39 protein-coding genes, 1 riboswitch and 2 other annotated features are annotated in these 48,247 nt (G+C 33.4%); of the genes, 14 read left to right on the forward strand and 25 right to left on the reverse strand.

The annotated features are described in order from the left end of the window. Positions 1-19: 19 nt before the first annotated feature. The 3 genes from P8V03_RS05275 to P8V03_RS05285 form a co-directional block, all read right to left on the reverse strand. Positions 20-709, reverse strand: coding sequence for a DUF3786 domain-containing protein (locus P8V03_RS05275; protein ID WP_318797053.1), 690 nt, complete (start codon positions 707-709; stop codon positions 20-22). Between the two features lie 438 nt (positions 710-1,147). Next, positions 1,148-1,957, reverse strand: coding sequence for a DUF166 domain-containing protein (locus P8V03_RS05280; RefSeq protein WP_318797055.1), 810 nt, complete (start codon positions 1,955-1,957; stop codon positions 1,148-1,150). A gap of 320 nt (positions 1,958-2,277) precedes the next feature. Continuing rightward, positions 2,278-3,612 carry an MATE family efflux transporter gene (locus tag P8V03_RS05285; protein WP_318797057.1) on the reverse strand — a complete coding sequence of 445 codons (1,335 nt, stop codon included), beginning with the start codon at positions 3,610-3,612 and terminating at the stop codon, positions 2,278-2,280. Between the two features lie 224 nt (positions 3,613-3,836). On the opposite strand from P8V03_RS05285, the gene P8V03_RS05290 reads away from it, so the two are divergent. Beyond that, positions 3,837-5,933: a methyl-accepting chemotaxis protein gene (locus P8V03_RS05290; RefSeq protein ID WP_318797059.1), complete on the forward strand. Its 2,097-nt coding sequence runs from the start codon at positions 3,837-3,839 to the stop codon at positions 5,931-5,933. Positions 5,934-6,035: 102 nt separating this feature from the next. Here the strand turns inward: P8V03_RS05290 and recQ are convergent, their stop codons facing one another. Beyond that, positions 6,036-8,204 (reverse strand): DNA helicase RecQ, encoded by a 2,169-nt coding sequence (recQ, locus tag P8V03_RS05295; protein WP_318797061.1) that lies wholly within the window; start codon positions 8,202-8,204, stop codon positions 6,036-6,038. A 608-nt stretch (positions 8,205-8,812) separates the two neighbouring features. After that, positions 8,813-8,872, forward strand: a riboswitch (Fluoride riboswitch). 61 nt (positions 8,873-8,933) lie between these two features. Between recQ and crcB (P8V03_RS05300) the strand changes: the two genes are divergently transcribed. Together crcB (P8V03_RS05300) and crcB (P8V03_RS05305) are read left to right on the forward strand one after the other, a co-directional pair. Next, on the forward strand, positions 8,934-9,356 hold the full coding sequence (gene crcB, locus P8V03_RS05300; protein WP_318797063.1) for a fluoride efflux transporter CrcB: 423 nt from the start codon (positions 8,934-8,936) through the stop codon (positions 9,354-9,356). A 60-nt stretch (positions 9,357-9,416) separates the two neighbouring features. Then, positions 9,417-9,794, forward strand: coding sequence for a fluoride efflux transporter CrcB (gene crcB / locus P8V03_RS05305; RefSeq protein WP_261672094.1), 378 nt, complete (start codon positions 9,417-9,419; stop codon positions 9,792-9,794). Positions 9,795-9,942: 148 nt separating this feature from the next. Here the strand turns inward: crcB (P8V03_RS05305) and P8V03_RS05310 are convergent, their stop codons facing one another. Beyond that, positions 9,943-10,800 (reverse strand): YitT family protein, encoded by an 858-nt coding sequence (locus P8V03_RS05310; protein WP_261672093.1) that lies wholly within the window; start codon positions 10,798-10,800, stop codon positions 9,943-9,945. Positions 10,801-11,045: 245 nt separating this feature from the next. On the opposite strand from P8V03_RS05310, the gene P8V03_RS05315 reads away from it, so the two are divergent. Next, positions 11,046-11,936 carry a cation diffusion facilitator family transporter gene (locus P8V03_RS05315; RefSeq protein ID WP_261672092.1) on the forward strand — a complete coding sequence of 297 codons (891 nt, stop codon included), beginning with the start codon at positions 11,046-11,048 and terminating at the stop codon, positions 11,934-11,936. 160 nt (positions 11,937-12,096) lie between these two features. Here P8V03_RS05315 and P8V03_RS05320 read toward each other — a convergent pair whose 3' ends face one another. From P8V03_RS05320 to P8V03_RS05330, 3 genes are all read right to left on the reverse strand, one after another. Next, entirely contained in the window at positions 12,097-13,173 is a 1,077-nt protein-coding gene (locus tag P8V03_RS05320; RefSeq protein WP_318797067.1) for a uroporphyrinogen decarboxylase family protein, read from the reverse strand. A gap of 4 nt (positions 13,174-13,177) precedes the next feature. Continuing rightward, on the reverse strand, positions 13,178-13,870 hold the full coding sequence (locus P8V03_RS05325) for a corrinoid protein (RefSeq protein ID WP_261672090.1): 693 nt from the start codon (positions 13,868-13,870) through the stop codon (positions 13,178-13,180). A 118-nt stretch (positions 13,871-13,988) separates the two neighbouring features. Beyond that, a complete protein-coding gene (locus tag P8V03_RS05330) occupies positions 13,989-15,137 on the reverse strand; it encodes a double-cubane-cluster-containing anaerobic reductase (protein WP_261672089.1) in 1,149 nt (382 codons plus the stop codon). Between the two features lie 540 nt (positions 15,138-15,677). On the opposite strand from P8V03_RS05330, the gene P8V03_RS05335 reads away from it, so the two are divergent. Then, positions 15,678-16,889: an MFS transporter gene (locus P8V03_RS05335; RefSeq protein ID WP_318797070.1), complete on the forward strand. Its 1,212-nt coding sequence runs from the start codon at positions 15,678-15,680 to the stop codon at positions 16,887-16,889. A gap of 116 nt (positions 16,890-17,005) precedes the next feature. On the opposite strand, the gene mnmA is transcribed toward P8V03_RS05335, so the two are convergent. From mnmA to P8V03_RS05375, 8 genes are all read right to left on the reverse strand, one after another. After that, entirely contained in the window at positions 17,006-18,082 is a 1,077-nt protein-coding gene (gene mnmA / locus P8V03_RS05340; RefSeq protein ID WP_318797072.1) for a tRNA 2-thiouridine(34) synthase MnmA, read from the reverse strand. A 38-nt stretch (positions 18,083-18,120) separates the two neighbouring features. Next, positions 18,121-19,251 (reverse strand): cysteine desulfurase NifS, encoded by a 1,131-nt coding sequence (gene nifS, locus P8V03_RS05345; protein WP_318797074.1) that lies wholly within the window; start codon positions 19,249-19,251, stop codon positions 18,121-18,123. Positions 19,252-19,351: 100 nt separating this feature from the next. Further along, a complete protein-coding gene (locus P8V03_RS05350; protein WP_318797075.1) occupies positions 19,352-20,563 on the reverse strand; it encodes an MDR family MFS transporter in 1,212 nt (403 codons plus the stop codon). Positions 20,564-20,770: 207 nt separating this feature from the next. Further along, the gene (locus tag P8V03_RS05355) at positions 20,771-21,880 is read right to left on the reverse strand and encodes an ABC transporter permease subunit (protein WP_261672084.1); all 1,110 of its coding nucleotides are present in this window, start codon (positions 21,878-21,880) and stop codon (positions 20,771-20,773) included. 4 nt (positions 21,881-21,884) lie between these two features. Continuing rightward, a complete protein-coding gene (locus tag P8V03_RS05360) occupies positions 21,885-22,919 on the reverse strand; it encodes an ABC transporter permease subunit (protein WP_261672083.1) in 1,035 nt (344 codons plus the stop codon). Beyond that, positions 22,916-24,538 (reverse strand): sugar ABC transporter ATP-binding protein, encoded by a 1,623-nt coding sequence (locus P8V03_RS05365; protein ID WP_318797078.1) that lies wholly within the window; start codon positions 24,536-24,538, stop codon positions 22,916-22,918. The genes P8V03_RS05360 and P8V03_RS05365 overlap by 4 nt, the downstream gene beginning before the upstream one ends. A gap of 81 nt (positions 24,539-24,619) precedes the next feature. Beyond that, complete coding sequence (locus P8V03_RS05370; protein ID WP_346432501.1) at positions 24,620-25,843, reverse strand: DUF3798 domain-containing protein; 1,224 nt, start codon at positions 25,841-25,843, stop codon at positions 24,620-24,622. Between the two features lie 329 nt (positions 25,844-26,172). Continuing rightward, positions 26,173-26,796 carry an MtnX-like HAD-IB family phosphatase gene (locus P8V03_RS05375; protein WP_318797080.1) on the reverse strand — a complete coding sequence of 208 codons (624 nt, stop codon included), beginning with the start codon at positions 26,794-26,796 and terminating at the stop codon, positions 26,173-26,175. A gap of 195 nt (positions 26,797-26,991) precedes the next feature. On the opposite strand from P8V03_RS05375, the gene P8V03_RS05380 reads away from it, so the two are divergent. The 4 genes from P8V03_RS05380 to P8V03_RS05395 all read left to right on the forward strand — a co-directional run bounded on the left by P8V03_RS05380 (position 26,992) and on the right by P8V03_RS05395 (position 30,404). Next, positions 26,992-27,411: a HutP family protein gene (locus P8V03_RS05380; RefSeq protein WP_261672080.1), complete on the forward strand. Its 420-nt coding sequence runs from the start codon at positions 26,992-26,994 to the stop codon at positions 27,409-27,411. Between the two features lie 311 nt (positions 27,412-27,722). After that, entirely contained in the window at positions 27,723-28,733 is a 1,011-nt protein-coding gene (locus P8V03_RS05385) for an ABC transporter substrate-binding protein (protein ID WP_318797083.1), read from the forward strand. Further along, positions 28,733-29,647 carry an ABC transporter permease gene (locus P8V03_RS05390; protein WP_318797084.1) on the forward strand — a complete coding sequence of 305 codons (915 nt, stop codon included), beginning with the start codon at positions 28,733-28,735 and terminating at the stop codon, positions 29,645-29,647. The genes P8V03_RS05385 and P8V03_RS05390 overlap by 1 nt, the downstream gene beginning before the upstream one ends. After that, a complete protein-coding gene (locus P8V03_RS05395) occupies positions 29,610-30,404 on the forward strand; it encodes an ABC transporter ATP-binding protein (protein WP_318797086.1) in 795 nt (264 codons plus the stop codon). The genes P8V03_RS05390 and P8V03_RS05395 overlap by 38 nt, the downstream gene beginning before the upstream one ends. Positions 30,405-30,560: 156 nt before the next feature. Here the strand turns inward: P8V03_RS05395 and P8V03_RS05400 are convergent, their stop codons facing one another. Beyond that, entirely contained in the window at positions 30,561-30,983 is a 423-nt protein-coding gene (locus P8V03_RS05400; protein WP_261672076.1) for a hypothetical protein, read from the reverse strand. Positions 30,984-30,999: 16 nt separating this feature from the next. After that, complete coding sequence (dapB, locus tag P8V03_RS05405; RefSeq protein ID WP_261672075.1) at positions 31,000-31,797, reverse strand: 4-hydroxy-tetrahydrodipicolinate reductase; 798 nt, start codon at positions 31,795-31,797, stop codon at positions 31,000-31,002. Positions 31,798-32,110: 313 nt separating this feature from the next. Here dapB and P8V03_RS05410 point away from each other — a divergent pair, with 313 nt between their 5' ends. Together P8V03_RS05410 and P8V03_RS05415 are read left to right on the forward strand one after the other, a co-directional pair. Then, positions 32,111-32,974, forward strand: a complete 864-nt coding sequence (locus P8V03_RS05410) for a CsxC family protein (protein ID WP_261672074.1) — start codon at positions 32,111-32,113, stop codon at positions 32,972-32,974. Positions 32,975-33,175: 201 nt separating this feature from the next. Further along, positions 33,176-34,705: a CsxC family protein gene (locus tag P8V03_RS05415; RefSeq protein WP_318797089.1), complete on the forward strand. Its 1,530-nt coding sequence runs from the start codon at positions 33,176-33,178 to the stop codon at positions 34,703-34,705. Positions 34,706-34,806: 101 nt separating this feature from the next. Here P8V03_RS05415 and ilvB read toward each other — a convergent pair whose 3' ends face one another. The 4 genes from ilvB to P8V03_RS05435 all read right to left on the reverse strand — a co-directional run bounded on the left by ilvB (position 34,807) and on the right by P8V03_RS05435 (position 39,284). Further along, on the reverse strand, positions 34,807-36,477 hold the full coding sequence (gene ilvB / locus P8V03_RS05420) for a biosynthetic-type acetolactate synthase large subunit (RefSeq protein WP_318797091.1): 1,671 nt from the start codon (positions 36,475-36,477) through the stop codon (positions 34,807-34,809). A gap of 71 nt (positions 36,478-36,548) precedes the next feature. After that, positions 36,549-37,550, reverse strand: coding sequence for a ketol-acid reductoisomerase (ilvC, locus tag P8V03_RS05425; protein WP_318797093.1), 1,002 nt, complete (start codon positions 37,548-37,550; stop codon positions 36,549-36,551). 259 nt (positions 37,551-37,809) lie between these two features. Beyond that, positions 37,810-38,028 (reverse strand): hypothetical protein, encoded by a 219-nt coding sequence (locus tag P8V03_RS05430; protein WP_261672070.1) that lies wholly within the window; start codon positions 38,026-38,028, stop codon positions 37,810-37,812. Positions 38,029-38,114: 86 nt separating this feature from the next. Next, on the reverse strand, positions 38,115-39,284 hold the full coding sequence (locus P8V03_RS05435) for an aminotransferase-like domain-containing protein (protein ID WP_261672184.1): 1,170 nt from the start codon (positions 39,282-39,284) through the stop codon (positions 38,115-38,117). Between the two features lie 121 nt (positions 39,285-39,405). After that, positions 39,406-39,601, reverse strand: a binding site (T-box leader). Positions 39,602-40,099: 498 nt separating this feature from the next. Then, positions 40,100-40,349: a binding site (T-box leader), on the forward strand. A 61-nt stretch (positions 40,350-40,410) separates the two neighbouring features. On the opposite strand from P8V03_RS05435, the gene ilvD reads away from it, so the two are divergent. Next, on the forward strand, positions 40,411-42,093 hold the full coding sequence (gene ilvD, locus P8V03_RS05440; RefSeq protein ID WP_318797096.1) for a dihydroxy-acid dehydratase: 1,683 nt from the start codon (positions 40,411-40,413) through the stop codon (positions 42,091-42,093). An 80-nt stretch (positions 42,094-42,173) separates the two neighbouring features. Here the strand turns inward: ilvD and cooS are convergent, their stop codons facing one another. Then, a complete protein-coding gene (cooS, locus tag P8V03_RS05445) occupies positions 42,174-44,090 on the reverse strand; it encodes an anaerobic carbon-monoxide dehydrogenase catalytic subunit (RefSeq protein ID WP_318797098.1) in 1,917 nt (638 codons plus the stop codon). A 344-nt stretch (positions 44,091-44,434) separates the two neighbouring features. Here cooS and spoVB point away from each other — a divergent pair, with 344 nt between their 5' ends. Then, entirely contained in the window at positions 44,435-45,940 is a 1,506-nt protein-coding gene (gene spoVB / locus P8V03_RS05450) for a stage V sporulation protein B (RefSeq protein WP_261672067.1), read from the forward strand. Positions 45,941-46,018: 78 nt separating this feature from the next. Here the strand turns inward: spoVB and P8V03_RS05455 are convergent, their stop codons facing one another. Both P8V03_RS05455 and P8V03_RS05460 read right to left on the reverse strand, forming a co-directional pair. Then, entirely contained in the window at positions 46,019-46,636 is a 618-nt protein-coding gene (locus P8V03_RS05455; RefSeq protein ID WP_261672066.1) for a YczE/YyaS/YitT family protein, read from the reverse strand. Positions 46,637-46,646: 10 nt separating this feature from the next. Beyond that, the gene (locus P8V03_RS05460; protein ID WP_318797101.1) at positions 46,647-47,054 is read right to left on the reverse strand and encodes a MarR family winged helix-turn-helix transcriptional regulator; all 408 of its coding nucleotides are present in this window, start codon (positions 47,052-47,054) and stop codon (positions 46,647-46,649) included. Positions 47,055-47,319: 265 nt separating this feature from the next. Here P8V03_RS05460 and P8V03_RS05465 point away from each other — a divergent pair, with 265 nt between their 5' ends. After that, entirely contained in the window at positions 47,320-48,210 is an 891-nt protein-coding gene (locus P8V03_RS05465) for a sulfite exporter TauE/SafE family protein (protein WP_261672064.1), read from the forward strand. The last annotated feature ends 37 nt before the right edge of the window (positions 48,211-48,247 follow it).

Below are 48,247 nucleotides of genomic sequence, written 5' to 3' on the forward strand. Positions count from 1 at the left end.
TTACTGTCCCTTTGCTACCCTAATTTATTTCATAGCCATCTTCTGTTTTTTTCTGATACAGCCCTATCCAATCCGGTATGTTTCCTTTGCTTTTTAATATTTCAATTGCCACATCTCCAACCACTGCAAGGTCTTCAGCATTAAAATAGTATTCTATATTTCTATCAAAAAGTATGTTAGCTGCAGCCTCCATCTCATCATCGCCTTGCCAAACTACAAAGGTAATGTAGACGTTGTCAATAAATTCAAACTTACAGGCTCCGTCTCCCATCTTAAGTAACTGTCCACCTACTGCTTTCGCCCCTTCTTCCATTCTTTTTATATCATTTCCAAATCTGCGAGCAAGCTTTAAAATAGTTCTGTTATAAAAGTTTTTATAATAAACTAATCCTCCTGGGATTTCCTTATAAGTAATATCCTTATTAAAAGGCGGCACTGCCTTAGAGTTTACGAGATACCTTAAAACTAAGGTTCTTATAGTATATGCTTTTATTTCTTCTGATGTTTCTAAATCATATAGTTGTCCTGATGGATGCTTAACACTATATTCTCTTCCCATCATTTTAATTGTAAAAGAGCCTTTTTCTTTATCATAAGGTATAGTAGATTGATTAGATATGTCTATTGGATCAGTTTCTGCGAATATGTTCTGAATGTACTCGAAAGGAACTCTCCCCTGTCTATCATCCTTTATTCCCTCATTACTCATATAACTTCCCCCTTAGATTACATTTTCCCTGTAATACTATTTTATTACAAATTTATGAAACATAAAAGTAAATTTATGCGACACAAAGAGGGGCTTAGAAATTAGACTTGGCAGTCTGTGTATACGGGCAGTTATGCTGTCGCATAGATTTTATGTGTGATGACGGGTATAATAAAACTTTTGGCTGCACTAAAAACAGGTGCGTAGGTAGAGATATACTGCGTAGAAAGCTTCGAATAAGGGTTAGAAGGTCTTATGCTGGCGATTTCGAAAATATTAACTTAAACTCAGCTTTCTCAGAAAGCATTGAGTTTGAGTTCATTTTCGAAGTTGAGGGAGCATTAGACCTTCTTCCCAAAGTGAGGGCTTTCAAGTAGTATACCTCTACTTAACACACCGGTGTTCAGTGCTTCAAGTTTTTGTGCTGCATCATAATCTTTATTCCACTCTGATAATCTCCGCATTCTCTAAAGCACTGTAATGTGTGTACCCACCTATATGCAGAGGAGTATCTCCAAGCTCAGGGTCTACCTTCATACCTCCAAGGCAGGGATAACTGTGCCAGAACTTAGCTACAGATTTCTTTGCTTCTTCCCCCAGTCTAGTTCCTATAAGGTGTTTTGCTATATTATAACCATTACCACAGGGTGCAGAAATTATAACCTTTGCATCAACAATTATGTCTTCTTTATCTACCAAAAGTTTAAATTTGGGTTTACCTAGTTTAAACTCATCAATAAATTCATTAATTATAGGGAATTTACCATAATTCAAAGTACAGAAGGGTTTTGGAAAAGCATATTCTAGTCCATATTTATTACATTCTTCTATAACTAACTCTCTAGTCCATTTTGACACCCAATCTCCACTTTCAGAAGGAGCCATTATAGCTTTTCCACCGCTCTCTTTTACAAGTCTGGGAATTTCTACTAATATATCTTGATGAACTCCAATAATTACTGCTAAATCATGCTCCTCAAATTTTTCAGGTAGGTATTTTAAAGGATCATCTTCAAAAAGTTGATAAAAATCCGGAAGATACACCACTTGAGAAATGCTGTCCTTAAAATTCAAATTATACTTTCCTCTGCACCAAACACATTCCTTACCACATAAAGTACAGACTTCTTTAACATTTTTTAAATGTGGTACAAATTTTGTATTTGCAAATCTAGTATCAGTCTTCATATAAAACTCATTTTCTGGTAACCTATCACTTTTTTCAGAACAAATTATCAATAGTTTCATTTTTTCGCCCCCATAAATTAATATAATTCCTATTTATCATCTAGTTATTTATTAGTCAATTGTCATACAAACAAGAAGTAAGTATATATACTTATTTCACTTTAATCCTATAAAACTATTATACTAAAACTATTTCAAAAACTCTGTAACACTTGTTACCATTCATTACTATAATTACCAGGCCAGAAAAGATTCTGTACTTTAAATAAGCTTTTATACAATAAAATATAATCTTTAACCAAAGTGAATTATTAGAAGGGATATTTATTGAATAAAAATAAAATAGGTAGCAATCTTAACTACCTATTTAGGAAACCATGTTACTTTTTCTCTATTCTTCTTTCAAAACAGATAAACATAAGTATAGCATCAATTCCCCACTGAATTACTGTAACCCACCATACATATATAATTGAAAGCTTTAAAATATAGATAAAATAAAATATTAGAGGCAGTCTTATTAGCCAGCTGGTAGCTAAGGATATAAAAAATGGATTTTTAGTATCTCCTGAGCCCTTTAATGCTCCTGCAAATACTGATGAAAGGGCTATAGTTGGTTGTTCAAAAGCACCAATAAATAAGCATAGGGATGCTATATATATTAGTTTTATCTCTTCCTCTCCAACAAATAAATTGACCAAAAAGCTAGGCATTAGAAGAAATATAACTGCAAAAACAGACATCATTGCCACTGCCCCTAAGGCACAGGCATAAGTATATTCCTTTGCCTCCTTATAATTTTTTTCTCCAATTTTAATTCCTACTAAGGTTGTTGCAGCAACTCCAAATCCCATACCAGGCATGAAAGAAATAGACTCTACAGTATTGGCAATTTGATTAGCAGCAAAGGCTACGGTACCTGCTCTCATTATAATAAAGGTACATAATAATCTGCTGACGCTAAAGGCCCCATCTTCCATAATTGAAGGTATAGAAAGTCCAAATAACTTCTTAACCTTGTCCATCTTCATTGATAGTATATACTTTAATCTAACTTTAATTTTTGACTTAAAGATTAAGTATAAGAATATAAAAATAAAGCCAATAAATTGTGAAATTACAGAAGCTATAGCTGAACCTAATATACCTAATTCTGGTGTTATAACTCCAAAAATCAGAATATAATCTAAACTTAACTTGATTAAAGTCACTAATACAGATATCTTAAAAGGTGTATATGTATTTCCGTAACTTCTTAATATAGAACTAATCACATTTATCATCATGTTAAAAAATATTGCTATTACAGTAATTCTCATAAAAATATCGCCTAAGACAAGTATCCCTCCTCTAGCTCCACCTAAAAACAATATCTGCTCACTAAATGTGAATAGCACATAACAAATAGTGATGGCTAGGCAAATTCCTGACAAAAATCCTATAGAAGCATATTCCTCAGCGGCCTTTGTATCTTTTGCTCCTATACTCCTTGACACATAGGAAGCTATGCCAATACAGAGCCCTGCCCCTATGAAGATATTAACACAGGCATATAATATCTCCGTACTTAAGCCTACTATGCTTAAGGCTTTATTTCCACCATAATTTCCAATCATCATGGTATCGAAAATGGACATTAAGGTATATACTGTTGCTTCACCTACTGCTGGAAGAGAAATATCTAAAACTTCTTTTATTGCTTTTTTACTAATCATACTTACTCCGCCTTCTATACTTTAGAATTCTAACCGTTAAAATACATCCTTGTTTAAATATATTAATTCAGTAGTGATTTTAATATATTTTTATACAGTAAATTTTCTTAAGTACCTTTAACTCTTTCAGTAAAATTTAATTTACACCAAAATCATAGTACTGAATATTATAGTATCGAAATGAAAGAAGAATACTTTTTGGTATATATCAGGGGAGGATAAAATTGGATAAGCTTACATTTATACATTCAATAAAGTCAAAAATAATTTTAGCCATTGCAATTACATCTATCATAGTATGTACTATAATTAGTGGCTATCTACAAACCAAAAACACAAACTCCCTACGAGAAGAAATTAAACAAAAGCTTATATTAATGGGGGAAAATAATAAAAATAAGTATGATAAAACTCTCTCAGATGTGGAAAACTCCGTTAACTTTCTTACTAACACTCTAGTCTCCACTATGGATGTTAACAAAATGATCTCTGATACTCTTTATCTGGAGAATTATACTAATCTTAATGAAAACATTATAAAAGAGGCTACCAAAAATACTAAGGGCAGCATGGGAACCTATCTTTTTCTAAATCCTGATATCTTCGGGAATCAAAAGGGTATATGGTATGCAGATACTGATGGTAAAGGTACTCTTAATAAACAGCAGCTAACGGATATATCCCAATATGATAAGTCTGATAGAGAGCATGTAGGTTGGTATTATGAACCTATAAACGCTGGTAAAGGTGTGTGGCTACATCCCTATCTTAATAAAAACATCAACAAATATATGATTTCCTATGTATCACCTATATATAAAGATGATAAAACCATAGGAGTACTAGGTATGGATATTCTTTTTGATGACTTATTCGGCAGCATTAAAGAAACAAAAATATATAATTCTGGCTATATCTCTTTACTTGATTCAAATTATAATTTTTTAATTGATCCCAAGTTAACCGAAAAGGATAACCTTAAAACTTTGGATAACGGTAGTCATAAATTTATCATTGATGATATGGAGAAAAACAATATAGGAATTGCACAATCAACCTTTGATGGAGTAAGTAAATATATAATCTACGCAAAACTAAGTAATGGTTTTAGACTTTATATGCCAGTTACTAAGTCCGAGTGTTTTTCAAGTATTAGTAGTTCCACTAGGAATGTAATATTGTTATCTGCTGTAATGGTAGTACTAAGTATTTTCATAGCATTATTTATTAGTGCTATGATTACAAAACCTATAAATAAGCTAACAAAACTAATTGAAAAAACATCCCAGTTAAATTTAACTAATAGTGGAGAGTATAATTCATTACTGAAGCTTAGAGATGAAACTGGAATCATGGCAAAGGCAACTATTGACACTAATTATATTCTTAGCAAATTGATATCAAATATTAAAGTAGTGTCGGACAATGCCTATTCTAATTCCAATGAACTTTCAAATACTATTGCTGAGACTACTAAATCAATCGAAGGTGTTGCCAAAGGTACTAATGACCTAGCAGAGGGAATTTCAAGTCTTGCAAAAAATATAAGCGAAAGTGCAGATAATCTTAATGATTTATCCGAAAGTATAAATGCCGTTGTTACTAGCTCAAATAACGTTAAGGAATATGCTAAAAATACCGAAACAACTACAGAAAATGGATTAAGTGCAATGAATAGACTAAAGGAAGCTATAAACCAAACCACTAGTGCATCTGAAATGGTATCTAATAAAATAGTCTCACTGGACAGCAAATCAGAAGGAATAAGAAAGATAATTGACACTATCAAATCAATTGCTGAACAAGTGAATTTGTTATCTTTAAATGCAGCCATAGAGGCAGCAAGAGCAGGTAAAGCAGGCTCTGGATTTGCTGTTGTAGCAGAAGAGATAAGAAAACTAGCAAGTGAGACATCAAACTCTACCAGAGAAATTGAAAATATAATTGATGAAGTTAGACATGAGATAGAAGGCACCAAAACTTTAATCCTTAATACAAAAACCTTTGCTTGTAACACAAATTCCATTTCCGACGAAAGCTTATCAGCCTTTAATGAAATAAAAAAATCAGTGGATATTATAAACAGCTCTATAGATGACCTAACTAATGAAATTAGTAGTATGAATAAGAAAAAAGCTGAAGTTATAAAAGCTACAGAAGAGATCTCTTCTATTTCTGAACAATCAGCAGCTACCACGGAAGAAATATCATCATCAGTTCAAGAACAATCAGCAAATATGTCTCAAATATCTAATGCTTCAGCAAAACTTAAAGATATCTCAATTGAACTAAAAAATCTAGTTAGTAAGTTTATTGTATAATTAGAAAAGTCTATAAGACAAAAAACTCAAGGGTTGTTCTAAAGTTCATTATTAGAACAACCCTTGAAGTAATATTTTTATATCTAAAGCGTAAGTATACTACTAATTATTACCTTTAACTTTACAAATAACCGCCTTTATAGAAGTATAGCTAACTTCTTCTGGAAGAGCTTCTTTTATTATTTTTAACCTTTTCGCCCCTACCTTCTCAATTGCCTCTACTATAAGTTTTTCATGTCCTTCAGGTATCAATGAGTTTAAATCTACTTCTAATCCTTCTAAGGCACATCTCATTATGTGGTCTTCCACTGTAGTAAATTTCATATCTCTTTCCTCTGATATTTGTTTTAGACTCTTACCCTCCTTATACATGTTTAAGGTTATAATATGACTTGGTACATCACTCTTCTTTAGTGAATTTTTACTAATGTCTATTTCATTTTTTGATTTATTTTCTAAGTTGTCTATGTGTATTTTTCCACTCATACCTTTTATTCCGTGGTCTGCAGTATATTCTACAATAGTCTTTAAAAAGTCCTCTCCATACTTTTTAAGCTTAGCTTCCCCTACCCCTTTTATGTTCAGCATAGCTTCTTCATCTATTGGATAGTATTCACTCATTTCACGAAGAGTACTATCTGCAAAAATTATGTAAGGAGGAATCATTTCTCTCTCAGAAATACTCTTTCTTACTTCTTTTAATAGAACAAATAGAGAGTTATCTTTCTCTGCCTTAACTTTTCTTTTTTGTATTCTTTGAAATACCTTTTCTCTGCCTTTAAGTACTTCTACAGCTTTTTCCTTTAATCTAACTACCGGAAATTGGCTTTCTGTTAAGAATAAATAGTTATCTGCAATGAGCACATTTATTAAGTCCTTAACTTCCTTTAAGGTATATTCTTTCATAATCCCATAGGTTGAAAGCTTGTCAAATCCTAACTCTAAAACTTTTTTATCCTTAGATGCCTTAAGTACTTGAGCAACCATTACTGTACCAAATCTTTGCTGCATTCTAGCTATACAAGAGAAAATTTTCTGAGCTTCTATGGTTATATCCGTAAGTTCTGTCTCATCTTTGCAATTACTACAGTTATCACAGCCTTCCTCAGTATACTCATCTCCAAAGTAGTCTAGGATATACTTTCTTAAACATTTTGTAGTATGGCAATAATCAACCATATCCTGAAGTCTTCTATATTCATTAATTCTTCTTTCTTCAGAAAATATACTTTGCTCAATTAAAAATTTTTGAAGTATTGTATCTTGTGGTCCAAATAAAAGCACACACTCACTGGGCTCTCCATCTCTACCAGCACGGCCAGCTTCTTGGTAGTATGCCTCCATATTTTTAGTAATATTATAGTGTATTACATACCTTACATTTGACTTATCTATCCCCATACCAAAGGCATTGGTAGCTACAATTATATTTACATTATCATATAAAAAATCTTCCTGTGCCTTTGTTCTTACAGCATCACTTAAGCCAGCATGATATTTAGATACAGCATATCCTTTATTACTTAAAAGTTCATGAATGCTGTCCACTTCTTTTCTTGTTGCTGCATATACTATTCCTACATCTTTTTTATTATCCTCAATATACTTAAGCAGGTAGTCTTTTTTATTTTCTCCTCTAATAACAGAAAAAAATAGATTTTGCCTGTCAAAGCCAGTAGCAAATATATTAGGATTTTTTAACTCTAAAAGTCTTATTACATCTCCTTTTACCTCTTCTGTAGCTGTAGCTGTAAAAGCTGCTACAATAGGTCTTGGGGAAAGTGATCTAATTAAAGGTGCAATGGCTCTGTAACTAGTCCTAAAATCATGTCCCCACTGGGATACACAGTGAGACTCGTCCACTGCCACCATAGAAACAGGCATAGTTCTCAATAATTGGCAGAAGCTATCTGACTCCAATCTTTCCGGTGCTACGTACAATAATTTTGTATACCCGCTTACTGCCATAAGTATTCTTTCTTGCACCTCATTTTGATCTAAAGTACTATTTATGAAAGCCGCCTTTATTCCTATACTATTCAAAGAATCTACTTGATCCTTCATCAAAGAAATTAAAGGAGAAACTACAATAGTTATGCCGCTTAATAATAGTGCTGGTATCTGATAACATATAGATTTACCAGCCCCCGTTGGCATTATTCCAAAGGTATCCTTACCTGATAATATACTTTCTATAACTTTCTCCTGCCCTTTTCTAAAGCTGTCATATCCATAGTATCGTTTTAACAGACCTTTTGCATTTTCAAGCATTGAAGCTTTACCTCCCAAATCCATTTCTATATTCATTCTAAACAATTATTCTGTTAATTAATCATAAGTATTATTGCTAACTAAAATTTTTTAGTTAAAATACAATAGTTCTAGTATAAAACAAATTTATCATTTATACATCTCAAAAACTGTTGTAAATAACAAAAATATAGACTAATTCATTTCTTTTATGTTTATATACTTGAATATTTATATTTGTTTTTTGACGAACTTTTGGCGTCAAATACAAGTATAAACTATAAATAAATCTTTAGAAAGTATCACTTACAGCGTTCCCTTATCTGTTCTTGCAAAATAAAAAGAGCTTGGGTTAACCAAACTCTTAAAGCTAATATCTTTCTATTATTCACTAAACTTACATAATTTTTTGCTCCATTAACTTTGCCACTAACTAGAGTAAAAGTACAATGAAATCTATATTTTCTAATTTTTCTAAGATTTTATATACTAATAAACACTTATGTGACATAACTATTCTTCATTTACTCAATATAATAAATTTACAAATTAAAAAGACACCTTTCTCAGTGCCCTAATATAAGAAGGTCTTATGAAATTTCCTTGAAATTCCTAGAAAACATAGTATAATTAATCTAGGTGATGGAGCTCACCTTTAACTGCGAAAAGCTAATGGCTCCTACTTTAATGTTTTCATTAGAGTAGGGCTTTTTTTGTTGACTAACTTGTAATCAAAAGGAGACTTCTAATATGAAGAAATATATTTTTATAGGTGCAGGAGGCTTTCTAGGCGCCATTATAAGGTTTTGGATTAAAACCACTCCAATTAATAGTTATAAAGAATTCATTCCAATTAATACACTATTCATCAATATAACAGGTAGTTTTCTTCTAGCTTTAATAACTGTAACTGCTTTAGAAATTATAAAAATAGATGAGTCACTAAGACTAGGCATATGTACAGGATTACTAGGTGCTTATACCACCTTTTCTACTATGTGTAAAGAGGCTGTGGAGCTTTTAAGCAAAGGTTACTATTTTTCTTCTTTGTCATACATTACAAACTCTGTTGTATTAGGCCTTGCATCAGCGTACCTTGGGGCTGCCGTTGCTAGAGAGCTTATTCCTAAACTTTTTCCAAGCCATGGTAGAAATGACTTAACTAACCTGTAATAGGCACTTATAGAAATGTAAATTTCTTATTATATATCTTTAAGAGATGAGGTAGAGATAATGGAATTTTTGTTAGTAGGTATTGGAGGTATCTTCGGTAGCATAACTAGGTTTTCCTTAGGAAAGTTTATTTCCAAGAAGTTGAACTCCTCTTTCCCCTTTGGAACTTTTATCATAAACATTACCGGAGCTATTTTGCTTGGTATAGTAACCAGTATAGGCTCTAGTAAAAATCTATATATAACTTTAGGTGATGGATTCCTAGGAGCATACACCACCTTTTCTACTTTTATGTATGAAGGTTTTAATCTTTTTCAAGGAAAGTCTAAACTAAATGCCTTTGCTTATATATTATGCTCAGTGGTGTTAGGTATAATTGGATATGCTATAGGTGAAAAGTTAGGATTGTTTCTAAAGTTGTATAATCTTATCTTATGACCATATTCATTAATCCACAATTATTCATTATTACTGATAATGTTATAGAAAGCAATTGTCCAGAAGAGGACTTTCTTCCCATAAGGGTGACTTTTAACCACTTTACCTCTACTGGACATACAATTACTTTCTATCATACTATATACTTTTAATGTATTGCTTTCTTTTTATATCTCTTTCCTGATGCTTCAACACTGGACACAGTAATTAGAGCATTGTCATCAAAGCCATTAATAATAGACTTTAACTTAGAAATTTCAAGTCTAGATACAACAGCATATATTACATTTGTGCGAAGACCCTTATAGGCACCTTTTCCATTAAGTAATGTTACTCCTCTACCTAACCTTGCTACTATCGCCTCTGCTATTTTTTCATGTTGATCTGATATAATAATTACTGCCTTTGATTCGTCTAATCCCTCTACAGTAATATCAATGACTTTAAAGGCTATAAAGTAAGCGATGAGTGAATACATAGCCCTGTCCCAACCAAAAATCAGCCCTGAGGAACCTAAAATGAATATGTTAAAAAACATTACAATCTCGCCAATAGAAAAGCTTGATCTTTTATCTAATATTATAGCCACAATCTCCGTGCCGTCTAAAGAACCACCATTTCGGATTATTAGTCCAACACCAACTCCTAATATAATTCCACCAAAAATTGATGCTAAGAAGACGTCATGTGTTATCCCCGGAATGGGATGAAAGAAAGATACGCCAATAGATAGGCATACAACAGAAAATAATGTTGATAAAGTAAAAGTTTTTCCTATGTGTTTATATCCTATAATAAAGAATGGAATATTTAATATAAAGGTAAATACACCTAAAGGAATTTTAGTTAAATGACTTGCCATAATTGAAATACCCACCACTCCACCGTCTATAACGTTGTTGGGTATTAAGAAGACTTCAAGTCCAATTGATACTAGAATTGACCCTAATATCATGAAAAATACTCTGTTTGCTATGTTAAAAAACTTATGATACTTTTTTCTCATCAAATTCCCCCTTTTTTAATCTCATGAATATTACTTTCTTCAAATTTTATAAGCTTTTTATACATTAATTATACTATAATTTCAGCACATTGTCAATTGAGAATGATTTTCTATTGCTATTCTGTTAGAATTGCTGATATTATGAATGCTTCTCATCTATCTATCTGTATCCCTTTTATCAACTGAACATATAATAAATAGAAAGTAAATTAATGCGATGTATTAATATTTAGGAGGCCCTCTTTATGAATAAACAAAGTGCTGCTTTTTTATCTATAGTATCCAACTCTTTTCTTATAATTCTTAAGCTAACAGCAGGATTACTAATAGGATCAATTAGTGTTATTTCTGAGGCTATACATTCTTCTATGGATTTACTGGCAAGTTTTATAGCGTTTTTTTCTATAAAAAAAGCTTCAAAGGCAGCAGACGATGAACATCCCTTTGGCCATGGTAAATACGAAAACCTTTCTGGCTTTGTTGAAGCAATGTTAATCTTTCTAGCAGCAGCTTTTATCATTTTCGAAGCAATAAAAAAAATTATTTACGGTTCAACTATAGAAACTTTTGCTGCAGGGCTAATAGTTATGTTTATTTCAGCAGTTGTAAATCTAGTAATTTCTGCAGCGTTATTTAAAATTTCCAAAAGAGAAAACTCTATAGCCTTAGAGGCTGACGCAATGCATCTTCTAACAGATGTAATTACAGCTGCTGGAGTCTTTTTAGGACTTTTAATTGTGAAAGTTACAAACTTAACTATTATAGATCCTATAACTGCTATAATTGTAGCTTTACTAATAGTTAAAACTTCTATAAATCTGACTAAAAGGTCCATAAAAGATTTGGTTGACAGCAAACTTCCTGATGAAGACATAAAAAAAATTGTAAAGGTCATAAAAAGTCATGATGAAATCAGAGGATACCACAGACTTAGAACAAGAAACTGCGGTCCTAAGAAGGAAGTTGATATTCACTTATCAATTAATGAGGAGCTTTCCTTTGTTGAAGCTCACAATTTATGCTCTAAAATTGAGGAAGATATAAGAACCATTTTTCCTAATTCTTATATCCTTATACATCCAGAGCCAGTTCAGAAGATTCCCTCCTCAAATAAAATTACCTATAGGAATATATAAAAATCTTTTATACTATTACCCTCTTAAGAGCTAAAGAATAAAACCAAAAAATTTAGGCTGATTATAATCTACAATCAATCTTTGATCATAGACTATAACCAGCCTAAAACTATTATACTATTTTTCCCTTTTTCTATGTTCGTAATTGTTTATACTAATTTTACAAAAGCATTTTTTGAAGTTTTTCAGGGTCTACAGGATATCCTATTTCTCTTGCAGCATCCATCATAGCTTGTATATTTTCCAGTGGTGTTTCTACCGGAAGGCTGCAGCCAGACATTAGTGTATAGCCTTTGGGACTATCATATCCTTCTAGTACACAGTTAGCTACAGCTCTTCTTATTTCTTTAGAAGTGCCAGCATACATAACATTTGAAGGATCTACATTGCCTATAATCCTCACCTTGTTTCCTATTGTCCTCTTACAATCCTTAAGACTAACTACGTTGTCCATACTAAAACCTGCAACACCTACAGAAGCCATATCGCCTATATCTGTCCATATCTTTTCTGTTTTTCCGCATATGTGAAGAACTGCAGTTTTACCCTTTGAATTTATAAATTCTACTAATCTCCTTAAATAGGGTAGACAAAAAATTCGGAAATGCTTAGGACTTATTATAGTACAAGACCCTAGCGGTTCTGAGATAGTTATTCCTAGCCCAAGGTCTATAATTACCTTAACATATTCAATACAGCTTTGAAGAGAAATTTCACAAAGTTTGTGTACTGCCTCTGGATCTTTAAAAAATAGCTTTGTCATCTCCTCTATTCCAATAAGAAAAAAAGCATTGGAAAAGGGTCCCACTACACCTGCAGAGCAAGCAACTTCATGGCCTATCCTATCTTTTAAAAATTTCATAGCATCTATATATACAGGCAATCTTCCATCCTTATAAGGATCCACTACTTTTAATTTATCTATATCTTTAATACTGCTTAATGCAGGCTTAAGCAAATCTGCTGTGTTATCTTCTGGCAATACCAGCTCTGCTCCCATAGCCTCCGCCCAAGCGTATAAATCAGTAAAGACCCTAACTCCATCCATTCCATATCTTTTATATGCAGATATTTGAGCTTCTGCAATAGTTTTGCCATTGGTATTAAACTCTGAAATCTTACACCCGTGAATACGAGCTACTCCATTAGCTATGTTAGGATTACAAGGTAACCTGTCTACATTTTGACCTTTGCTTAAAGCAATCGCCCTTTCTATTGGAGTCATTTGATCTTTCATTATTCTACGCCTCCTGAGCTAAATTAGCATTTTCTTCATTATTATCATTTTCTCCTACCAATATTTTTGCGTATTTAGCTGCCTTTGAGGCATCAACAGTATAAGCATCTGCCCCTATCTTATCAGCGAAGCTTTGAGATATTGGTCCTCCTCCTATCATAACCTTTATTTTATCCTTTAAATTCTCTTCTTTCAATATTCTAACAACTTCTGCCATACCTTCCATTGTAGTGGTCATAAGAGTAGACAGACCAATTATGCTTGCATTAACTTCCTTTGCTTTATCTACAAAATCCCTTGGAGGTACATCTCTTCCAAGATCTATTACTTCAAATCCCTCTGTTTCCATCATTATCTTCACTAAGTTTTTTCCTATATCATGAGTATCCCCTTGTACAACGCCAATTACTACCTTGTGCTTGTTTTCCCCATCTTTTTTCTCTAAATGAGGTTTTAAAATATTGATTCCAGAATACATAGCATCAGAACACATTAAAAGTTCTGGGATATAATATTCCTCCTCTTCATAAAGCTTTCCAGCTCTATTCATTCCATCACCTAAACCCTTATCAATTGCCTCATAAGCACTAATTTTGTTTTCAATACACATTTTAGAGATTTCAACAGTTTTCTCTTCCTCCATTTCAACTACTGAATCTGAAAGTTCTTTAAAAAGCTTTTCTTTTAATTCAATCATGATTTATCTCCCTTTCTATTTAATTTAATAAGACTATTTACACTATCTTTACGAAAAATTTATCATTTTGTATTAAAATACCCTTCTACTCTATGTTCCTATAAAACTTATACTTCTTCTAAAGCATTTCAATAAAGGCAGCTATTCTCGTATTTATCTGTCCTATATCTGTTTGAGAATAATCTGTTTCTATACTCATATAAGCGGTTTTCTTCTTATCATTTACAAATCTTTTAATATTAAAGGCCTCTACACTATAAGTATGGCAAGCTTGAAGGATTACATCTATAACTCCATCCACCTTATAGTCATCTATCAACTCAGATAAAAGGTTTACTCTGTTATCATTTGGACTCATACAAGAACAGCCTATATTTAAATATTTTTCTGTAAGAGCATCTATAGGGTCTATAGTTTCATCTACCAGTTTGCTTATTTCTTTAATTCCTGTGCAGTTTTCATAGCAAACTACTGCTCCTCCATTTTCCTCTATGGCTTTTATTATTTTCTCTGTAGCTTCTCCCATTGGACATCCTGTGATTAATATTCTTTTGGCATCTGGTGAAACCTTTCTTTGCCCTTCCTGGTATTCACTTTTTGACCTGTTTATCAGATCCTTCAGTTCTCTTATCTCCTCATCCTTATCCCATTTAAAAGAAGCACCATTTAACACTTTCAGCATTTCTAATCCTGTAATTGGTGGAGGACACATCTTCCCTAATTCATAAAACTCTTTTAATGCAATTCTTTCTCTATTACGAAGTTTTATAGATTGTGATAGCTCTTCCTTTGTTACATCAACGCCGAATTCTTTCTGTAGTTTTTCTTTCAATCTTATTATTTCATTTCTCCATAGTCTGTAAGCATCTTCCCCTTTATAAGTCTGAGGCAACTGCATAACATGTACCTCTTTTATTTCTCCTAAATACTCGTACATTTTTTTCTTTCCATCACAGGTTGTCTCTCCCACAATTAAATCTGAAAAGTAAAAGTATGGACACTTATCTGTAATGGCAAAGCCATAACTTGACTTTATAAGCGGGCATAGATTTCTTGGGAGATGCTTTTCTGCATCTGCTATAGTTTCATCACTTTTAGCACATAGTGATACCGGCACTGCCCCTGCTGCATGTATAACTTCCCAAGGGGTAAAAGTACAAAAAGTACCTACAACCTTTTTGCCTCCATCTTTTAGATTTTTAATAGTTATAAACCCTTGTTTTCTTGCCTCACTAAAATCTTCAAATACTTCAGGTAAATTATTCATTAATAGCACATCCCTTATCTAATTTTTAACTATATTGATGGAATCCTTTTATAAATAAAATTGTTATTTTCCACCTTTTTATACTAAATAAATTCTATCACAAATTTGTTTAAGACTTTATTTATCTTATTTATAGTTCATTAGCCGTCTATAAGGAAAACAAATTATGTATCTAATTATTTTCTTTCGATATGAAAACCAAAATTTCAGTTAGCTTGTTTCCTTATTTTATGCTATAATCAAAAATAAGAATTTTAAGGAGGAGAGCTATGAGTATAGCAGTTGATTCCTACATTCGAGATTATTTGAATGTAGTGTGCAATATAACATTCAATTTTGGATACCAAGGGAAAAGTGCGTCCAAAATTGAATATGTCGTGAATCAACTGACGATATAATCCTTCAAACTTAGAATAAAACATAACAAAATGTTAGTGTAGGCCTAAGCAGAAGTATATCTCTGTTTAGGCTTTTTTGTGCGCATTTTTGGTTGGGTGGGTAAGAAATGCTTTATATATTAAGATAAAGGAGCAAAATTTCATGAAAATAAATAATAATAAACTAGAATTTAACATAATTAAAAATTACATTTTTATTTTTTTAAGTAGATTAGATTTAACTCAGGGTATATGGATGATATACTTTGCTACTAAAGGAATGGATTTGACTAAATTAGGAATCCTGGAAGGAATCTTCCACCTAGTTTCTTTTTCTATGGAGGTGCCAACAGGAGTAATTGCTGATTTATGGGGAAGAAGGGTTAGTAGGATATTAGGAAGATTACTAGCTATGATAAGTATGCTATTACTAATCTTTTCCAACGACTTTTATATGTTTGCCCTATCTTTTACAATTTTGGCTATATCCTATAACTTAGAATCAGGAGCAGGAGATGCTTTGCTTTACGATTCTTTAAAAGTATTAGGTAGAGAAGAAGAGTACGTAAAAATTAATGGTAAAAATGAAATGTTTATGCAGATAGGTAGTGTGGCAGCCTTAGTATTAGGAGGATATTTAGGATCTAAAGACTATTATCTAGCTTTTTTAGTAAGTGCTATAATAGCTGGAATAACCTTTATTCAATCTTTTACTTTTGTAGAACCTGCCGATACTCTGAAGTCTGTAAGAGTTGTAAAGTATGAGACTGTTAAAAAAACAAACTTATTATTAAGTCAAATTATTGATAGTATAAATATAATTAAAGGTAATAAAAAGGTCGGTTTTTTGATTATCCTTATCAATATAGTCTCTATACTTGCAACCAGTATGTTTTACTATTTACAAAACTTTTGGAAGACACAGGGCAATTCTGAGTTTACAATAGGAATCTACTTATCAATATCTTCCCTATTAGCTGGATTTATGGCTACAAAAGTTTATAAATTAAAAGAATTATTAAAGGAAAAGGGAATTATGATTTCTATACCTATAATAATTGCTCTATCCATTTGGGGAATTGTAATAACTAGCGGAGCTCAAGTTTTCTATGCAATAATTTGCATAGCAGATTCTATTGCTTATGTAATTATAAGTGATTATATAAATAAATTAATTCCTAGTAAAAACAGGGCTACTATCTTGTCTTTCCAAAGTATGGTTTTTAGTTTTTTTATGATATTGTTATTTCCACTTATAGGCAAACTAGGAGATTGTTTTTCTCTGAATTTTTCATTCATAATTATGGCAATTATAGCTAGTTTGTTATCTGTGCTAAATGTTTATGTTTTAACTACTAAATTTAGAAGTATTTAAGTAGTAAGTGATATGGTGGAAAGTCACCTTTAGTATAATTAAAGACATAACTAAAGCCTCTGATGTTGATGAATTTAAAAGAATTTAAATTTCAGTCAACATTAGAGGCTATTTTTCTAAAGTATTTCGTCTATAATTCCGCCGCCTATAAGTAAGTCTTTGTTATAAAAAACTACAGACTGTCCCTTTGTTATAGCACGCTGCTTATCTTCAAATACAACCTTTATCTTTCCTTCTCCAATAGGGCTTATCCATGCCTTTGCAGGCTTAGCTGAATATCTAATCTTGGCTTCTACTTCCATAGTGCTTTCCAAGCTGTCAAAGGGAATAAAATTTATATCCTTAGCAACTAGCTTTGTCTTAAATATATCTTCTTCACTTCCAAGGACAACGGTATTAGTTAGTGGGGTAATATCTGTTACAAAAACTGGTTTCCCAAGTGCTATTCCTAAACCTTTTCTTTGACCTATAGTGTAATAAACTATACCTTTATGTTTTCCTAAAAGATTCCCGTGCTTATCTACAAAGTAACCTTCTCTTACCTTATTTGGTGCCTGCTTTTTTATATATGAACCATGATCATTATCTGGAATAAAGCAAATTTCTTCACTATCCTTTTTATTGTGAACAATAAGCCCTATTTCCTTGGCAATTTCTCTTATCCTATCCTTTTTATATTCGCCACAAGGCATTAAAGTATGTGCTAACTGATGCTGGGTTAAATTATATAAAGCATAGGTCTGATCCTTCCTATCATCTTCAGATTTTCTAAGCAAGTATCTGTCACCATCTTTTTCTATAGTGGCATAATGGCCAGTAGCTACATAATCTGCTCCTAAATCCATAGCTTTTTTTAGTAAAGCATCAAATTTAATATATTTATTACAAGCTACACAAGGGTTAGGAGTTCTTCCTTCCATGTACTCATCAATAAAATAATCTATAACATTTTTCTTGAATATATCCTTAAAATTCATAACATAAAAAGGAATATCTAGTTTATAGGCTACCATTCTTGCATCTTCCACAGCACTTAAGGAGCAGCATCCACCTTCATTTGCCTCATACTCTTCATCTTCCTGCCATACCTGCATAGTTACACCTATAACATCATAACCTTGTTCCTTTAAAAGATAGGCAGCAACAGAACTATCCACTCCGCCACTCATACCTACAACAACTTTTTTCTTCAACTTTATCACCTTTCCCTGGGGCACTCCCCTTTACATTTTTACATTGCCATCTCAGTAATAACTTTTAAAACATAGTCTATTTCTTCCTCTGTAGTTCCAGATCCTATAGTAAGTCTTAAGGAGTTTTTTGCTCTCTCCTCAGGTAAACCTAAAGCAATCAAGACATGAGAAGGCTCTAAGGCACCAGCAGAACAAGCACTTCCGCTAGAAGCACATATTCCCATGCTGTCTAGTCTCATAAGCAATATATCTCCTGCAGCTCCTTCAAAGCTTATATTTACATTGCCTGGTAGTCTTTTTTCTCCTGAAGGACCATTTAATCTAGTGCCTGGGATTTTTAATAGTCCTTGTATTAACTTATCTCTTAAAATTGTTAATCTTTTAGACTCATTTTCCATATTTTCCGTAGCTAGCTCCACGGCTTTTCCCATACCTACAATACCAGCTATGTTTTCTGTACCGGCTCTTCTGGCTCTTTCCTGCGCTCCTCCATGAATTAAATTGTGTATTTTAATCCCCTTTTTTATATAAAGGGCACCCATTCCTTTAGGACCATAAAATTTATGGGAAGCCATAGAAAGTAAGTCTATATTCATAGCAGTAACATCAATAGGAACATTTCCTACTGCCTGAACTGCATCAGTGTGAAAAATTACTCTCTTTTCTCTGCAAAGTTCTCCAATTTCCATTATAGATTGAATAGTACCTATTTCATTATTAGCAAACATTATAGATACTAATATTGTTTTATCTGTTATAGCCTTTTTTAAGTCTTCAATTTTTACAAATCCAAACTCATCAACTGGTAAATAGGTTATTTCAAAACCTAACTCCTCTAAATATTCACAGGTATGAAGCACTGCATGGTGCTCAATTTTTGTGGTTATTATATGATTTCCTCTGTCCTTATTCGCAAAGACCACTCCTTTAATTGCCCAGTTATCTGCTTCTGACCCTCCAGAGGTAAAGAATATTTCATCTCTTCTAGCCTTTATTGCAGTTGCGATTCTCTGTCTAGCAGCATCTATTGCTCCCTTGGTTTTTCTTGAAATATGGTAAATCGATGACGGATTTCCAAAATACTCTGTAAGATATGGATTCATCTCTTTTATAACTTCTGGCTTTATATAAGTTGTAGCAGCATAATCCATATAAACTTCTCTTTCCATTCTTATCTCTCCTCAAATTCTATATAAACTTTCAATTAATTCAGAGTAATTTACTACGACATTACTATTCTATTTTTTCAAGGATTTTTTGTCAACAGATTTAAGCTTTATTTTTTGTACTATGTATGTGTAATAGTATCATAAAAAAGGCAGCAATAGACGCCAGCATAAAAGTTAGTGGCCAAACGGCAGATATTCCTGCCATATCTATATATTTCCCTATAAGAGAGGTGCCAAGAGCAGCTCCAGAGGCCCAGCTCAAACTCCCTACAGCATTAAATCTTGCTCTATAATTTACCGGACTGTTATTTGCTAAGTATACTCCAAAATTTGTGGCAGTTAATATTTCTCCAATGGTCCAAAAAATTGTTGATACTATAAAAAGAGGTAGAGAATTCACTATTCCAATCATACCAAATCCAATAGCATAAAGTATTCCTGCCATTATTATGTTACATAAAGGCTGAAGTTTTCTCGTGAAACTTGTAATGATTACCGTTAGAGATATAACTGTAAAGGCATTTATACTCATAAGTAATCCAAATTTTTCTGCTCCAGTCCCTGTAAATACCTCATCCAACATTAAAGGCAGAGAAAATCTATGCTGTGTATAGACCATACTATATAGAATATAAATTATAAGGAATATTAAAATCTGTTTACGTCTAAAAAGAACTTGAAAAACACTACCTTCCTCAGCCTTTTCCTTGGAAGCTGTTGCTTCTACCATATTAGATGGCTTACTCTCACTTATAAAAATAGCAACTAGGGCTACTGCAAGAAAAGAAGTTAACGCATCACCTATAAATAGCATAGGAAGATAGTTATTGAATAGGAATCCAGCCACCATAGGACCAATAGATGCTCCTAAATTTATACCTAAATACTGAAGAGAATAGCCAGCCTGTCTCCTATCTGCTGGCAGCAGATCTGCAATTATTGCACTTAAAGAGGGTCTAACTGCTTCATTAAAGAAAGTTGAAACTAAAAGAAAAGTAACGATAACATAAGAATTTTTCACAAAGGCACAGGGTATTAGTGCTAAAGCTACTGTTGTCTGAGTAATGATATAAGTCTTTTTTCTACCTATTTGGTCAGCTAATTTTCCACCTACTATAGCTCCAGGTATTCCAAGCATGGATCCAATCATAATAACCATACCAGCAGTTTGAAAAGATATACCTAGCTTTTTTATCAGCAACAGCGTCATAAATGGCAGTACAAAATCACCAAATCTATTCACTACCTGTACCAAAAACAATATGTATACACTCCGTGGCAATCCTTTATAAACACTAAATATTTTCAACATAACTTCTTTACTCCTTACTAATCGATTACTGGGATAATAACAATTATAAAGTAGTTTACAAAATCTTACCACATAATTTCATCTTTTGGTGTCAACCTTTTCCTATTCTACAAAATATAAAAATACCTGGCCTCATCAGTAATGAGAAACCAGATATTAGAATCAGGCTTTTAATATTTATTCCCTACAAAATCTACATGATTAAGACTACTTTGCTGCATTTCCGCTATTTCCTGCTCTCAGGTAAGCTCTATCCATTTCTTTATCCTTTTGTCTCTTCCATGCATGAAGTACCAATGCTAAGGTAACAACTCCATAAGATACAAACATTCTGAAGTATTCCCCTATCATAGCTTGACCTGTCAAATTTTTACCAGCCATAGGCATAACTACAAACATTAAATGAAACAACCCTGTACCAATAATGGCATTTGGTATAGACGCTTTACTTACTGTAGCTCCCCCTACTAGAAGTGCTGCAGCGGCAAATAATGCTGCTTGATCTGCTCCATTATAAGTATTTAACGTCCCAATATTTTGTAGATATATTACCTGTCCATAACAAGCAAGAACAGTAGAGATTATAATGGATTGTATACGAGTTTTTTCTACCTTTATTCCTGCAGTTTCCGATACTGTCATTTCCTGACCTACAGCCCTCATTTCCTGTCCAAGCTTAGTCTTTCTGAACCATACTGTAAATACACATATGAAAGCAATTATTAAGAAGGTTCCTATAGGTAAAGGTACTCCTCCTATATTAACCATCAGTAATTTATCGAATCCACCTGCTACATCTAAGTTTATGGCATTTCTAATACCATAGCCTCTTGAGAGAAGCAGAGTAGGACTTTTCACAGGTATTATAGATCCACACAAATATAAAAGGAAAAATTGATATATTCCTGCTATAAAAAAGCCTAACATCATTGAAGTAATCATTTCACGGCCCTTTGCTCTATTTAAAACAGCACCTCCAAAGTATCCCAAGAGTATTGCAATAGGAGTGCCTACTACCATTGCCAAGAAAAGCCCCGCTACCCCTTTAATTCCCCAGTCAGTTATGAATATTAAGCCTATCTGTCCAGCCATTGCACCTAAAACCATTCCAAAGTTAATACCCATACCTGCCATTACCGGTAATAAAAGAGATAATACAAGTAAGGAGTTTCTTGCAAGTCTAGTTGTAATCTCTCTAACTAGGTATAGTCCAGAAAACTGAGAAATAGGTATTGCTACTGCACTGATTAGTAAAAATAGAATTGGTACGGCACTGCCCGTTAAAAACTTTTTCATCCATCGATTATCAACCTTCATATTCCTACCTCCCTTTCCTAGTAAGGGCATATACTATCATCCCGTTTGATACAATAATTCTTATGATTTCAGAAACGTCTATGCTGATTGCGCTATTTATAACTGAAGGTGTCATTGTAACTATACCTTGGAACAGGATAGTTCCAATAACCACATTTGTAATAGTAGCTTTATTTACAGAAGCTCCGCCAAGAAGTATAGCTGCTACTGATGGAAATGCAAAAGCTAGTGGAGCATTGTACATTTGGATAAAACCGAAGCTCTGCTGATAAACTATCATTCCTATAGCTGAAAGTACCGTTGAAAGGACAACAGACACCGTTCTCATCTTATCTACATCTATTCCTGAAGCCCTTGCAAATTCAGGATTAGAACCAACTGCTGTTATTGCAGTTCCTATTTTAGTTTTAAAGAATCCCCATACCAATATACTCATGAAAATAAAGAATAATATCATTCCTGTTGGAACAATAAAATCGTTTGTTATTTTTATTTTTAAAAAGTCGCTAATCTGATGAAACCAATAATTCTCGACGCTTATTGTTACACGAAGTCCCTCTCCCTTAAACCCTTGAACACTTGCAGGATTCTTAAAAGGAAGTGCTATCCATAACATATTCATAAAAAATACAAAGGAATACCCTACATATGTAGCAATAATCATTTCGTCACCTTTTACTTTATTTAAAAGCTTACCATATCCGTACCCTAATATTACAGCTACGATTATTGCAATTCCAAAGGCTACTAATATTCCGGTAATGCCTGTAAGGTTAAATTCTAGACTCATTACAGCTCCTAAAAGTCCAGCAACCAATCCAACTGGACTTCCAAAATTTAAACCACAGCCAGATTGTATCATCGGTACCATAGCTAGAACAAGAACTGCATTCATCCCAAAACGGACTATAACATCATTTAATGACATATCTTCTCGGACACCAAAAAACGGTGCTGCAATAAATAGGGATACTAAAAATAATCCTATAATAATACGAGGCCATCCAAAATTCTTTATAAAATCTCTAGCCTTATTCACTGCCTTTCACCTTCCTCCATTAAATGATATCCACCAGACATAAGCAGTCCAAACTCTGCTGCTTCAGCATTAGGAGGCAGAATGCCTGCTACCTTCCCCTCACTTATAATAGCAATTCTATTGCATATAGACTTTAGCTCTTCTAATTCAGATGAAACCATTATAATTGTAGTATTATTTTCAGCATTATATCTTCTTAATGCGTCAAGAACTAGCTTTTTAGCACCAACATCTATACCTCTGGTAGGCTCAGATACAAATAGAAGACTTGGTTCAAGTGCAAAGGCCTTTGCAAGACATACCTTCTGCTGATTCCCTCCTGAAAGCTGCCTAGTATATTGTTTCTCGCTTGTACATTTTATTTCTAGAGACTGGATATACTTTTGGGCACATTCCTTCATCGCTTTTTCATCTCGCCATTTAATTAACCCTCCTAGTAATCTCTTAAGAAACTTCTCCTGAACCTGCATCGCATTAAAAGCAATGTTCCAGTCAATAGGTTCATCAAGCAAAAGTCCTACTCCTCTACGATCCTCCGATACAAAGGCTAGGCCACTTTTTAATGCATTGAAGGTTAAATTTAGCGGTAATGCTTTACTATTGAAAGTAACCTGTCCACCAGCAGGAAACAAACCCATTATTCCGTTAGGTATCCCCAGTTTTCCTTGTCCTGCTAAGCCACCTATTCCAAAAATCTCTCCCCTTTTAACGGCGAAAGATACATTTTTTACTATTTCTCCTGGCATATCAACCCAAAGATTTTTTACTTCTAGAATGACATCCTTGTTATTATCCGTTGAATCTATAATTTTTACCTCTTCATCTTTTCTATTGTCAACATCTCTTCCTACCATCCATTCTGCAATCTGCCTTACATTTACTCCTTCAACAGGTCTTTCAACTACAACTATGCCATCCCTTAGTACTACAAGGGTGTCACATACTGCTGTTATTTCATGCAATCTATGTGAAATAAATATAATTGAAACACCAAGATCAGCAAGCCTTCTCATAGACTTTAGAAGTATTTCTGCCTCTGATTCCGTTAAAACAGCTGTAGGCTCGTCCAATATTAGCAATTTAACCTTTTCTCTATCAATTTCTCTAGCAATTTCAATAAACTGCTTATGTCCTACTGGCATTTCTGAAACTAGAGTATCTGGATCAAGTTGGACACCTAATGTTTCAATGGCTTTTTTAGCACTCTTTCTCATTTCTTTTATATCAATAGTTTCTAATCTTTTTCCAAATATTTTTGATATTACATTAGATTTAGTTTTTTCCATATTTAGTAATATGTTCTCTGTTGTTGTAAAGCCCGGTATAAGTGAAAACTCCTGGTGCACCATTCCAATCCCAGCCTTTAAGGCCTCAATAGGGTTTTTAAAATTAATTTTTTCACCATCTAAGTATATTTCTCCTTCATACCCTCCTGTTTCTGCAATGACAGTCATACCAAAAAGTATTTTCATAAGTGTTGATTTCCCAGCTCCATTTTCACCGACTAAAGCTAGTATTTTACCTTTCTCCAGCGAGAAATTTATATCTTTTAGTACTCTGTTACCTTCAAACTGTTTACCTACACCTTCAACCTTTAACAATATATTTTCATTTGACAATTATTTCACCTCTTATCATACAAAGTGATCTGTTTATATTAGGAAACGGCCTTTCATTGGCCGCTCCTAATATACCTTCAACTATTTTATCTTCTTATATTTATCAGGAACTACTTCCTTTGTCTGGCCTAAATAGCCTTTTCCAAATACATATGTGTCTTCGTACAACATAACGTGATTCTTCTTTTCTGTTCCGGTGGCTCTATCTATATAATATGAACCATTCCACGCTGTTCCAGGAGTAAACTTTTCATAGCAAGCCATTAAATCTTTAAAGGAATCTTTTTGTGCCTTTCCTTCAATTACCCTTTTTGCAAACTCAGCAAGTGCTTCGGTGCTAGTATAGTTATAGGAATAAGCCCAAGTTCCCATTCTTCCACTGCCGCCTTTATCAATTACAGTTTTTTCAACCTTTTTAAGTATTGCAGGCCAATTTCCTGCCTCAGCTTTAAGATCAATTCCGAAAGCTCCTGGGTATCCCATTATTGGAGATGGAAGATCCGGCTCTACAAATATTGCTCCTAATTCAGCAACTTTCTTTAAAAGAGGTTCTGTTTGTGCATCATTTGTGCAGAAGAAAGCTGTGTCTTTTCCATATTTTTGTACCCATGATGGCATTTTCTCAAGTATAAACTGCTGTGCACCTGGAATTCCAACGTCACTCATTGGGTCTGGAGCTGTTTCAAAAGCGAACTTTAATCCTAAATCCTTACAAGCTTCTTCCATTATTGTTTTTCTTAAGGATAAAAGTTCGATACTCATATGTCTTGGGAATGAAATATGAACAAAAGTTTTAGCTCCCATTTTCTTTGCTGCGAGAATCATTAAGTAACCACGGTTTACGTTATCTGCGTTTACTACTAAATCCGAAGCCGCTTCTATCATGTTAGTGTCTTCCTGTGGTTCTCCTGCAAGTAAAAGTATGTCCGGTCGTCTTTCTCTGATTTTCTTAAAAGCTGCAACTGTACCTGGAACAGATTGATTAACCACAATAGCCTTCATATCCGGATCATCCGCAAGTCCTGCAATCTGAGCTATAGTTGTTTCCTGTTCCTGCATAAAGTTGTCAGGATAAGTTACATGTTTTACTATTCCTCCTTTGTCCACATCACCGTACTCCTTAATAAATGCCTCTGCACCTCTTAATTCATCCTCAGATTGTGCCACTGTACCCGTAACTATACCGATGTGAAATTTGGATTTGTTAGAATCAGAGCTTGTACTATTTGTAGAATTTGAACCTCCGCACCCTGCCAAGCCTAAGGCCATTGTTGCCGTAAGAACTAGTGCTAGTACTTTTTTCAAAACATTTCCCTCCTCAAAATTCCTTTTTATATTAGGTTGAAAAGCTAACTTTTCAATTACTAATCATAGGCAATTAACCCTAAATACAAATTCCTATTATATTTATATTGATTAATTCATATTATATTCCACAATTATCTGATTACTTTTATATTTCACAGCCTATCTGGTTCTTACTGTAGACATTTTCTGATCTATAATAAAAAAACACTACTAATACTATAGTTATATATAGTATTAGTAGTGCTTTTTTAAAAATGAGATAATGAGTACAAAACCGAACTCTATCTATCATTCTTATTTTCTAATGTCTATTTTACAAAGCAGCTCTAAATGTATCTTAGTATATCAAAAAAAGTGTCAAATTTGTAATGAGGTATTTTTTGTTCTTCACAATATTCTTTTAAAAGAGATTTGGCAAATACTGCATCAGCATGTATGCAAGCACACCTATCAGAGTAGCCATCTCCTATGTAGTAAACTTCATAATCATCATTTTTTAATTCTTCCACTAATGATTTCTTGCAGTTTCCACATAAATTACATTCTCGATCTTTATTTAAGAAGGACAACTTCCAACCATTATTGTAAACTGCCTTATTACAATAAATATCCAAGTCCTCAAATTCCTTTTTATCTAATATTTCATTTATATATACATCATATCCATCTGAAGCTACAACTACTTTATATCCCTCTTTATGCACTGCCTCTAAAAATTCCTCAAAGCCTGAGCTTATTTGAAAGTTCCTTGCAAAGTTTCTTATATATTCATCATCATGTTTTATTAAATTCCATTGTTTCTGACCACATTCTGCCGTACCAATTTTCTTATCTAACCAAAGCTGGCCTATTTCCTTCCATCCTTTCTCTGCCAGTGTCCTTACTATAGAAAAACCAACATCTTCTTTAGTTATAGTTCCATCAAAATCAACAACAAAAGCCTTTTTCAACCTTTCTCCCTCCAAAGTATTCACAATATCTTAATATATACATTTCCCAATGTTTAATTATACAAGAGCAAAATATCCATGTCTACAGTTATTTACATATAAATACAAATTCTTCATAATTTACTCTAATTATATATTATGCTATAGTTAAACTAAGCTAGAAATTAGTTTTCTGATAATTTAGGAGGTAATATAATGGATCATAAAAGTACAGATATAGCTAAAGCTTCTGTTAAAATGGCTATATCATCAAGGAGTACAGAGGAAAAACTTATGGCTGCTTTTAAGGAAAAGGGTATCCTTACTACTGCTGTAGACATAGGTGGTGATTTTACATACTCCACTACAAAAATCATAGAAAGGGCTCTTGTTGCTTCAAAAAGAAGTGGATTAACTAAGGATTGTCATGTTCATGATGGTGCTGTAGCTGGTGCTACCAAAGAAGCCCTCGCTCAAATCATGGCTAAAGCCAATGGCTTAAATGTAGGTGGCAAAATAGGGATAGCTAGGTCAGGAGAACATATAAGTGTTTGTATATTTCTCAGTATAGGATTGCTTCACTTAAATGAAGTAGTAATAGGTCTTGCCCATCGCTCAATTCCGGATATCTACTAAATAATAATTTAAATAGATAACAATTTAAAAGTTTAATTTTTTGTTGCAGATTGAAGTTCTAAGTTGAGTATTATAAAGTCTTTATTTTATAAATCAGAAATTTAACCTTCAAAATAAACAATTTTACCAAAAATCGTAAATACGTTGACTTTATCTGGAACATAATATATGATTATTTTCAATAAGAATTTTAAGAAAATTTTAAAATTTATAATTATGTAGTATGGTAGGAATATATTTTAGTTTATGTGGCTGCCTTTATATTTAAAGGTGCCTTTATTTTATAACTTAATATTTAGGAGGATGGTAGTATGGTAGAAAAAAAATTATTATCAGTTCTATTTGGCACTTTATTTTTAGGTACATCGATTTTAAACGGATGTAGTTCTAAAGCTGTTAGTAGTACAAATAGTTCCACAGGAATTATTGAGGTTGGTATTAGTCAACTGGTAGAACACCCTGCTTTAGATGCAACTCGTAAGGGTTTTCTTGAGGGCTTAAGTTCTAAAGGTTTTAAAGATGGTGAAAAAATTAAAGTTGAATACCAGAATGCCCAGGGAGATATCCCAACAACTCAAACTATAGCAAATAATTTTGTTTCAGGTAAAAAGGATTTAATATTGGCAATTGCAACTCCAGCTGCTCAAGCAGCTTATAACAGCACCAAGGATATACCTATTTTAATTACTGCTGTAACAGACCCTGTAAAGTCAGGATTGGTAAAATCCTTAGATAAACCTGGTACAAACGTTACTGGAACTAGCGATGCTTTACCTATGGATAAACAATTTTCATTAATTAAAGAATTAATTCCTAACTGTAAAAAGGTAGGTATACTATATAATACTAGTGAAGCAAATTCTGAAATTCAAGTAAGCAAAGCAAAGGATCAGGCATCAAAAACTGGCCTACAGCTAGTAACTGTAGGAGTTACTAGCTCTAATGACATATCCCAAGCACTTACTTCTTTGCTTCCAAAAATTGATGTTTTATATACACCAACAGATAACTTAATAGCATCTTCCATGGCTTTAATAAGCTCAAAATGCATAGAAAATAAAATACCAATTATTGGCAGCGAAAAGGCTCATGTTGATGCTGGTGCTTTAGCTACAGAGGGTATTGATTACTATAAACTTGGTTTTCAAACAGGAATTATAGCAGCAGATGTGTTAAGTGGAAAAAAACCTCAAGATATATCTGTTCAGACTCTGAAGGAAACAAAGTTAGTTATTAACGAAGATACTGCCAATAAGCTAAATATCACTATACCTAATAACTTGAAGTCTAGGGCAGAATTAGTTGTAGGTGGTGGTAAATAGTGAATGGCTTTATTATAAACGTTCTCGAGCAAGGCTTTATATTTGGAATAATGGCTATAGGTGTTTATATAACCTATAAAATACTAGACTTCCCGGACTTATCAGTGGACGGCACCTTTGCCTTAGGAGCTGCAGTAACAGCCTCAGCTTTAGTAAAAGGGATAAACCCTCTTTTTACATTAGTTTTAGCTTTTACCGCTGGTTTAGTTGCTGGAGGAGTAACAGGTATACTTCATGTGAAATTGAAAATTACAAACCTACTTTCTGGAATCCTAGTTATGATAGGCTTGTATTCTATAAATTTAAGAATAATGGAAAAGGCTAATATACCCTTGTTCTCTGAGAAAACAATTTTCTCCTTTAGCCTTTCACCGATAACTATATCTGTAGTAATTCTTATATTAACAAAATTAGCTTTGGATATCTTTCTAAAAACAAAGTTAGGTTTTGTTCTAAAGGCTACAGGGGATAATCCTCAGATGGTGACCTCCCTTGGAGTAGATATAGGAAGAATAAAAATTATAGGCCTAATGATTTCAAATGCAATAGTAGCCCTATCAGGTTCTATAATGGCCCAGTATCAAAGATTTTCAGATGCTGGCATGGGTACTGGAATAATAGTTATGGGTCTTGCTTCTGTAATCTTAGGAGAATGTATTTTTCAAAGAACTTCAATAATTGCAGGAACTACTGCTGCTATTGTAGGTTCGATAATTTATAAAGGCAGTGTAGGTGTTGCCCTAAATTTAGGCTTCCCTCCTACAGACTTAAAGCTTATAACCTGTATAATTGTTATTGCTGCATTATCCCTCAACAGCAAAAAACTCCACCTGAATTTTAAGGGTAGAGAGAGCTTTACTAGAGGAGGTGCGGTAATTGTTACAAATAAAAAATCTGCAAAAAGTTTTCAATAAGAATACTGTAAATGAAAAAATTGCTTTTAAGAACTTTTCTATTAATATAGATGAAGGAGATTTTGTAACAATAATAGGTAGCAATGGTGCTGGAAAATCTACACTTTTAAATCTAATATCTGGTTCTGAGCCCTTGGAGAGTGGCTCTATAACTTTAGATAAAAGGGAACTATCTAAACTTCCTGAATTTAAAAGAACTAAATTTATAGGTAGAGTTTTTCAGAATCCCTCTTTAGGAACTTCTCCATCTATGACTATATTAGAAAATTTATCAATGGCTTATAATAAGGGCAAACAGTTTGGTTTTTCATCTGGAATCGATAGAAAAAATCTAGACTTTTTTAAAGAAAATATTTCAGAGCTCTCTCTAGGTCTCGAAAATAATTTAAATACCAAAGTAGGGTTGTTATCAGGAGGGCAAAGGCAAGCACTTTCCTTGCTTTTAGCTACAATATCCAATCCTAAACTGCTTCTACTTGACGAACATACTGCAGCCTTAGATCCAAAAACTTCTGAAAATATTGTAGAGTTAACAACTAAAACTGTATGTAAAAAAAATATAACAACATTGATGGTTACTCACAACCTAAACCACGCAATAAATATAGGTAATAGATTACTAATGCTTCATCAAGGTGAACTTATCTTAGATATTAGAGGCGCAGAAAAGAAAAACCTAACAATAGAAAAGCTGCTAGATTTATTTGCTAAAGGAAACTCAAAAGACTTTATAAGTGACAGATTAGCTCTTTCTTAAAAATTTATATAATACTTTTTTCTCTTTTTAAGGTCGAAAAAGTCCCTATGTTTACCTCCGAATTTTAAACATAGGGATTTTTTTCTTTCTATTTTTTTGATAGAGGCTGCATTAAATTCTGCTCGTAGACTTTCATAAATAAAATCCTAAGATTCTTTAATCTTCTAAAAGTTCTTTTATATCTTTATAAATAAAAATGTTAGATATTCCTCCATAATATCTTATTATACCATCAACCACAGTAATTGGAGGTTCAAAACCGTCTTTAATTATCTCTTTTATCTTTTCTTCAATTAAGTTATCTTTGTTTAATTCTATGAATTCTAATTGAGTACTATTTTTAACATCACTTTCATTAATAAACTGTTCTAATTCCTTATAAGCCTCTGATATAGTTTTGCTCTTTCTGCCTTTGCAACATGAATGTTCCACCTCTGAATTACTACCACATCCATGGCAGGAGCTTTTTTTATTTTTACATGTACTAGAACAGTCCTTTTTTTTCCCGTGGCATCCACAACCACTGGATAATCTTTCTTCTCCAATTCCGTATACCTGAACTTTAATTTTTCCATTCATGTTTCTTTTTCCCCTTCTATAATCCTAAAACATCTTTTACAGTGTAAAATCCTGGTTCCTTTCCTTTTAGAAATAGGGCAGCCTTGCAAGCTCCATTTGCAAAACACTCCCAATTATGTGCATGATGGGTAATCTCCAATCTTTCTCCCATTAATCCAAAGATGACAGTATGACTGCTTGAAATATCCCCTGCTCTCACAGAATGATAACCTATTGTTCCTTCCTGTCTCTCTCCAGCTCCTTCTCTGCCATAAACAGCAACGTCCTTTAGCTTATTACCTAAGGATTCTGCTATTACCTCTCCCATCTCCTTTGAAGTTCCACTTGGGGCATCTTTCTTATTTCTATCATGCATTTCTATTATCTCTATGTCTGACATATGTCCTAAGGTTTCCGCTGCAGTCTTTAGAAGCTTATACATGACATTTACTACCATAGAGGTATTTGCAGCGAAAACTATAGGAATAGACTTGGAAATATCTTTTATTCTATTAAGTTGCTCCTCTGTAAACCCAGTGGTTCCACATACAACAGCTTTCTTATGCTTTAATGCAGTTTCTATAGTTTCCATTGAGCACTTAGGAGTAGTATAGTCTATTATTACATCACAATTTTCTATTATACTTTCTAGTGAGTCTACCACCGGTGAACCTACTTCCTTGCCTATACCTGCTGTAAAACCTACATCTTTTCCTATGTAATCCCTTCCCCTGGGAGCTACAGCACCAACAATGGTGATATTCTCCATATCTGATGCTAATTTAGTAATTAGCCTTCCCATCTTTCCCTTAGGTCCCATTACTACAATCTTCATTTATATCACCTCATTTTTAAACTTTTACCAATAGGAATATTAAAATCAGCACATAACATATATCTAATTTTAATTATTGCCATATAGAAATTATATCACAGTTTTACCATTACAATAACAAATTGTATAAATGTCCGTTCACATCGCTTGAAGTTTTAACAAAAATTAAAATGCAATTATGAAATATATAATTTTCCTTAAAAACCTTTTATCTTATGTGGCATATTTCATGAAACAGCATATTATAAACTAGAATATGAAATAACGAAAACTACCTTTCATATTCACCTTAGATTAAAAGGAGGTTACCTATATGTCTAGAGATAAATGTTATACATCAAATGAAGATAATAATAAGTGCACTGAAACTAGCTGCACTACTTCATCTTTTTCCGATAACTGCGACTGCCATGACCAATGCTGTGATGCAAAGGTTATAAAAGCTGAAACAGAATGCCAATGTCCAACTTCCACTCTACCACCTGCAGTTATTCCTGCTGGGGCTTTTGTAGGAAAAATACCTGTAGAACTTGCTTTTATAAGTGTAGATATTCCTGTTATGGCTACTATTAAACTTGAAGAAAAAGCCTATGAAATTAAACGTATTAAAAAGAATGCATATGTAACTCAATGTCACCTTCTTCCTACGCTTACCAGAATTCCTGGAACTAATACAATTACTGGAACACTATTTATAGAAGGATTTGTTAGAAAAAATATAGAATACGCTACTAAGGAATGTTCTAGTAAGAGCGTAACCAGCGGAAAAATAAGACATACTACTGTTAAAATACCTTACAAATGCACAACTTCTGTCACTTTTACTGCAACACCTCCTTTCCCATTAACAGGCTTAAGACCACCAATATTTATTCCAAATACTCCACCTACAGAAATTGGACAGTACTCAGAGAGATTTAACACCTGTGATCCTTGTCAGGAAGCAACATTAGGACAGGATTCCTGTCAACAATGCTTTACCAGCACTGAAGTCTTTAACGAACCAGTTTTCTGTGAGTTAGTAAGTGCTACCTTTAATGAATGTGACATTCACTTAAATCCAACAATTTGTTGTGATCCTACAGAACAAACTTTCCAAAAAATTCAGGAAAAAATGCTTCTAACTCTAAGAATTAAAATACTACAAAAGCAGCAGGTAAGAGTTACAGCGCTTTAATCTACCTTTAATAAGCATTAAGGCTTATGTATTTAAAATTATTTAGTAACAAAAGCTAGCTAGTAAAATACAGACCCAACTCCTACGAACTTGGGTTTTGGGTCTGTTTTTAGAGTATATGCTTATAGACACATAAAAATATTAAAATTTTTAGAAGAGAAACTTATATCAGGCAGCCTGTTAATGAAGGAGGATAGAATTATGAGTAGAAAAGACCATAGAAGACCTACATCGGAAGAAAGCAATGATCTTTTAAAAGACAAGCGAGTAAGAGAACTATTAGACAAACTATTGGAGAAAAAGACCTCACAGGAAGATGCTCATAGTACCGGTGAAACCAACTCCAGTGAAGCCAGTTCCAGCGAAAAAGAACGTACAGATAAAACTACTGATAGGAAGCGTTCAAGAAGAAAACACAGAAGACATAGAAAAGAAAGTTCCTCTAGCACTGATGGTGGCAGATCTAAAAAAGAAAGAAGATCTAAAGGTCATAGCAAAAAAGAGGAAAAAGAAAGCTCCTCCAGTTATGAAGTTTCTATGATTGAAGAGGAATGTATAAAAAAATATGAAGACAAACAAGTAGAAAAAAAAACTACAGACAATGACTGTGATGAGGAAAATTCATCATCTAGCTCTACTGATGCTAGTACCACTACTGAAGATTCCTGTAAATGCAATGAGCCTATAGATGAGAGTTCTGCACATACCAGTGCTAATAATTGCAGTTCTTCTTCTAATGACACTAGTACTACAGATAACTGCACTACCGAAAGCTATTGCTGTCATTCCGAAGATTCAGGTGAATGGGAAAAATGTGATGAATGTGGTGAATGTGATGAATCCCATGATTGCGATGAATGCGATGAATGCGATGACTGTAGTGAATGTAGTGAATGTGATGAATCTGAAGATTGTAACGAGTGCACTGAATGTGATGAAACTGATAGCTGTGAACAATGGGAAAGCTCCAGTGAATATGATCAGTGCCAAGTTACCTTAGAATGCTGTGAAGCAGATGTAGATTCAGAAAGCATGTCTCTTTGTCCAAGTACTTCCACTTGCCCTACATTTACCCAGGGTCCCGTAATAATAAAAACTCCAGTAGTATTAGCACAACCAAGAATAACTGTATCAATAGTATCTTCTCTTAAGCTTGAAGAAGAAGCTATTGAAATAAAACGTATTAAAAAGAACGTTTATGTAACCCAATGCAAGCTTATCCCTAATTCCGGTAATGGAGATCCTTGTTATGGAGTAGTGTTTATAAGTGGGTTTATTAGAAAAAATATTGAATATGCTACTAAAGACTGTATAGACAAAGATGCATTAAGTGGTAAGATAAAACACACTACTGTTAAGGTGCCTTTTAAATGTGTAACTAAAGTTAGATTTATAACTCATCCAGTTATTAACACTACAGCCCCTCAAAGTGAAGTAGAAATACTAGACAGCACTATGAATATTTGTGACCCTTGTGCAGAAAAAATTGCTGGTAGAGATTTATGTCAGCAAAGCTTTATATTTAGAGAAGTTTTTAACGAAGAAGTCTTTTGCGAGTTAGTGGATGCGGAAATTATTGAATCTGATATTTTAGAAAATCCAAAGGATTTATGCTACAACTCACCTATTGAAAAAATTTTTAGAAGTATAACTGAAAAGGTAGTATTGAATATAACTGTTAAACTGCTCCAAAACCAACAACTTTGTATTACCTCTTCTCCATTACACTAAAATAATAAGGTCAGCATCTCCGCTGACCTTATCTACTTTTTGCATTTTTTGAAACACATAGACTTAAGATAATTTCTTAATTTCTATATTCTTATTAGTTTTTAACCTATACACTCAGTAATAGCAGCTCCTGGAGGTACTATAGGGAATACCTTATTATCACTGCTAATAATACATTCTATAATAACCGGCTCCTTTAGTGATAAAGCTTCTCTTAGAATTGTATCTATTTGTTTATCCTCAGTTATTTTCATTGTTTTTATTCCATAGGCTGCCCCTAATTTAATAAAATCAACATCCTCACCTAGCTTTGTATGAGAAAATCTACCTTGATAAAACAAGTCCTGCCACTGGTGTACCATACCTAATACATGATTATTAAGAACTAGTTGTATAATAGGTATTCTATACCTTGCTACTGTTGCTAATTCTGTAGAATTCATCTTAAAACTTCCATCTCCAGCTATGTTGATTACCTTTTTATCGGGATTACCAATGGAGGCTCCTATGGCAGCTCCAAGGCCAAAGCCCATAGTTCCAAGCCCTCCAGATGTTATAAAAGTTCTTGGCTTTAAAAATTTAAAATATTGAGCTGTCCATATTTGATTTTGACCAACCTCAGTAGTAATAATACAATTGTTACCTGCTAACTCTTGAAGCTTTTCTATTATATTTTCAGGTCTTAAGGAATATATATCTTTCCTTTCTGATGTTTTATAACCTTTCCAATTCTGAATTTGTTCAGTCCATAAGTCATTATCCTTTTTTTCTACTCTTTCTATTAGAAGTGATAGAATTTTTTTTGCATCTCCCGCTAACGACACAGCAGTATCTATATTTTTTCCAAATTCTCTAGGGTCTATATCAATATGAATTAACCTTGCATTTGGTGCAAAGGCCTCTACTTTGCTAATTACGCGATCACTAAACCTAGCACCTACTGCAATTAAAAGGTCACAGTTATTTACTGCATAATTTGAACAACGAGTTCCGTGCATTCCTACCATACCCATATAGCTTTCATGATTACCAGGGAAGGCTCCTATACCCATTAAGGAGCATGTGACAGGAGAATTTATCTTCTCTGCAAATTCCCTCAACTCTTTATGGCTTTCTGAAATCACAACTCCACCACCAGCATAAATTACAGGCTTCCTACTATCATTTATTATATCTATTGCTCTACCTAGACTAACTTCATCGAAAGTAACATACTTTTTACTTTCACTTAAGAGAGTTTTGTCACCTTGTCCAGCTTCATAGTCAATAAAAGCTTCCTGAACATCCTTTGGTATGTCAATTACTACTGGACCTGGCCTTCCTGATTTTGCAATCATAAAAGCTTCTCTTACTACAGCTGCAAGAGATTTTGGATCTGTTACTATATAATTCTTCTTAGTAATAGATTTTGTTATTGACACAAAATCTACTTCTTGAAAAGAGTCTTTTTTTAATAGTTTCTGTGAAACCTGCCCTGTAATTACTATTAACGGCACCGAGTCCCTGCAAGCTGTTGCAATTCCTGTAACAGTATTTGTTGCACCGGGACCAGATGTTGCTATGACAACTCCTACTTTTCCTGTAGACCTAGCATATCCGTCTGCCGCGTGAGTAGCTCCCTGTTCATGAGCAGTTAATATATGAGTTATTTCCTTCATACCATATAGGGCATCATAAATAGGCAACACTGCACCACCTGGATACCCAAATATTGTATCTATTCCCTGTTCTTTTAGACATTGTAATAATACTTGTGCACCTCTTAATTTCATAATGATACCCCCTATATATTATATAAATACTACACTAATATTCTAGTACACTCTCTTAAAATTAATCTATATTATTTGTTTTTAAGCCAAGACATCATAGCTCTTAAATCTTTTCCTACCACCTCTATTGGATGATTTTGTTCGCTTCTTCTTTTTGCATTAAAATAAGGTCTATTAGCGGCATTTTCAAGTATCCAGTTTCTAGCAAAGGTACCATCCTGTATTTCACTAAGTACCTTCTTCATTTCTTTTCTAGTTTCCTCAGTTACAATTCTCTTTCCTATACTATAGTCACCATACTCTGCTGTATCACTTATAGAATATCTCATATAACTTAATCCACCTTGTACCATAAGATCTACTATAAGTTTCATTTCATGAAGACACTCAAAATAGGCATTTTCTGGCGCATACCCTGCTTCTACTAAGGTTTCAAAACCTGACTTTATAAGCTCACAAATTCCTCCACAGAGTACAACCTGTTCACCAAATAAGTCTGTTTCAGTTTCATCTTTAAAAGTAGTCTTAAGCACTCCTGCTCTGGTTCCTCCTATACCTTTTGAATATGCTAATGCATAGTCCATAGCTTTTCCACTATAATCCTGATATACAGCACATAGACAAGGTACTCCCTTTTCTTCTACATATTCTCTCCTTACAATATGACCTGGTCCCTTTGGTGCTACCATTATTACATCTACATTTTCCTTAGGAACTATTTGATTAAAGTGAATATTAAAACCGTGGGCAAACATCAAAACTTTTCCTTCTGTTAAATTAGGCTCTATGCTTTCAGTATATAGCTTACTTTGTTTTTCATCTGGCACAAGTACCATTACAAAATCTGCAGTTCTTACTGCATCCGCCACTTCCATTACCTTAAACTCTGCTTCTTCTGCTGCTTTCCAAGACTTACTCCCAGTATAAAGTCCTACTACGACCTCTACACCACTATCCCTTAAATTTTGTGCATGTGCATGTCCTTGGCTGCCAAATCCTAATACCGCAACTTTCTTTCCCTTTAATAATTTCAAATCTGCATCACTATCATAATAAACCTTTAATTTTTCCATTTTTATTCCCCCATTTTTTCTATTTTATAATCTAGATACATATTTTCAGCAATGGCAACTATATATAAAACATCTAATATTCTTGACTAGTGAACAATTGATTTATAAGGAGCCTTATTCTTATAGAATAAGAATTGCTTTTTTAAAGCTCCTTCATTATCAATTGTCCACTTTAAATTTCAAGCATAACAAATTGCTTTATCCAGAATTTTCAGTCTTATAATCTTATACCTCGTTGATTCTCTCTAAACTAAGATGATTAAGCAGAACAATTTTTACAGAGATATTTTCCATTTACCAAACTTATATCACTGCTATGTCTTTTATCGTATACAGAATTACACCCTGAACAAACTACATTATATTTGTCATTGCATTTAGGACAATACACTGTATTTTCACTTGAATTGTAATTCTTTTCCCCCATTTTACCACAACTCTCACATACTCCAACGGTTATACTATTCATAAAAGGCATAAAACCTCTCCTCCTTTTTATTTAAATAATAAAATATTTTTTAGAAGCTCTATAAATATCTCAAATCCCCTTATCTTTAGTGCCTTTTAAAAACTTCTTAAAACCTGACCCAGTCTTTTTACTCCTTCTACAATAAGCTCATCCTTCATGCTTGAGAAATTAAGCCTGAAATTATTCCTATGACCCCCATTTGGATAAAAGGCTATACCAGGAACAAATCCTACCCTGTACTCCATTGCTTTTTCTAAAACCTTTGATGCATCTAACTCTTCAGGAAGTGTTACCCATATAAATAATCCTCCTGCTGGATTTGTATATGAGCAACTTTCTGGTAATTCTTCCTTTAGGGTTTTTACCATCAAATCTCTTCTTCTTTTGTAAACTTCTTTAATTTTATTTACGTTATCTTTTATATCATACATATTCATATAAAGTGCAGTTTCTTTCTGAGCCATGGTATTGGTCTGCAAATCTACAGACTGTTTAATTAACAGATACTTATTCACTATCTCCTCTGCTGCACAAACCCATCCAATCCTAAGTCCTGGACAAAATATTTTTGAGAAAGTACCATGATAAATAACTCTTTCATTTTTATCAAAACTCTTAATTGCTGGTAGCCTTTCACCCTCAAATAGCAAGTTTCCATATGGATTATCCTCTAGTATCATGACATCGTATTTTTCCGCTAGCTCAACCATTCTTTTTCTTCTTTCAACAATTAAAGTAATTCCTGTAGGATTTTGGAAATCAGGTACAGTATAAATAAACTTAGTATTTGGATTATTCCTTAGTTTCTCTTCTAAATCCACCATATCCATTCCATGTTCATCCATTTTTACTTCCACAAATTTAGGTCCATAAGGCTGAAAAGCAGTTATAGCTCCTAGGTAACTTGGACTTTCACATATAACCACATCCCCTTCATCTAAAAATAATCTTCCTGAAAACTCTAAAGCCTGCTGAGAGCCACAGGTTATGACTAAATTATCTGCTGTAGTATCTACCCCTGCCTCTTTCATAATTTGCTCTGCAATAACTTCCCTCAGTTCTCTTATTCCTTGTGTAGTACTGTACTGAAGAGCATTTCTTCCATCACTTTCTAGTACTTCTTTAGTTACTTTTTTCATTTCTTCAATAGGAAAAAGTTCCCCGTCTGGTAAGCCTCCTGCAAAAGATATTACTTCAGGCATTTCAGTAAGCTTCATTATCATAGCTATAATTTCATCACTTTCCCTTGATGCTCCAACATTCATTCTATTAGCAAATTTATTCTTCACACTACCATCTCCTTTGTTTTGCATAACTATAACTACTTTTGAATTAATATACTAATCAATTTTAAAAATAGGTATAAAAAAAACAAACCCTTGCCCACCATGGGGCGAGAGTTTGTTCGCGGTACCACCCAAATTTTTACTTAACTAAATAACGACTTTCGCCGGCACAGCTTACTACAGTTCAGCTTACAACTTAAGGGTGATTTTCAATAGCCTCTAGTTTGTGAGCTTTCACCTAGCCTCACTCTCTGTAAAACCTTTCACTATTTACTCTTCCCTATCACAGTTTTTAAATATAGATTTGTATAATCATTCAAGTATTGTTATTAATTTACACCTTTTTAAATTTAATGTCAAGAGTTATTTTTAAATTTTAAAAAATATTTTATAGATTAAAATTCTTCCACTTTTTATTGATGAATGGAAATTAGAATCAAATAGTTATGTGACGATAATAATATTTAAAATTTCATTTGTCAATATATTTTTTCATTTATTCTCTTACATTTTTTAGTCTATTAATTCTTGCAAAACTGTAATTTCAGCAAAGTTAATCCTATTTTTTTGCTATAATACATAATATTAAAGCCTTTTATTGAATATTACTTTTTTATTTCAAGAAAACTTAATTAAACGTTTACAATATGATGATTTTACTAAAAACTTTTTATCATTCACTTTATGATTTTTTATAAATTCTAAATTTCAATTTTCTATATATTATATTACTGAATATTTTATCATTTTTAATTGACAGTGTTCAGAAACTATAGTATATTTAGGAGCAAATACTAAAAACTATGACAGGAAAGAGTAAACATACCTATGCTTTAAAGAGAGTGGGACTAGGTGAAAACCCATAAGCTAAGTCTGTTGAAAATCATCCTAGAGTTGCAAGCTGAACTAGCTAGTAAGCCGCGCCGGTGTAAGCCGTTATCTTAATCAAGTATAATGTTAGGCAATATGGAAATTTAGTCTATTTTCATGGTATTGTTTAGCTAATAAATTTGGGTGGTACCGCGAGCAGATTTCGCCCCATTATTGGGAGAGATCTGTTTTTTGTTTTCGTAAAAATCTAATATTCTGAATTGGGGGTATTATAATGTCAAAAACAAACTATAGAAGTAAAGAAATAACAGAAGGAGTAGCTCGTGCACCTCACCGTTCCTTACTATATGCCATGGGGTATTTGCCTGAAGATTTAGAAAAGCCTCTAGTTGCAGTTGTAAATTCACATAACGAAATAGTTCCTGGCCATTTTCACTTAAATGAAATAGTTCAGTCTGTAAAATTAGGGATTAGTGCCAGCGGAGGAACTCCTATTGAGTTTCCCTGTATAGGCATTTGTGATGGAATTTCAATGAATCATAGTGGCATGAAATATCCTCTTTCTAGCAGAGAACTAATTGCAGATTCTATAGAAGTCATGGCAATGGCCCATAAATTTGATGCTCTTGTTTTAGTTGGAAATTGTGACAAAACTGTACCTGGAATGTTAATGGCCGCTGCAAGACTTAATATTCCAGCTATCTATATAAGTGGTGGCCCAATGCTTACTGGTAAACATAATGGAAAAGTTATAGATTTAGTACATGGTGCCTTCGAAGCAGTAGGTGCTTACGCTGAAGGCAAAATAGCCGAAGAAGAACTGGTAGAAATCGAAGAAAATTCTTGTCCTACTTGCGGAAGCTGCTCCGGCATGTTTACTGCTAATACTATGAATTGCTTAGCAGAAGCTTTAGGAATGGCTCTTCCTGGCAATGGAACTATCCCAGCCCCTTACGGAAAGAGAAGACAGCTTGCAAAAAAAGCTGGTATGAAAATAGTGGAGCTTGTTAAAAATAATATTCGTCCTAGAGATATTCTTACGCTAAAAGCTTTCAAAAATGCAGTAGCTGTAGATATGGCTATTGGTGGTTCAAGTAATACTACTCTTCACCTCTTAGCTATTGCAGCTGAAGCCAAAGTTGAACTAAACTTAGAGCACTTTGATTTAATAAGTAGAAAAGTACCAAATATAGCAAAATTGAGCCCTTCCGGTATGCACAGCATTGAAGACCTAAATGAAGCTGGTGGCATTTCTGCAATACTAAAAGTGCTCGCAGAAGGTGACCTGATTTCTACTGACACCATCACTGTCACAGGAAAAACTTTAGGGGAAAATATAAAAGACACAAAGATACTTAACAGCTCTGTAATTAGACCTTTAGATAATCCTTATTACAGCGAAGGAGGTATTGCAATATTAAATGGCAACTTGGCTCCTGATGGAGCAGTTATTAAGCAATCCGGTGTAGAGCCAGAAATGTTTCATCATAGAGGCCCTGCTAGGGTATTTGATTCAGAAGAAGAAGCCTTTGAAGCAATTATAAAAAGAGAAATAAAGGCTGGTGATGTTGTGGTAATTAGATATGAAGGTCCTAAAGGTTGTCCTGGCATGAGAGAAATGTTAAGTCCCACTGCCGCAATTATTGGAATGGGTCTCCAAAAATCTGTAGCTTTAATTACTGATGGACGTTTCTCCGGAGGCACAAGAGGCCCCTGTATTGGTCATGTCTCTCCGGAAGCTTCCGAAGGAGGACCTATTGCAATACTAGAAAATGGTGATATGATACAGATAGACTTACCAAGCAGGGTTTTAAAGGTAGAACTCTCTGAAGAAGAGATAAATAGCCGTTTAGCTAATTGGACACAACCACCTTGTAAAGCAGAGGAAGGTACTTATCTTTATCGTTATAGTAAACTTGTTACTTCAGCTAGTACTGGAGCCGTATTAAAAAAATAGTTTATATAGACTTACTTAGCATAATAAAAGCACTAGTAAGTATTATTCAATCTTGATAATATCTACTAGTGCTTTTTTATTTAGCTTAAACCTAATCCTTTTCTCTTTTCATTAATATGTGCCTCTATGTTATTAGCAACCTCAACAGGATCATCACCAAGAGCTATTTTACCACCTGTCATTCCTTCAACGTCTTCAGTAAGAAGTTTTACAGCTTTAGGAGCTCCTGTTAAAAATGGGGTTGGAGACAGGTGAGTGTAAGCACCATAGGCTACAGCAAATACGCCATCTATAGTAGCTTTTTGCTCCATCCATTCCGGTGCAGTTACAGCTATCGGTAACTGAGGTATATCTACGTCTAAATGGTCTGCAAGAGCAGTAACAAGCATAGATATTCTTCCTGTATCAGTACAAGTTCCAAAACTTAATACTGGAGGAATTTTTAATAAATTGCAAACTTCTTTTAATCCATCTCCTGCTATATCTGCTGCTTCTAAACTGCAGAGGCCAGCTACCTCAAGGGCATGGTTTCCACAACCTCCCGCTACTACTAGTATATTTCTCTTTATCAGTTCCTTTGTAAGGTTAACTGTGTTCCAGTCTTGAGGACCGTTTCTTAATGTAGAACAGTTAGCCAAAGCTACTACCCCTTTAATTTTTCCTGCTGAGATTACATCTACTAATGGATCTAGTTTGTTTCCTAAGGCTTGAAGCACTGCCTCTGTAGAAAAGCCTGCAATTGCCTTTTGTGTTATTTTAGGAACCATTGATTCAATTTTTTTATCTTTACGTTTTTTAAAGTTTTCTATTCCAAAGTTAATAAGTTCATTTACCATTTCATCTACCTTATCAGGATGATATGGAATTTTATGTTGCAGTCCTGGTATGTCTATAATAGTGCTTATTGCTACTAATGTTACCTGATACTTTTCAGCATAATGGTCTATTGCAGGAGGTGAACAGTTTTCTTCCATAGCCATAACGTCTACTGTACCAGTGGCAAGCAATGGCTCTATAGTTAACCAGTTTCCCATTAATCCTACGAAAACGTCATCTACGTCAAATCTTTGAAGTAACTCTTGACCAGTTTCTATAGACCCTACTACGCGAAGTCCCTTAGCACCAGCTGCCTTTGCTTTTTCTTGAATTTCAGCTTTTCGTGCCTTTTCTATCATTGCAGCTCCAGCCCATGGTTGATGACCATTAAATACTATATTTACATAGTCCGGGTCCATAATGCCTAAGTCAACGTTTACTTCATGTGGCATTGGAGTTCCAAATAAAATATCTTGAGCCATCTCAAGTCCAATTTGAGCATTATATATAGTAGCTAAACCTAATTTTAATGCCTTAGCTGCCAAAGACACGTGATTTCCATCTACATTTGTCAAACAGCTTGCTACACAATTTTGTTCTTCATGTAAAACTCCCGCTGGATATAAGTTTAAATCTCTCCAAACCTGTTTTCTTTTTCTTGGTGCAAAGGCCTCTACCATTAGATTTTTATCCTCTGAATCAACTCTCATTTGTTCTTCTAAAACATCTGCAAGCTGAATAGCCATTTTATTTACATCTTGGTTTGTATTAATTCCTAACTTCTCACACATCCATCTAAGTTTATTTTCATCCTTAATTTTAAATGGTGTTTTTCCTTCTCCTGTAGCCTTCAATGTTCTAAAAGCCTCATAGGCATGATGGCTATATGTACCTGCACCCATAACATTTTTCAATACTAGATTTCTTATTGCCATGGCATCTGGTCCTATTCCACAGACACCTTTTTCTTGGCCAGTTTTTTCACTAATTCTGCAAGGACCTTGTGAGCATAATTGACAACTTAAACCTTGAAGACAAAATTTACATCTGATTTTTTCTTGCAGTGCCCATCTATCGAATGCATTTGACATTCCATCCTCTCTTATTCTTTTCAGCATTTCCTCTACAGAATCGTGGTAACTTACTCGCCCTTCTGTTCTTTCTAATATGGTTTCACTCATTATTTTACCTCCAATACTTACATTTTCAAGATAAGTTTTCTCTAAAGAATTGAAAAATATTCATAGAGTACCATATTCCTAGTACTTGCCTATATAGTCAGGTTACAGTTAAAATTCTCAATTTCCACAGTCACTTAAATAAATGATACAGATATAAAGAATATAATAAAAACTATTAACATAGTTATTATTATTAGAAAATAAATTAGTAGTTTTCTATAACTCTTAAATTCCATCCTCTAAATCTTTATTTATAACATATGAAATAAATCCCACTATATAAACTACTGATATTTAGAGTTGGGAACATTTTAAACAAAAATAAAATACATAGGAGTTTTTATATGAGAAGAGACAGGTTTTTGAAAAATTCACTTTTATTAATTTCTTCTAATCTAATTACCGGGGTTTTTGGGTTTATATTTTCTATAATACTGTCCCGTGAATTAGGTGCAGAGGGTATGGGACTATATGGCTTAGTAATGCCTATATATGACTTGTTTATATGTCTTATTTCTGGCGGAATGGTTACAGCTATTTCAACCATAGCTGCAATTTATTTCGCAAAGGATGATTTTAGAAATTTAAATAGGTCTATAGATATATCTCTGCTATTTGATTCTGTATGGTCTTTGATTGTTGTATCCTTTGTCTTTGTTAATGCTTCTTTTATAAGTAACTATATAATTAAGGACACTAGAACTTTACACGCCATACAGGTTATGTGTCCTGCTATGATTTTTATAGCTCTTTCTTCTGTTTTAAAAGGGTATTTTTATGGTACCTCTAATATTAAAATTCCAGCTTTTATAGATATATTGGAAAAACTGCTGAGAATAATATTTATCGTGACAATTATAAACGTTTTTGCACTAAAAGGTGTAAAAAGCACAGTAACTGCCGCCTATATAACTCTAGCCATAGGGGAATTATCTAGTTTTATTCTGCTTTACTTTTACTTTAAGGTTAAACAAAGAAGCTATCGTTTTGTTTTTTCCGCTCCAGAGGACAGGCTTCAATTGCTATTTAACATATTAATTATATCCTTTCCTCTTTGCTTAAATGGATTTTTATCTACCGCTTTATCAACGGTATCTGCTTTAATAGTTCCAAGAAGACTAGTAAGCTCTGGTATAGAATATAGTGTTGCTTTATCTATGATAGGAAAATTCAAAGGAATGTCTTTAACTATAATTTTCTTTCCTATGATTATAGTTAACTCTATATCCACAGTGCTTATACCAGATCTTTCAGAAAAGCTAAGTAAAAAAAATTATTGGGAAGCAGAAACGAGAATACTTCAGGTTATTAAAATTGCCTTTTTACTAGGAGTTGCTACAATGATAATTTGTCTCAGTATCCCGGATTCCCTAGGTCAGTTATTCTATAATAGAACTGATTTAGGCTCTTATATAAAGTTTTCTGCCTTAGCAGCCCCTATTACTTTCGTATCTGCCACTACTTTTGGTATACTTAATGGTCTTGGAAAACAAAGTGTTATCCTACGAAATTCAGTAATTGTTTCTATATTTGAGCTTATACTTTTATTTATACTCACAGGAATTTCCTGGATAAATATTTATGGATATGGAATAACCTTAATAATAACCTCTTTTGCATTGCTACTATTAAACATGCATGAGATAAAAAAAATATTCAACATAAATATTACTGCCTATGAAATTATGATATACGTCCTTTTAGCTATTCTTTTATATTTTGTACTAGCTATACTTAATACTTTAATACCTTCCAACTTATTTGTAATTAAGAACTTTATTATAATTGGCTTAGGTTTTTTCCTATCCTTTATATTTATAATATTTGTGGCCAAAAATAACTTTAGTTAAAATGAAATATTAGTAACTAGACAAAAGGACCAAGGCTTTATGCTCTTGGTCTTTTACCATTAGAAATATAATAAAAATTTAAATTCTTGCTAATTGCCTTGTCCAAAACCTCAATGAAGTTTGCATAACAGGCCCAATAAAGAAAATTGTAATAAATGTTCCAAGTGCAACAGGCCCTCCTATGAACCATCCAACTGCTAAAGCCATTATCTCAAGTAGAGTTCTTGATAACCTGACAGAAATAGAAAACTTTTTAGATATAAATAAAGTCATACCATCTCTTGGACCTGCCCCTATTTTAGAAGATACATACATTCCAGAACCAGTTCCCATTAATATAGTCCCTAATACTAGTAATACTGTCCTTTGTACTACTCCTGTGAAGGAAGGGATTAGATTTAAACCCAAGATACTATTTACAAAAAATCCAACTAATACTATATTTAATATGCTCCAAATAGCTGGTCTTTCCTTTTCAAAATAAGCTGTCATTAAAACCATAATAATTCCTACTATTTGAATCCATCTTCCTATAGATAAATTAACTAATCTGTTTAAACCAATATGCAAAACATCCCAGGTGGGAACACCTAAGTTTGCTTTGATTACAGCAGAAACTCCTAATGCCAAAATAAATATTCCTAGTACGAATAGTATTAATCTGAAAGTAAAATTTGCTGCATTTTTTTCTACCATTTTGTCACTCCTAATCTAAATTTTTCATCATCTTTTCCAAAACCCTGTTAAAGACCTCTAGTTCATTTGTATCAATGCCATCTATAGACTCTGCTTGTATATCATTTTCAACTTCCTTCCATATTCCAAACATCCCAGAAGCTTTTTCCGTTAGTTTTATGTGTTTTTCTCTCTTATCAACTCCCTCTTCACGAATTACTAATCCACTCTTTTCCATCCTAATTAACGTCCTAGTAATAGTTGGTGCTTCTACATTTAGGTATCGACTGAGCTGGATTTGTGTGCATTGTTTTCTTTCATGTAAATATAATACAATCGCCCATTGTGAACTATGTAACCCAAGGGGATTAATTTTTTCATTTAATTTCTTAGTAAAGCTTCGAGCTAATTGGTTTATTTTATGGCCGTATATTATCAATTGTACGCCTCCTTCATATACTTACTTAAGTAATTGTTACCTAGGTAAGTATATCTCATAAATCAATAATAATCAAGCATTATAAGTAAACATTGTTGAATTTTAAAAAGAAGCTTTATGGTCACTTTTCTGAATGATGCATAACTTTTTTCAATACTAGATTGCTTATACATTTTATCTTCCAATAATTGTTGTAAAACTTTAATATGTCCTATAAAATAGCATTGTTATTAAAATAACAAAACACTTGAAAGGATGACTATTTATGCTAAAAATTTTACTAGGTATTACCTTAATTATCGGAATTATTTTTACAGTAACCCTTGCCAGAGACTATATTAGAAAGTCTAAAGAAGGAACTCTTGAGAAAGGAAGCTTTCTAATTTCAGGAATTATTGGGATTATTGCAAACTTTTTTGACACCTTAGGCGTTGGAAGTTTCGCTATTGAAACATCTCTCTTTAAAAACTTAAAACTTGTAGATGATAAAAAAATTCCTGGTACCCTTAATGTAGGAGCTACAATCCCTACTATTGTAGAAGCACTTATTTTTCTAACAGTGGTAGAGGTTGAGCCTGTTACACTTATATGTATGATTCTTGCCGCAATTGCCGGTGCTTTAGTAGGTGCAGGAATTATATCTAAACTTAATGAAAAAGCTGTACAAGCATCCATGGGTATCGCTTTAATTGCCATAGCATTTTTAATGGTTGCGGGCCTACTAAATCTTTTCCCTGTTGGTGGTAACGCTATTGGACTTACAGGAACAAAACTTGTGATAGGAATGGTTGGTAACTTTATTTTTGGTGGTCTTAATACTCTGGGAGTTGGTTTATATGCCCCATGTATGGCATTAATATTTGCACTTGGAATGGATCCTAAGATTGCCTTCCCTATAATGATGGGATCTGGGGCTTTATTACTACCATTTGCATCCTTTAAATTCATAAAGTCAGAAACTCATTCTACTAAAACTTCTACTGCTATTAATATATGTGGTCCTATAGGAGTTTTAATAGCCGCTTATCTTGTTAAGACTTTACCGCTTAACACATTAAAATGGCTAGTAGTTTGTGTTGTATTATACACATCCTTTACTATGTTTAAATCCTTTATGGCGAAAAAAGAAACAAGAGAACTTAATCAATCAGCATAGATATAAAGAGAGATACGGCAAAACTTACCCAAAATAT

Source organism: Clostridium tanneri (assembly GCF_033659955.1).
Taxonomy (GTDB): domain Bacteria; phylum Bacillota; class Clostridia; order Clostridiales; family Clostridiaceae; genus Clostridium_AM; species Clostridium_AM tanneri.

What these genes read in the sequence shown, in the direction of transcription:
- ilvD (WP_318797096.1), top strand. Translation starts at nt 40,411, where the DNA reads ATGTCAAAAACAAACTATAGAAGTAAAGAAATAACAGAAGGAGTAGCT.
- P8V03_RS05315 (WP_261672092.1), top strand. Translation starts at nt 11,046, where the DNA reads ATGAATAAACAAAGTGCTGCTTTTTTATCTATAGTATCCAACTCTTTT.
- P8V03_RS05430 (WP_261672070.1), bottom strand. Translation starts at nt 38,028, where the DNA reads ATGCCTTTTATGAATAGTATAACCGTTGGAGTATGTGAGAGTTGTGGT.
- nifS (WP_318797074.1), bottom strand. Translation starts at nt 19,251, where the DNA reads ATGGAAAGAGAAGTTTATATGGATTATGCTGCTACAACTTATATAAAG.
- P8V03_RS05320 (WP_318797067.1), bottom strand. Translation starts at nt 13,173, where the DNA reads ATGAAAGATCAAATGACTCCAATAGAAAGGGCGATTGCTTTAAGCAAA.
- ilvC (WP_318797093.1), bottom strand. Translation starts at nt 37,550, where the DNA reads ATGGAAAAATTAAAGGTTTATTATGATAGTGATGCAGATTTGAAATTA.
- P8V03_RS05455 (WP_261672066.1), bottom strand. Translation starts at nt 46,636, where the DNA reads ATGGTAGAAAAAAATGCAGCAAATTTTACTTTCAGATTAATACTATTC.
- P8V03_RS05355 (WP_261672084.1), bottom strand. Translation starts at nt 21,880, where the DNA reads ATGAAGGTTGATAATCGATGGATGAAAAAGTTTTTAACGGGCAGTGCC.
- P8V03_RS05435 (WP_261672184.1), bottom strand. Translation starts at nt 39,284, where the DNA reads ATGAATGTTGGAGCATCAAGGGAAAGTGATGAAATTATAGCTATGATA.
- P8V03_RS05410 (WP_261672074.1), top strand. Translation starts at nt 32,111, where the DNA reads ATGTCTAGAGATAAATGTTATACATCAAATGAAGATAATAATAAGTGC.
- P8V03_RS05415 (WP_318797089.1), top strand. Translation starts at nt 33,176, where the DNA reads ATGAGTAGAAAAGACCATAGAAGACCTACATCGGAAGAAAGCAATGAT.
- cooS (WP_318797098.1), bottom strand. Translation starts at nt 44,090, where the DNA reads ATGAGTGAAACCATATTAGAAAGAACAGAAGGGCGAGTAAGTTACCAC.
- spoVB (WP_261672067.1), top strand. Translation starts at nt 44,435, where the DNA reads ATGAGAAGAGACAGGTTTTTGAAAAATTCACTTTTATTAATTTCTTCT.
- P8V03_RS05325 (WP_261672090.1), bottom strand. Translation starts at nt 13,870, where the DNA reads ATGATTGAATTAAAAGAAAAGCTTTTTAAAGAACTTTCAGATTCAGTA.
- P8V03_RS05310 (WP_261672093.1), bottom strand. Translation starts at nt 10,800, where the DNA reads ATGAGAAAAAAGTATCATAAGTTTTTTAACATAGCAAACAGAGTATTT.
- P8V03_RS05330 (WP_261672089.1), bottom strand. Translation starts at nt 15,137, where the DNA reads ATGAATAATTTACCTGAAGTATTTGAAGATTTTAGTGAGGCAAGAAAA.
- ilvB (WP_318797091.1), bottom strand. Translation starts at nt 36,477, where the DNA reads ATGAAATTAAGAGGTGCACAAGTATTATTACAATGTCTAAAAGAACAG.
- P8V03_RS05385 (WP_318797083.1), top strand. Translation starts at nt 27,723, where the DNA reads ATGGTAGAAAAAAAATTATTATCAGTTCTATTTGGCACTTTATTTTTA.
- P8V03_RS05465 (WP_261672064.1), top strand. Translation starts at nt 47,320, where the DNA reads ATGCTAAAAATTTTACTAGGTATTACCTTAATTATCGGAATTATTTTT.
- P8V03_RS05380 (WP_261672080.1), top strand. Translation starts at nt 26,992, where the DNA reads ATGGATCATAAAAGTACAGATATAGCTAAAGCTTCTGTTAAAATGGCT.
- recQ (WP_318797061.1), bottom strand. Translation starts at nt 8,204, where the DNA reads ATGCTTGAAAATGCAAAAGGTCTGTTAAAACGATACTATGGATATGAC.
- P8V03_RS05400 (WP_261672076.1), bottom strand. Translation starts at nt 30,983, where the DNA reads ATGAATGGAAAAATTAAAGTTCAGGTATACGGAATTGGAGAAGAAAGA.
- P8V03_RS05275 (WP_318797053.1), bottom strand. Translation starts at nt 709, where the DNA reads ATGAGTAATGAGGGAATAAAGGATGATAGACAGGGGAGAGTTCCTTTC.
- P8V03_RS05335 (WP_318797070.1), top strand. Translation starts at nt 15,678, where the DNA reads ATGAAAATAAATAATAATAAACTAGAATTTAACATAATTAAAAATTAC.
- dapB (WP_261672075.1), bottom strand. Translation starts at nt 31,797, where the DNA reads ATGAAGATTGTAGTAATGGGACCTAAGGGAAAGATGGGAAGGCTAATT.
- P8V03_RS05280 (WP_318797055.1), bottom strand. Translation starts at nt 1,957, where the DNA reads ATGAAACTATTGATAATTTGTTCTGAAAAAAGTGATAGGTTACCAGAA.
- crcB (WP_261672094.1), top strand. Translation starts at nt 9,417, where the DNA reads ATGGAATTTTTGTTAGTAGGTATTGGAGGTATCTTCGGTAGCATAACT.
- crcB (WP_318797063.1), top strand. Translation starts at nt 8,934, where the DNA reads ATGAAGAAATATATTTTTATAGGTGCAGGAGGCTTTCTAGGCGCCATT.
- P8V03_RS05350 (WP_318797075.1), bottom strand. Translation starts at nt 20,563, where the DNA reads ATGTTGAAAATATTTAGTGTTTATAAAGGATTGCCACGGAGTGTATAC.
- P8V03_RS05285 (WP_318797057.1), bottom strand. Translation starts at nt 3,612, where the DNA reads ATGATTAGTAAAAAAGCAATAAAAGAAGTTTTAGATATTTCTCTTCCA.